The organism is Paenibacillus sp. FSL L8-0435, from assembly GCF_037965655.1.
Lineage (GTDB): Bacteria > Bacillota > Bacilli > Paenibacillales > Paenibacillaceae > Paenibacillus.
On sequence record NZ_CP150185.1, the window covers coordinates 2,652,886 to 2,710,556 of the forward strand.

General features: G+C 45.1%; 47 protein-coding genes and 1 pseudogene (2 of these 48 only partly in view). 40 read left to right on the top strand and 8 right to left on the bottom strand.

All coding sequences use genetic code 11. The features are described 5' to 3' along the window. From NST33_RS12240 to infC, 21 genes and pseudogenes are all read left to right on the top strand, one after another. Window positions 1-169: the 3' portion of a GNAT family N-acetyltransferase gene (locus tag NST33_RS12240; protein ID WP_221824975.1), read on the top strand. The gene continues 422 nt to the left of window position 1, outside the view; the window shows 169 of its 591 coding nt (coding positions 423-591); its start codon lies beyond the left edge, outside the window; it ends in the stop codon at window positions 167-169. 13 nt (window positions 170-182) lie between these two features. After that, window positions 183-995, top strand: coding sequence for an aminoglycoside phosphotransferase family protein (locus NST33_RS12245; protein ID WP_221824972.1), 813 nt, complete (start codon window positions 183-185; stop codon window positions 993-995). Window positions 996-1,275: 280 nt separating this feature from the next. Continuing rightward, the gene (locus NST33_RS12250; RefSeq protein ID WP_221824970.1) at window positions 1,276-3,498 is read left to right on the top strand and encodes a class I SAM-dependent methyltransferase; all 2,223 of its coding nucleotides are present in this window, start codon (window positions 1,276-1,278) and stop codon (window positions 3,496-3,498) included. Next, a complete protein-coding gene (locus tag NST33_RS12255) occupies window positions 3,495-4,073 on the top strand; it encodes a histidine phosphatase family protein (RefSeq protein ID WP_260633022.1) in 579 nt (192 codons plus the stop codon). The genes NST33_RS12250 and NST33_RS12255 overlap by 4 nt, the downstream gene beginning before the upstream one ends. A 61-nt stretch (window positions 4,074-4,134) precedes the next feature. Beyond that, window positions 4,135-4,797: a 3'-5' exonuclease gene (locus NST33_RS12260; RefSeq protein ID WP_221824968.1), complete on the top strand. Its 663-nt coding sequence runs from the start codon at window positions 4,135-4,137 to the stop codon at window positions 4,795-4,797. Between the two features lie 22 nt (window positions 4,798-4,819). Further along, window positions 4,820-5,194, top strand: coding sequence for a hypothetical protein (locus NST33_RS12265; RefSeq protein WP_221824966.1), 375 nt, complete (start codon window positions 4,820-4,822; stop codon window positions 5,192-5,194). A 176-nt stretch (window positions 5,195-5,370) separates the two neighbouring features. Continuing rightward, complete coding sequence (locus NST33_RS12270) at window positions 5,371-6,369, top strand: ABC transporter substrate-binding protein (protein ID WP_221824964.1); 999 nt, start codon at window positions 5,371-5,373, stop codon at window positions 6,367-6,369. 288 nt (window positions 6,370-6,657) lie between these two features. Continuing rightward, complete coding sequence (locus NST33_RS12275; protein WP_221824962.1) at window positions 6,658-8,136, top strand: AraC family transcriptional regulator; 1,479 nt, start codon at window positions 6,658-6,660, stop codon at window positions 8,134-8,136. A 493-nt stretch (window positions 8,137-8,629) separates the two neighbouring features. Further along, window positions 8,630-8,959 (top strand): annotated as a pseudogene (locus NST33_RS12280) (glyoxalase/bleomycin resistance/extradiol dioxygenase family protein); the annotation flags it as partial. 557 nt (window positions 8,960-9,516) lie between these two features. Then, window positions 9,517-10,641, top strand: a complete 1,125-nt coding sequence (locus NST33_RS12285) for an arginine deiminase family protein (protein ID WP_221824958.1) — start codon at window positions 9,517-9,519, stop codon at window positions 10,639-10,641. Between the two features lie 26 nt (window positions 10,642-10,667). Continuing rightward, window positions 10,668-11,363 carry a response regulator transcription factor gene (locus NST33_RS12290; protein WP_221824957.1) on the top strand — a complete coding sequence of 232 codons (696 nt, stop codon included), beginning with the start codon at window positions 10,668-10,670 and terminating at the stop codon, window positions 11,361-11,363. Then, on the top strand, window positions 11,350-12,666 hold the full coding sequence (locus tag NST33_RS12295) for a HAMP domain-containing sensor histidine kinase (RefSeq protein ID WP_221824954.1): 1,317 nt from the start codon (window positions 11,350-11,352) through the stop codon (window positions 12,664-12,666). Before NST33_RS12290 ends, NST33_RS12295 begins: the two co-directional genes overlap by 14 nt. A 10-nt stretch (window positions 12,667-12,676) precedes the next feature. Then, entirely contained in the window at window positions 12,677-12,856 is a 180-nt protein-coding gene (locus NST33_RS12300; protein ID WP_221824952.1) for a YolD-like family protein, read from the top strand. A 375-nt stretch (window positions 12,857-13,231) separates the two neighbouring features. Then, window positions 13,232-13,549: a hypothetical protein gene (locus NST33_RS12305; protein WP_221824950.1), complete on the top strand. Its 318-nt coding sequence runs from the start codon at window positions 13,232-13,234 to the stop codon at window positions 13,547-13,549. A 168-nt stretch (window positions 13,550-13,717) separates the two neighbouring features. After that, window positions 13,718-14,812 (top strand): fibronectin type III domain-containing protein, encoded by a 1,095-nt coding sequence (locus NST33_RS12310; protein WP_221824948.1) that lies wholly within the window; start codon window positions 13,718-13,720, stop codon window positions 14,810-14,812. Window positions 14,813-15,072: 260 nt separating this feature from the next. Next, on the top strand, window positions 15,073-17,433 hold the full coding sequence (locus NST33_RS12315) for a putative PEP-binding protein (protein ID WP_221824946.1): 2,361 nt from the start codon (window positions 15,073-15,075) through the stop codon (window positions 17,431-17,433). Between the two features lie 115 nt (window positions 17,434-17,548). After that, complete coding sequence (locus NST33_RS12320) at window positions 17,549-19,486, top strand: LTA synthase family protein (protein WP_221824945.1); 1,938 nt, start codon at window positions 17,549-17,551, stop codon at window positions 19,484-19,486. Between the two features lie 235 nt (window positions 19,487-19,721). After that, window positions 19,722-20,729: an LLM class flavin-dependent oxidoreductase gene (locus NST33_RS12325; protein ID WP_221824944.1), complete on the top strand. Its 1,008-nt coding sequence runs from the start codon at window positions 19,722-19,724 to the stop codon at window positions 20,727-20,729. A 74-nt stretch (window positions 20,730-20,803) separates the two neighbouring features. After that, on the top strand, window positions 20,804-21,580 hold the full coding sequence (locus NST33_RS12330; protein WP_313771518.1) for a metallophosphoesterase family protein: 777 nt from the start codon (window positions 20,804-20,806) through the stop codon (window positions 21,578-21,580). Between the two features lie 443 nt (window positions 21,581-22,023). Continuing rightward, window positions 22,024-22,956, top strand: coding sequence for a manganese-dependent inorganic pyrophosphatase (locus NST33_RS12335; protein ID WP_076217128.1), 933 nt, complete (start codon window positions 22,024-22,026; stop codon window positions 22,954-22,956). A 121-nt stretch (window positions 22,957-23,077) separates the two neighbouring features. After that, the gene (infC, locus tag NST33_RS12340) at window positions 23,078-23,569 is read left to right on the top strand and encodes a translation initiation factor IF-3 (protein WP_221824943.1); all 492 of its coding nucleotides are present in this window, start codon (window positions 23,078-23,080) and stop codon (window positions 23,567-23,569) included. A gap of 184 nt (window positions 23,570-23,753) precedes the next feature. Here the strand turns inward: infC and NST33_RS12345 are convergent, their stop codons facing one another. After that, a complete protein-coding gene (locus NST33_RS12345; protein ID WP_221824942.1) occupies window positions 23,754-24,578 on the bottom strand; it encodes a protein-glutamine gamma-glutamyltransferase in 825 nt (274 codons plus the stop codon). A 210-nt stretch (window positions 24,579-24,788) separates the two neighbouring features. Here NST33_RS12345 and NST33_RS12350 point away from each other — a divergent pair, with 210 nt between their 5' ends. Continuing rightward, window positions 24,789-27,536, top strand: coding sequence for a PAS domain S-box protein (locus NST33_RS12350; protein WP_221824940.1), 2,748 nt, complete (start codon window positions 24,789-24,791; stop codon window positions 27,534-27,536). Window positions 27,537-27,586: 50 nt separating this feature from the next. Here the strand turns inward: NST33_RS12350 and NST33_RS12355 are convergent, their stop codons facing one another. Both NST33_RS12355 and NST33_RS12360 read right to left on the bottom strand, forming a co-directional pair. Continuing rightward, window positions 27,587-27,799: a hypothetical protein gene (locus NST33_RS12355; protein ID WP_017688899.1), complete on the bottom strand. Its 213-nt coding sequence runs from the start codon at window positions 27,797-27,799 to the stop codon at window positions 27,587-27,589. A gap of 117 nt (window positions 27,800-27,916) precedes the next feature. Then, window positions 27,917-28,618: a hypothetical protein gene (locus tag NST33_RS12360; RefSeq protein ID WP_221824938.1), complete on the bottom strand. Its 702-nt coding sequence runs from the start codon at window positions 28,616-28,618 to the stop codon at window positions 27,917-27,919. A gap of 658 nt (window positions 28,619-29,276) precedes the next feature. On the opposite strand from NST33_RS12360, the gene NST33_RS12365 reads away from it, so the two are divergent. The 15 genes from NST33_RS12365 (at window position 29,277) to NST33_RS12435 (ending at window position 50,140) form a co-directional block, all read left to right on the top strand. Further along, window positions 29,277-30,971 carry a M3 family oligoendopeptidase gene (locus NST33_RS12365; RefSeq protein WP_339184427.1) on the top strand — a complete coding sequence of 565 codons (1,695 nt, stop codon included), beginning with the start codon at window positions 29,277-29,279 and terminating at the stop codon, window positions 30,969-30,971. Window positions 30,972-31,217: 246 nt separating this feature from the next. Then, the gene (locus NST33_RS12370; protein ID WP_221824933.1) at window positions 31,218-32,369 is read left to right on the top strand and encodes an iron-containing alcohol dehydrogenase; all 1,152 of its coding nucleotides are present in this window, start codon (window positions 31,218-31,220) and stop codon (window positions 32,367-32,369) included. A gap of 569 nt (window positions 32,370-32,938) precedes the next feature. Beyond that, the gene (locus tag NST33_RS12375) at window positions 32,939-34,108 is read left to right on the top strand and encodes a glucose-1-phosphate adenylyltransferase (RefSeq protein ID WP_076217121.1); all 1,170 of its coding nucleotides are present in this window, start codon (window positions 32,939-32,941) and stop codon (window positions 34,106-34,108) included. Window positions 34,109-34,134: 26 nt separating this feature from the next. Further along, window positions 34,135-35,238 (top strand): glucose-1-phosphate adenylyltransferase subunit GlgD, encoded by a 1,104-nt coding sequence (gene glgD / locus NST33_RS12380; protein ID WP_221824932.1) that lies wholly within the window; start codon window positions 34,135-34,137, stop codon window positions 35,236-35,238. A gap of 468 nt (window positions 35,239-35,706) precedes the next feature. Next, window positions 35,707-38,139: a glycogen/starch/alpha-glucan phosphorylase gene (locus NST33_RS12385; protein WP_339184434.1), complete on the top strand. Its 2,433-nt coding sequence runs from the start codon at window positions 35,707-35,709 to the stop codon at window positions 38,137-38,139. A gap of 264 nt (window positions 38,140-38,403) precedes the next feature. Then, window positions 38,404-39,273 (top strand): effector binding domain-containing protein, encoded by an 870-nt coding sequence (locus NST33_RS12390; protein ID WP_339308018.1) that lies wholly within the window; start codon window positions 38,404-38,406, stop codon window positions 39,271-39,273. Window positions 39,274-39,314: 41 nt separating this feature from the next. Beyond that, window positions 39,315-39,773 (top strand): VanZ family protein, encoded by a 459-nt coding sequence (locus NST33_RS12395; RefSeq protein WP_339184440.1) that lies wholly within the window; start codon window positions 39,315-39,317, stop codon window positions 39,771-39,773. A gap of 371 nt (window positions 39,774-40,144) precedes the next feature. Further along, window positions 40,145-41,836, top strand: coding sequence for an alpha-glucosidase (locus tag NST33_RS12400; RefSeq protein WP_339308676.1), 1,692 nt, complete (start codon window positions 40,145-40,147; stop codon window positions 41,834-41,836). A gap of 98 nt (window positions 41,837-41,934) precedes the next feature. Further along, complete coding sequence (locus NST33_RS12405) at window positions 41,935-42,627, top strand: metal-dependent hydrolase (RefSeq protein WP_339308020.1); 693 nt, start codon at window positions 41,935-41,937, stop codon at window positions 42,625-42,627. Window positions 42,628-42,865: 238 nt separating this feature from the next. Then, window positions 42,866-44,221 carry a C4-dicarboxylate transporter DctA gene (gene dctA / locus NST33_RS12410; protein WP_339308022.1) on the top strand — a complete coding sequence of 452 codons (1,356 nt, stop codon included), beginning with the start codon at window positions 42,866-42,868 and terminating at the stop codon, window positions 44,219-44,221. Between the two features lie 376 nt (window positions 44,222-44,597). After that, window positions 44,598-46,319: an alpha,alpha-phosphotrehalase gene (treC, locus tag NST33_RS12415; protein ID WP_339308024.1), complete on the top strand. Its 1,722-nt coding sequence runs from the start codon at window positions 44,598-44,600 to the stop codon at window positions 46,317-46,319. A gap of 28 nt (window positions 46,320-46,347) precedes the next feature. After that, a complete protein-coding gene (treP, locus tag NST33_RS12420; protein WP_339308026.1) occupies window positions 46,348-48,366 on the top strand; it encodes a PTS system trehalose-specific EIIBC component in 2,019 nt (672 codons plus the stop codon). 226 nt (window positions 48,367-48,592) lie between these two features. Beyond that, window positions 48,593-49,441 (top strand): chemotaxis protein, encoded by an 849-nt coding sequence (locus tag NST33_RS12425; RefSeq protein ID WP_221824917.1) that lies wholly within the window; start codon window positions 48,593-48,595, stop codon window positions 49,439-49,441. A 154-nt stretch (window positions 49,442-49,595) separates the two neighbouring features. Next, a complete protein-coding gene (locus NST33_RS12430) occupies window positions 49,596-49,859 on the top strand; it encodes a YkgJ family cysteine cluster protein (RefSeq protein WP_339184454.1) in 264 nt (87 codons plus the stop codon). Between the two features lie 77 nt (window positions 49,860-49,936). Further along, window positions 49,937-50,140 carry a hypothetical protein gene (locus NST33_RS12435; protein WP_017688872.1) on the top strand — a complete coding sequence of 68 codons (204 nt, stop codon included), beginning with the start codon at window positions 49,937-49,939 and terminating at the stop codon, window positions 50,138-50,140. 128 nt (window positions 50,141-50,268) lie between these two features. Here the strand turns inward: NST33_RS12435 and NST33_RS12440 are convergent, their stop codons facing one another. The 3 genes from NST33_RS12440 to NST33_RS12450 form a co-directional block, all read right to left on the bottom strand. Continuing rightward, the gene (locus tag NST33_RS12440; protein ID WP_339308029.1) at window positions 50,269-51,384 is read right to left on the bottom strand and encodes an AbrB family transcriptional regulator; all 1,116 of its coding nucleotides are present in this window, start codon (window positions 51,382-51,384) and stop codon (window positions 50,269-50,271) included. A 148-nt stretch (window positions 51,385-51,532) separates the two neighbouring features. Next, a complete protein-coding gene (locus tag NST33_RS12445; protein ID WP_339308031.1) occupies window positions 51,533-52,843 on the bottom strand; it encodes an MFS transporter in 1,311 nt (436 codons plus the stop codon). A gap of 77 nt (window positions 52,844-52,920) precedes the next feature. After that, window positions 52,921-53,625: an O-methyltransferase gene (locus NST33_RS12450; RefSeq protein WP_221824913.1), complete on the bottom strand. Its 705-nt coding sequence runs from the start codon at window positions 53,623-53,625 to the stop codon at window positions 52,921-52,923. Window positions 53,626-53,763: 138 nt separating this feature from the next. Here NST33_RS12450 and NST33_RS12455 point away from each other — a divergent pair, with 138 nt between their 5' ends. Further along, a complete protein-coding gene (locus NST33_RS12455; RefSeq protein WP_237175686.1) occupies window positions 53,764-54,660 on the top strand; it encodes a LysR family transcriptional regulator in 897 nt (298 codons plus the stop codon). 125 nt (window positions 54,661-54,785) lie between these two features. Here NST33_RS12455 and NST33_RS12460 read toward each other — a convergent pair whose 3' ends face one another. Both NST33_RS12460 and NST33_RS12465 read right to left on the bottom strand, forming a co-directional pair. Then, window positions 54,786-55,502: a YoaK family protein gene (locus NST33_RS12460; protein ID WP_221824911.1), complete on the bottom strand. Its 717-nt coding sequence runs from the start codon at window positions 55,500-55,502 to the stop codon at window positions 54,786-54,788. Between the two features lie 86 nt (window positions 55,503-55,588). Beyond that, a complete protein-coding gene (locus tag NST33_RS12465; RefSeq protein WP_339308035.1) occupies window positions 55,589-56,467 on the bottom strand; it encodes a prolyl oligopeptidase family serine peptidase in 879 nt (292 codons plus the stop codon). Between the two features lie 245 nt (window positions 56,468-56,712). Here NST33_RS12465 and NST33_RS12470 point away from each other — a divergent pair, with 245 nt between their 5' ends. Together NST33_RS12470 and NST33_RS12475 are read left to right on the top strand one after the other, a co-directional pair. Next, window positions 56,713-57,456 carry a GTP pyrophosphokinase family protein gene (locus NST33_RS12470; protein WP_036608962.1) on the top strand — a complete coding sequence of 248 codons (744 nt, stop codon included), beginning with the start codon at window positions 56,713-56,715 and terminating at the stop codon, window positions 57,454-57,456. 6 nt (window positions 57,457-57,462) lie between these two features. Beyond that, window positions 57,463-57,671: the 5' end (the start) of a multidrug effflux MFS transporter gene (locus tag NST33_RS12475; RefSeq protein WP_339308037.1), read on the top strand. It continues 1,015 nt past the right edge of the window; only the first 209 of its 1,224 coding nucleotides appear in the window; its start codon is at window positions 57,463-57,465; its stop codon lies off the right edge, out of view.

The following is a 57,671-nucleotide window of genomic DNA, read 5'->3' on the forward strand; positions in this document are numbered from 1 at the left end:
GAACCGGCTGGAGATCCGCTGTGATGCCCGCAATGTGCGAAGTGCCAAAGTAGCCGAACGAGCGGGTTATACGCTGGAAGGTATACTGCGCAAGATGCGGCGTGACAGCACAGGTACGCTGGTTGATTGTATGGTTTTCTCCAAAGTCAGAGGCAGTGAGTTCGAGTAAAGGGAGGGTAGATATGGAGCGAATTGGTCAGGGAAGAACTGCGGAAATCTATGCCTATTCGAACGAGCACATTATGAAGTTATATCGAATGGATTTTCCTCACGAAGCGGTTCAAAATGAATTTAGAATAAGTGAGCTGGCATACAAAAAAGGACTACCCGTCCCGCAGGCAGTATCCTTGATAGAACATACTACGTCGCGTGCTGGCATTGTTTTTGAGCGAATCCAAGGGATTACCCTGTTATCACTTATCATTCAGCAACCGGAGTTCCTAGAGCAGCTGGCGTTTAAAATGGCTGACTGCCATTACAGACTTCATTGTGAGCGAGATGATGAAGGGACACTCCCCTTACAGAAGCAGATTTTATCGGGAGCGATCCGCAATGTTCGATTATTGTCGGAGGACGATCAAGCGCGAGTCCTTTCTTACTTAACAACATTGCCTGATAGACAGCAGATCTGTCATGGCGATTTTCACCCTGATAATGTTATGCTCAGTGAGGCTGGCGATCAATACCGGGTCATTGATTGGATGACTGGAATGTCCGGTGATCCTGCGGGTGATGTGGCTCGAAGCTGGGTAATATTAATGAGTGCCACATTGCCGGAAGATACAGATCCTGCTATACGAATGGGGTTTGAAACGGCTCGTGAATCGCTGGTCAAATATTACATCCATCATTATATGCAACTTTCCGGGATTACACGTGTAGCAATAGAGTCCTGGATGCTGCCAGTTGCCGCCGCGCGTCTTGACGAGGATCTGCCTGCTCAAGAGGTGGAACAGCTGCTCAAGTTTGTTCAGGAACGAATTCGTCTGTTATAAAAGTTGAATTACATATTATTTACACTGACACTACGATGACAGAATAACCTTTCAATCGCTGTTATCCCCAGATTTTTTTGATTCCCTTTTCCGAAGGGGAAAATCCGGGGATAAAGGCGAAGCATATGCTTCCGAAGCAGCTTTCTTGCAGAAAGCTTTTAGCTTCGCTTTTTCAGGTTTTTTCTGTCCTCTCCGTTATCGTGTTAATGATTAGTTCAACATCTATAGACGAATCTAATGATTTTATATATAAGGGTAGAGAAAGAGAGGGGACATATTAATGCTGCATTCATTAAAGGCCATACAATCATACAAGTCAGGAAACACGCCGGAAGCCCAGCCATTATGGCTGCAACTGCTGGCAGCAGCAGAGAAGCCCCATATTAACCTCGAACGCATTCATTCCATTGCCGAACTTGAGGGAACAAATCCGGTGCTGGACTACACAGAGCGTACACTTCACGTGCTGGAGGAGCTTCAGGTTTCTTTTTGGGTGCGAGAAATTATGGAGGACGTATTAATCTGGTCAGAGACGGCGAAGGCCGGATCATTGGAGCAGCGGCGGGTATGGCAAAAGCAGGGCGTTAACTTGTTTGTACATAATGTGGGGTCCGCTCAGTTATATGATCTATACGCAGGGGCAGACCACCTGGATAATGACATCGGTAAGAGCAGGGAGACGAGTTTAAATCAACTTGGATCTCCGGGCGATGCCTTAAGTAAAAATGCGGATATAAACGAGCATGATGCGCTGAATTCACACACACCAAGGCATGAGGTTATTCGTACTCTAATTGCTACGCATGGACTTATTGGTCAATACATACGCGGCGAGATTCCATTTGCCGAGAATGCTTCGCTCCACGCCTTGATCGTCAAAGGATGGCTTACTACAGATGAGTTGCACACCATACTGATGGCACTAAATGAGTGCATTATCGCAGGTGTTGATCGAGCGTTATGGAATCAGGTTCAGGCTGAGGTACAGCGAATTGTAGGCTGGATTATCGCTGGACCGGATCATGAGGACTGGAACGTGAAGGAACGGTTATCCCGCTTAAGAAGTTCATCCATTCGGCAGGGAGAGGCAATGGATACGGCGTACGCCAAACTCCAAACCGAACTGGATGTAGAACAGGCGTTGGCTCCGCTGGCTCATCGTACTCTGTGGTATGTGGAGTCGGCCATGCAGGATTTTTCGTTGCAAGAGATGGTGAAAGTGTTCCTGTTGACGCTTCGCAGCGATAGCATGCATCCCGCATGCATGGAGAGTCGATCTGAAATCGTTCGCCATATCAGCTTCGAACCATTGATGAATACGATGTATTACGATTACAAAGGCGTCAAGAAGCTCAATATTTACAAGAAACGAATGATTGAAAAATATTTGGAACAGTATGCGTGGGAACAGATTACGGCAGGGGAGCAGATCGTCTATCCCCATCTAACACATCGCATTGAGCGTCATGCGGATCTGCCGGATACACTGTTTGTGACCTTTGAATTTTCTCCAGCGGCGGAGAAGCTGATTGCATTCTGTATTGAAGCAGAAAAGTCACCGTTATACGAGAAGGCTGTACTGCTGTTATTTGACCTGTTCGGATTGCGCCGGGATGCCTATGACCGCTTCCACAACGAAGAAACGTATTTGTCCGATATGAACAGCTCCGGTGATTATAAAAAAGTACTGCTCGACTATATCGTTGGTAAACGGGTACTGGATATCGGTCCAGGTGGAGGAATTCTGCTGGATCTGATTGAGCAGGAAAAACCGGAAGTGGAGCCGATTGGTATCGATATCTCAGCCAATGTCATTGAAGCGCTGGAGCGCAAAAAACAGCGTGAGGGACATCGCTGGCAAGTGATGAAAGGCGATGCCCTGCAACTGGAGCAATATGTGCAGCCAGGCACAGTGGATACGGTTATTTTTTCATCCATTCTGCATGAATTATATTCATATATTGAACTGGACGGTCGAAGATTTAATTCCGATACGGTTGTAGCAGCGCTGAGAAGTTCATTCCGTGTGCTGTCACCTGGAGGAAGAATTCTGATTCGGGATGGGATCATGAGTGAACCGGAGGCACAGAAGCGCCGGATTCGTTTCCTGGAAGAGGATGGGATGCGCTGGCTGGAGCGGTATGCAGAGGATTTTCAGGGACGTGCAATTGAATATGAGCGGATCTCAGACGATGAGGTCGTATTGCCGATTAACGATGCGATGGAATTTCTTTACACGTATACGTGGGGTGAAGAGGCATACGTGCATGAAATTCAGGAGCAGTTCGGTATATTCACGCCGACAGCCTATGAGAGCTGTATTCGAGAAGCGCTGGGTGAACAAGCCGAAATTATTACTCTCCGACATTTCCTTCAAGAGGGGTACACGGAAGCACTCGGAGAACGAATGATCTTCATGAAGGAAAATGGTGAACCTGCGCCTTTGCCAGACAGTACCTGCCTGATTGTCATTGAGAAGAAAAAAGGGTTGGCGGATGGATGATGAGTGAGGCCAGTACGTTTTTGTATTTTGTCAGACATGCGGAGTCTCGATATGTTGAAGGAAGAGAACGCGAGCGTGGACTCACAGAGCAAGGTCATCTAGATGCAGGAACGGTTGCCAGTCTGCTCCATGGGGAGCAGATTCAACTGTTCTATTCTAGCCCTTACAGGCGAGCGGTGGATACGATTCAGATTCTGGCAGATCGGTCAGGTGGAATTGTGGTGACAGAGGAAGATCTGCGTGAACGCCAGTTGTCGAGTTCAGATGTGAAGCATGATAATTTTCGTGAAGCCAAGCAGCGGTTGTACCGTAATCCTACGTATGCGTATCCAGGTGGGGAGTCTGGTGAACAGGCTCGCTCAAGGGCAGTAGCGGTGATCGAGAAAATTTTGGATACACATGTGGGTCACAAGGTAGTCATTGGAACCCATGGAGATGTCATGACGCTTATTTTACAACATTATGATTCTTCCTACGGGTATGATTTCTGGGAGAAGACTACGATGCCGGATATCTATAAGTTGCAGTTTGATGGAACGCGCAAGTTGGTCCAGGTCACCCGATTGTGGGAGTGACAGAGTTATATATGAGGAATGCATTAGCCAGAATGATAGTGGGGAGGAGTGACTTGGACGGATGAAAATTACGCTGTTGCCTGATACATACTTTATTGAAAATCTAATCGTATCTTCATTACAGGATAGAATGTACTGCATATTTGATCTCGAAGGGACGGGCATTAATCCCGTGGTGGAGAGTGTGACTCAATTTGGTGGGATGCACTACCAAAGAGGTCAACGGTGTAACACAACATTTTCTTCACTTGCACGTGCAAACAAACCTATACCAGAAGCTGTGGCAAAATTAACAGGCATTTCGAATGAGGATATGATAGAGGCTCCATCGTTCGTAGAAACATTTCAGGAATTTCTGAAATTTATTGGGGATAATGTGCTTGTAACACAAGCAGGATATGAGTATGACCTACCCATCTTGAAGCGGCATTGTGATGAGTATGGGCTTCCGATGTTGACTAACCCGGTACTCGATACAAAAGCGATGTTCACCTACATTCATCCTGAGATTAATGAGGTCGTCTCTACGGATTTTTTGATTCGGTATTACGATCTGAATACGGATGGAATACACAGGCACAATGCTTTGGCAGATTGTGGTGTGATTGCTCGTATCTTTGAAAGTATCCTTAGCGAATACGAGGAACTTCAATTGGATCATTTTACAGCTGATTCTAATCGAATGATGAAGCGGTTTGTTATACCTGAGATGTATCTGACATGATGATGAACTGGAGGGGAGATCAATGAGCAAAGCAGACGTGGAGAAGCTACTGGGGGATCTTAACGAGGGGCGGATTCTGACCCAGCAGACATTCGAAGGATTGGATGTGGAAATTTACCTGGATAAAAGGGATGCCTCTGCATTTGCTGACGAGTGGATGCAAGCTTTTGAACGATGGGCTCAAGATACCGCGGTGGCTGAAGAAGAGGTGCTTCGCGCATGCAGGGAACAGGCGTTCAAACAGACCTTGGCTCTCACCGGCGAACCTGAGTTAGCGGGGTATGTAAGTGATGATATGGGTTTAATTGGTGCTGCATTGTTACAGAGTACGGCGAACGATTCCTTTGTGGAGAAGCTGTTGGAAAGTTATCGTCAAGGCAGGTTGCCCCTGCGATAAGCGGGGGAGGACCACAGGGTTGTTTCGTTTGTATAAAAAAACAGCATCAAATGTACATTGTGGGTCGACTGAGGCATAAGGTACAATTCACCTAAGCAATCGATGAGAATGATAATCATTATATGTGAAATATTCTCACGGTTACATCAACAGATCACATAGGGGTGAAGGGTAACATGGTAGGTTTAGTTAAAGGTTTCAAAGGGTGGATGATTACATTACTGCTCATGGGTCTGGTTATTTCAGGATGTAGTACAAATACCGCTACGGATGCGGAACAGACTCCTGCAACTGAAAGTGCAGCCTCTGGAGAAAATACTACTGAAACCGAAACAGAGCCTACTACACGGGTTGTACAGGATGAATTTGGAGATGTGACAATTCCGGTTCAGCCACAGCGGATTGCTGGAATATATGTGGAAGATTATCTGAAGGCGCTCGATATTAACCCTGTAGTGCAGTGGTATAATCCGATGTGGGGTGTACAGGATTATTTAGGACTGGATGTTCCTCAATTTGATACCACAGGGAGCATTGAAGCTTTGTTGGAATATGATCCGGATCTCATCATTGTAGATGGTGGGGTAGATATGGAGAAATATGAGATGTACTCCAAGGTGGCACCGACGTATCGTCTGCCTGAGAGCGTACTGCAGGATTCGAACCAAATTTTGAAAACCATTGCCGATGTTGTAGGTAAACCGGACAAGGGTGAAGAAGTTGCTGCGGCATTTGAGGCTAAGATTGCAGATGCTAAGGCGAAGCTGCAGGAAGCGGTTGGAGACGAGACGGTCGCAGTTGTCCGGCTGAATGTTAACGATGACACACTGGCTTTGTTCGGTGTGAAGAATCGATTTACCGGATTTATTTATTCCGAGCTTGGTCTAACACCTCATCCTCTGGTTAGCAAGATGGAAGAATACCAGGAAATTCTGTCTGAGGAGGCCGTGCCGCAACTTGATGCAGATCATCTTATTGTTTTCCCTTCCAATGGTGAATGGTCTTCTCCTGAGAACAAGGAAGCCTTGAAGGTACTTGACAGCAAATTGTGGAAATCTCTTCCGGCCGTTAAGAACAATCAGGTATATATAATGGAAAGATCACATTGGCAATCAGGTGCGATTACAGCGAATTCCATGAAAATTGATGATCTCTTGGAAAAAATGACTCCATAAGTATAATCTCATAAAGAAAGTTCTTCAGCCAGGGTTGAAGAGCTTTCTTTTTTCGTATACACTATTTTAAATGATAATAATTCTCAGTTAAGGACGATGAACATGTGCCACACCATAATACAACTTATCCCCAAGCCCTGGCTATGCTCACTTCAGCATATGGAATACGTAGATCACCATAAGTCTCATATTGATAAACGTTTGTTATACAGAATGTCGTCTTCACACGCCATATTTGTTGTAACGTCTGGGAAGGGGTCAATAGTTTGCTCAGATCGGGAATCTCATTTGGAAAAAGGAATGATTATGTTTGTTCCGGCTGGAACATCCGTTAAAATAGAAGGTTCGCCTTGGACAGAAAGTGAATTGCAGTATTATAAGCTTGATCTGATGGTGGGTGAGTTAAGCGAAGAGACTTCGAACGCTTTGTCTAGAAGAAACACGGAGGAGCGGCAGGAACTTTCACAAAGTCCAGTTTCTCCAACATTATTACCTCTTATGCAACTCAGTTACATCCCGTGGAGTACCTGTCTGGAAGCCTTGGAACAAATACTGCGTCAACAGGTCACTGGCGATTGGCTGGATCAATGGGAGGTACAGCTTCGTTTCCAGGAGTGGTTCCGTGCCTTGCTTCGCCAGAGTGCCCCCGAAACAGAAGTACCCGATGACCGTGCCCGTCTTCAAAGTTCAATTCGTTATATTGGCGACCACTATGATCAGACGATAACTGTGGATGAGCTCGCAGCAGATATTGGTCTAACAAGAGCCAGCTACACTCGGCAATTCAAAAAAATTACGGGTAAGCTCCCGCTTGAATATGTAAATGCGGTTCGGCTGGAGCGCTCGAAGCAACTATTGCAGCTCACGGATGATCGCATCCATGAAATTGCACAGAATGTGGGATTTAGCAGCGAGTATTATTTTGGTCGTCGGTTCAAGCAATATGCTGGTATTTCACCTGGGTTATACCGCCGTCATCACCGTCAAGAGGTTCGTGTCTTTGCTCCGTATCTGGAGGACTTTGTGTTGGCTCTTGGCGTAAAACCTGTACTGCAATGCTCCCATCATTCTTGGGGGAGACAGCAATATTTGGGGTTGGATGATGTACCCGAATTTGATGTAAGCCAGCAGGATGCTCAATTTAATGTGGGCAACATACCTGACTTTATCATGCTGGACAAGGGATTTGATCGATGGAATCTGGACCGCTTTGAGCAGGTAGCACCTACATTTTACGTAGAACATCTGGGAGAAGATTGGCGCTCCATTCTGAGATCGACAGCTGATGTGTTGGGGAAGGTGAATCGGGTTCAAGATGTAATTGGTGCGTATGAGGACAAGGCAATGGAAGGTAAGAGTCGGTTATCACGTTATATGCGTGGCCAGACTGTAGCTTTTTTACGCATATCCGCTTCGGATATTACTCTCTATGGGGATCAGCAGGGCTACGTCGGACCTGTAATTTATCAGGATCTTGGACTGACTCCACACTCCCGTGTGCAGCAATGGACAAGACACGAGCGGAGGATTTTCATTGGATTGGATCAGTTAAGTCAGCTTCATGCGGATCACTTGTTGATTACATTTGACACTGGAAACTCGGCCAAACCTGGAGATGAGCGCGAACTGCTCGAAAGGGATGAATGGAAATGTCTGCCTGCGGTGAAGAGTGGCAATGTGTATGAGGTGGATTTTATGAGCTGGATGAACTACGGTGTGATCTCTCATGGGAAGAAAATCGACGATATACTGCGGTATATGGGTTAAATGATGCAATATCTGAGAGATGTGTTAATTTGTAGTAGCGATGGCTGTCATTAGCGTTCCGTCAGTATGTTCACTGAAACCACCAGTTCCTATAAGCATAACTTCCTGTATTTCCTCATTGGAGTTTAATACATCAACCATACTTAAGTCATCATTGAAAGTATATTGGAAAGTTCTTATATCGCTCTCTTGTGACTTAGTTAAATCTAGTCTGGTTATACCTAAACCATTTAACCGCTCTTATCCGTAGGGCTCATAGTTAAATTCTTGATCCAGAAGAGAAGGAAGCAATCGATATTCGGTTTATTAAAGGGTATACCCGAAAGGAAACCATTCTCTTTATGAGAAGGGTGTGGCAGCCAGTACCGTGGAGGCTGCAATAGCGGCATATGACTGGTGTGTTCCTCATCTCGTCTTTTCCAATTCTCAGCAAAAGCAAAACAGCTGATGGGCCAACCGGGAGGCAGTCGAGCAAAGGGGAACTCCTGATAGAGTTTCTGGCTATGCTCCTTATCCTGACTATCCGCTTCCTGAAGAAGCCAAAAATTTAGTTATGCTCTTAAGACTTAATATTGATGGAAGCAATGTAATGTTCTCTGATGTTTATCAAGGTTCGCCATTTATTGCTGGAAATAATATAAGCCTTTCCTTAGTTAATGCTGACATGGATGGAATTAAAGCTGCATTCGATAAACTTAAAGTAGGCTGCACTGTAGTCATGGAGCTTCAAGAAACCTTTTGGTCCAAATTATACGGTGGCTTAACAGATAAATTCGGGATTACTTGGCAGTTTAGTTACGATGATGGTTCCACGAACATGTAATTTTAAATATACACGGAACAAATATTAAAGGATATAGAACTTTTCTTAGTTAAGAAAAGAGTCTATATCCTTTTTGATTGTTGAAACAGACATATATATTTAAGCTTCAACTTAGCTCAATTGAAATTAATTCATACAGAGCGTTCACATTACATCCAATTGTGTCGGCGATAGATATTGCGATTTTAAGAGGCATGATTCGCTTCTTATCTATAAATTATGTAATGCGCTCGGGCTTATAAAATAAGAGCTGTGCAAGTTCATCTATGTTCATGCCACGACTGAAGAAGATTGAAGGAGAGGGATAATTGTGGCACTAAAGATGCACTAAAGATTAGAATCCGAAAGCATCGGTAAAAGAGGACGCTATTGGCATAACACCCACAGTATCTTTTTTGTTTGTTAATATTAGTAAGAAAGTTATAAGTTCCATTAGAAACAATATATCCGAATCTCATCTGCTTAAATTAAAATAGTATGCCTTCATAAACTGTTAAGAATTGCTCTCTATAATTCAAACTGTAAGCATTAAAACAAATTATTAGGAGGGCATTAATATGAAAAAAAAGAGATTGAAGTGGGTTGGATCAACAGCATTATCACTTGTACTGGTAACTAGCATATTACCAGTGGCAGGGGCGACTGGTGTGTCTAAAGTTAATAGAGTTACGGAAGTGAATGGAACTGTGACTACAAAAAGTGAGAAAAACAATGTATATGTAGAGAGTGAATTCGCTACGCTAAAAAGAGTTGTATTGACACAATCTGAAGCTTTTATGCACTTCAATTTTGATGATTTTCCAGAAGGAGACATGCCTATGCCTGAAGGAGGCATGTCTATAATGAATACGGATCCGGCAGAGGCACAGAAAAAGTGGGAGAAAGAGCGTGAAGACCTTAAAAAGGTTCTTGAAAAATACGGTGTTGAGGTTCAACGTCCACGCCTTTTAAATGAAAAAGAAAAACAACTAGGGGCTGTGAAAGATGGCATTACAGGTGGAGAAGGAGTAACTAATTTCTTTGTGAGAGATCCATTCTTCACAATCGGAAATCATCTAATTGAAGGTTCATTTAAATCGGCTTACCGGAGACTTGAGGTTTTACCTGTTAGAAGTATTCTGGATAAGGAAGCAGCCCAAAATAACGTTCCGCATGTAGCTGTCCCACAACCAGACGTTTCTAAAGGAATCAACTCTGCTGCCGGTCCTTACCTTGAAGGTGGAGATATCCTCGTGTATGGAAAGACTGTATTCGTCGGTAATTCTGGTCTAGCTTCAAACAAAGCCGGTATTGATTGGCTCAGAAACTATTTGACACCATCAGGGTATAAGGTGGTTGAGGTGAAGCTAGAGCCTGGCACATTGCACCTGGATTGTGCTATCAGTTTTGTAAGAGATGGATTAATGATTGTTAGCATGGATTCGTTAGCCAATGGGCTCCCAGAAGAACTTAAAAATTGGGACAAAATCGAAGTGAGTTACAAGGATGCTCAAGATTTGGCGGTAAATGGATTGCCAATCAGTAGCAAAGTATATGTTACGGACATTGCATTCAAAAATACAATTGGAAAAGAGCTAGAGAAAAGAGGAATCAAAGTAGAATATGTTGATTACGAAATTTCTCGTTCTTTCGGCGGAGCTTTCCGTTGCAGTACACAGCCATTGCTTCGCACGGATAGTTAAAAGTTAAATCAAGTATGAGGTGAACTATGACAAGCCGGATTTTAGTAGTTGAAGATGATCAGGAGATTCGTGATCTATTACGTATGTCTCTTGTCCGTGAAGGTTATGAAGTAACAACGGCTAAAGATGGAGAACAGGGAATTGAATTAGTAAATGAGTCATTGGATTTGGTGATTCTGGATATTATGATGCCTGGAATAAACGGACTGGAGGCTTGTATACGAATCAGAGAACGATACAATGTTCCTATTCTTTTTCTAACTGCTAAATCCGGAACTTTGGACAAAACGGAAGGTTTGCTTGCTGGTGGAGATGATTACTTAACTAAACCTTTTTCTGAACAGGAGCTTCTGGCAAGAGTTATTGCTTTGTTGCGTAGGTATACGATTTATCAAGATAAAAAGGATTATGGCGAAACATTTCTTATCGGAGGACGTTTAAAAGTAAGTGAACAATTTAACGATGTATGGAAAGGCAGTCAGAAGATTGAGCTTTCCGATCTGGAGTACGGTCTACTAAAACTGTTGATGACCAGAAGAAATAAAATTTTCTCTGCCCAAAATATTTATGAGAGTATTTGGAAGGAACCTTATTTCTACAGTTCAAATAATACGGTAGTAGTACACATCCGAAAATTACGATTGAAAATCGAAGAAGATCCAGCAAAACCAGCGTATATCTTAACAGAATGGGGAAGAGGTTACCGTTTTGGCCACTCATAAACTTACTATATCTAAAAAGTTGACAATTTTAATAATTATTGCTCTCACCATAAGTGTTCTTTGTTTTTTACTTTTGCAGTCCATAAGCAATCGGGTTATGGATCATTATTTTACTTCTGATGAGCGTTTAAAGTCCGAATCTCAAGTTTACGTCCAAAAATTTTCAGAATATGTTTCAGCAAACGATCTGTCAACGACAGATCGTATTGCGTTTTCAGACTGGATTAAAAGTCAGAAGAGTAATTTATTTTTATACGTATTTCAGAACCAGGTGCTTCAATATGATTCCTTGTACCATGCTGATGACGAAGGAGCATATGGAAGTCAGCCTGAAACTGATTATGATCGACGGAACTCTTACACAGTACAATTTAAGGATGGGACAGGTAACGTTTCAATCTATGGATTTTATTTTTCCCACTACTATAATATGGCCTACATGCTTGAAATATTGCTGTCCGCAATGTTATTTATAACCATTGTTTTATTTGGAATACGTAGAGGAATCAAATATTTACGCACAATTAATAATGAAATTCATATCCTTGAAGGCGGCTCATTAGACTATTCTATAACGGTACGAGGGTATGATGAATTGGCGATGATTGCGGAAAGTATAGAGGAACTACGTAAAGCATTTTTAGGCAGGTTAGAAAGGATAGACAATTTGCAAAATGAGAGTAGAAATCTTGCAACCGAAATGTCTCATGATATGCGTACGCCACTGACATCTCTCATCATGTATTTAGAGTTTGCCCGTAATACACCAGAAGATTTATGTGTAGAAACAAGGTATCAAATCGAGAGTGCGTATCAAAAGGCTCTCCAACTTAAGAATCGTACAGACGATTTGTTTTCATATTTTTTATTAGATAAAGAGAGGGAGGCAGATTTAGTAACCCTTTCCGTTCGGGAATCAATTCATGATGTATTGTCAGATATTACAACTGTACTCAGAGCGGAAGGATTTCAGGTGCTTGTAAATGGTTCCCCTACGGATGTCATGATTACTGTAGATATGGAAAATATTGGACGTGTATTTGATAATTTTCTGTCAAACATACTGAAATATGCAGATCGAGAGCAGGATATTAATTTATTTACTTATATAGAAGATAATCATTTTGTGATTTGTGTAGAAAACAAATTAAAAATAAATAATGAATCTGTAGAAAGTTATAAATTGGGTGAAAAAATCATAGAAAAAGTTATGCATCGGATGCTAGGACAATTCTCTTCATCTGAAGATCAAGAGAATTACAAAATTATCTTGAAATTTAAAATAAGTCGAGCTTTTAAATAGCTGACTAAAATTGCATGTAACGTGTTTTCGTAGATCTATCACGTTGACTGTATTCAATTCGTTCGACGATGAAGAGATAAAGGGAGTCATCACATCAATTGACAAACCAAGCAAGAGAGTCAAAATTGAACGCGGCGAAGAAGATTACAGTTGGATTAAATTAGAGGAAATTATTACAGCCGGGAACTAAAAAAGTACTCTAGCCTTTAAGGCTAGAGTAACACAACTACAAAAATTACGAAAAAATAACAATCTCTGCGAATGCTGGTGAATTCATACGACTTTAAAGTATGATGAACCCGCTAAATAACAGTGAAAATCAGCCTAAACGATTCAAGGAAAATGCATGAGAATATAGATAGAACATGTCGTGGATGAACCATGATGTGATTTCTTATGGGAAGAAGATTGAGGATGTACTGAGATTTATGGCGTGTGGGGTGGGAGTTAAAACTACAAACTAGCTGGTTTCAATATTAAATTAAACTCGAAGAAATTAAAAAATATTCTACTAATCTGATTTACTGTATAATATAGGAAAAATGAACTGGAGAATAGACATCCTATGAAGAAAAAAATCTGGGCCTCACTTATAGTAGTAGCTGTTATTGGAATGGCCCCTGTTACAGCAATATCAACGACTGCGGTCGCCGAATCGCATGAAATTTTGGGTGAAGATCTTCCTGAAAGCTTACGATATGATTCTAACCATCCAGATATAATTTATGTGAAGGATTGTGGGGTCTTCGAGAAAGTTGATTCGAGTTTAGTAGATTACGGCGAAGAAGAAGTTGTGTTCGATGATTTACAAAAGGTAACAGATAAAACGAATGTAATTGTTGCTTATGATGCAACTTACGTTAAAAAAGGCGAATGGGAATAGGAAATTCATAAATTTACAATTTAGGAGCGCTAGGAAGATTTATATCCAATAATAAAATAAAATTTCGAGAATTTAGCTGAATTTTATAGATGAGCAAGTTTATGTTTAGACACATGAACCTATGTACACTAAAGTGAGTTTGTACATAAACACTTTAGGAGGATTCATGTGAAAACAACATTGTTTAAGAAAGTCGGATTATTGATTGGAGCATTAATTTTTGCTATCAGTTTCGCACCTAATTCAGGGGTACATGCTGCGGTAGATTATAGCGGAGGGCTCATGGATAAGATGTTAATGACACTCAGCGATACTGAAAGCAAGGGAAGTAAATCTACATATGCATTAACAGATAATAATGAAGCTACAAGCGCGATTATAGAAAAATGGAACACTCCATCTACAGCGGTTGATCATGCAGTTGGAATCTTTAATGGAACAGTTACAGCGAATGCTATCCGTGTAAAAGCAGATTTTGATGTTTCAATTGGATTATTCGATTCCACTGGAAAGGCAATTTTACCGACGTATTGGTACACAGTAAAAGCAAATCAGGCTGATGGAAGATTAATTTATCTTCCTACAACGTACAAAGGAATAGCAAAAGTTAACTTGTTTAATTATTCCAATACACGGACAGTCAGTGTATCCGAGTTTCAGCTGTATAATATGACACCTCCAGCTAATCCATTAGATCTCGCAGCATCTGCAGATGAATCATCCATTGGATTGACCTGGAATGAAGTAACGACAGCAACCAGTTACACGATTAAAAGATCCACTACGGCAAATGGGCCATATACAACATTGGCAACTGGAGTAACTAAGGCCAATTATACAGATTTAGATGTAACTCCAGGTACCACCTATTATTACGTAGTGACGGGTGTTAATCCTGTTGGAGAAAGTATTGACTCAAATGAAGCCTCGGCAATTATTGAGAGCAACGGTCAGGTTGATCCTGAACCAGAGCAACCAACCACACCAGAACCAGAAGAACCTGCAACTCCGGAACAACCAGAGGAACCATCCACTAACCGTGCCATTTTTGTCGTTACCATGACAACGGGCTTGGAGAAGGAATTCGACCTAAGCATGAAAGAAGTAAATGATTTCATCAACTGGTATGAAGCCAAGCAAGCTGGAAGTGGCAAGGCATCGTATGCGATAGATAAACACGACAACAACAAAGGGCCTTTTAAGAGTCGGAAGGATTATATCCTGTTTGATCGGGTGCTCACGTTTGAGGTAAGTGAATACTAAAAATGTGAAGTTCCTCCAGCTTAGCTGAAGGGGCTTCTTTGTTGTTTATTTTGATAAATGAGCCAATACAATTACCAAAAAGGCTAGTTTGATCTTATTTTAGTGTAGCGTTTACAAAAAAACTGGATAACGAGCACAAAATGCAAAAGCGAATGTCCTTGACTGAACGATTGCGACATACCATTAGAATGAAGGCTGATCTGTAACGCAGGGTTTGAAGTCTTCAAGCATAGCCATGAACGGCGGATGGGAGAACTGTAATGACAAAACGGGTAATTCTGTTGGAAGAAGGTACGGCAGAGATGAAAGGGCTAATGGGCAGTAAAGGGGCTGATCTTGCAGAGCTAATCCATGCAGGGTATTCTGTGCCGGCCGGATTTGTAGTCACTACGGAATGCTGTCGCGAGTTCTGTACCCGTCTTGGACATCTTTCCAATGAAGGAGAGAAAGAGATTATTAACGCGATCCGGCATCTGGAACAGCAAACCGGGAAGTTCTTCGGACACTCGGAGAACCCGCTACTACTCGCGGTACGTAAGGACCAGGATCGAGCCTCAGCAACTGCGACACTGCTCAATGTTGGTCTGAATGATGTTACTGTGGAAGGACTCGCACGTCAAACCGGTGATCGGTTGTATGCACTCCAATGTTATCTAGATTACTTAAAGGAATATGGACAGCTGGTATATGCAATTCCGTCTGAATCTTTCACAGAAATATCGAGTCACGTCAAGGGTCGGGATGAAACGGAACTTGAATTAAGCATTACCAAATTTAAATATTTAATTGAAGGGGAGGGGCGTAACCCTTTTCCTCAAGATGTTCAAATTCAATTCAAAGAAGCAGTACGTGCGGTATATCATTCACAGCGTATTATAGCATCCAGATCTCAGGACGAGATCGTGCGTAAACCATATTACATCTCTTCGGAGCAAAGCGCTCCTGTTCTTATACAGACGATGATGCATGGAACATGCGGAGAATCAAGCGGGACCGGAACAATATATACACGTAACCCACTGACAGGAGAGAGGGGAATTACTGGACAATACGTCATAACCGGGACCTACCATCAAACGGATCAAGGTCTAGAGCGGTTAAGAGATGACGAACCTGAGCTGTACACAAGTTTGCTGGAGATTGGAGACCAGTTGGAGACGCGTAATGGAGAAGTGCAGGAAATCACCTTTGTGATTGAATCCGGCGCGTTGTATGTTGTGCAGACCCAGCCCGCACGATTATCCTCCACAGCCACACTAAGGAGTACTGTATATTTTGTGCATGAAGGACTCATCACCAAAGAGGATGCACTGTTACGCATAGAGCCTGGGCATATCACGGAAGTGTTGGAGCAATACTACACAGATTCTAACAGCGAAGCGAGCAATGGACATCTGCCCATACAGATCCAGCCATTAGCTAATGATGAATGTCCAGCTTATAACAACTCAGGTCCACCTTTATCAGCAGATCTGCAACTACTGCTCGATTGGGCTGATGAAGTGAAAGAGCTGAAGGTACTGGCCAATGCTGATCGACCACAGGATGCCCTGAAAGCACGGCTACTGGGGGCAGAGGGGCTAGGTCTGTGCAGGACAGAGAACATGCTGTTATCACCTGCGCGGTTCCCATTTGTACAAAAAATGATCCTGGCAGACAGTGAATCCGAACGCAGGCGTGGTTTGGAGCGTCTGTTGCCGATGCAGCAGTCTGATTTTGAACAGATATTCGAAGCGATGGATGGATGCCCGGTAACGATACGTTTGCTCGATTTGCCGTTACATGAACTACTACCGGATCTGGGAGTGTTGGAGAAACGACGTGAGTGGTTACAAGCAGAGGAGTGGCAGGAGCAAAAAGACCATCAGATTGAACTGGAGGAGCTGGAGCGCGTAATTCGCAGAGTCTGTGAATTGCATGAACATAATCCGACATTGGGGCAACAGGCTTGTCGGCTGAGTACAGTGTTCCCGGAAATCGTTGATATGCAGCTGGAAGCGATATTCCGCGCAGCGGTGAAAGGCATCCGGCAAGGCTGGTGGGTACGTCCCGAGATTATGATCCCGCAGATCGGTCATGTGCATGAACTTCAGGTTATGAGAGATCTGGTGGATCATGTGGCTGACCAAGTACTTGGTGAGGAGAAGCGGCATTGTCTCTATAGAGTGGGAGCGATGATCGAAGCTCCGAGAGCAGCGCTAACGGCGACTCACATTGCTCGCCAGGCAGACTTTTTCACGTTTGGCGCGGATGAGCTGACAGAGATGACATTTGGATATAGTCGCCAAGAAGCCGAGAAGCGATTCCTTCAACGTGATACGGACTCTCGTACGGTAACGAATAATCCATTCCATGTGCTGGACATCGAGGGAGTTGGACAACTGGTGGAGATGGCTGTAGTCCAAGGTCGAATTCGAAAACCTCATCTGAAGACAGGGATCTGTGGAAAAAATATTGTAGATCTGGTGTCGATTACGTTCTGCCACCGCATTGGTCTGGATTACGTAAGCTGTTTGCCTGAACAGATCCCTTATGCACGAATTGCTGCTGCACAAGCAGCCATTAAGGGACAGAGAGAGGGAGCGGACACGCAGAACACGGATATATCTACAATTGCGTAACGCTCACCCTGTCTTACACGGAACTTCCATGGAATAGCAACCAGAAAACTGTTATACTGAAATATGCGTTTTGTAAAATGAACGTAAAATTTCAGGGTAAGGGTTGAAGGCGACCATGTATAATTCCAAAAATGAACGAACTCCATCACGGACCTTATTCGCCGTGTTATTCATTCTTATGCTGTTGAAGCTGTCACTGCTGCGGTATTTCTTTTTCCAGGGTCTGTCCGGCATCGGTCTGTTAACTGACGCATTAGGCGCACTAACTGTGGTATGCCTGCTGGATCTGATCGTGCCCAAAGGCTGGAAGCGAGCAGTATACGGAGGATTCAATGTTCTGTTTTCTCTGGTGCTGTTCGCGGCTACGCTGTATAACGTTCATTTCAGTTCGGTACCCACCTATACTGTGCTTAGTGAACTGGGGCAAGTTGCTCAAGTGCGGGGAAGTATAGGGCCTCTTGTACGACCAACGCACTTTTTGTTTTTCGTAGACATTATCCTGGCGTTGCCAATATGGCTAATTATGCGAAGACGTTCAGCCGGGCGTAACCGCAACAGTTATCACGATAGCGGGTTGACGTTTGGCAGAATCCGGAGACGTTACTGGGGCAAGCTCGGCGTCGCGCTTACCGCCGCATTCTGCATCGTGCTGTCTGGCAGTTTTATTGTCAAAGGTGAAACAATTGATAATGAGCTGGTTCGGGCCGAGAATCTCGGTTTCCTGAACTATCAGGTATCGTCTGCCATTCTAACGAGCAAAGAGAATGAGGCCATTGCGAATGGTAACATTAACGAAACAATTGCCAAGATCAATGAGCTGGTTAGCCAGTATCCGTATCAGAATAAGTCAAGTGATGGTACAGCCGTGAAAGCCAAATATTTTGGTCAGGCCAAAGGTAGTAACCTGATTGTACTGCAACTGGAGTCCTTTCAGAATTTCCCGATTAATGCTTCATTAGACGGTCAGGAGTTAACACCGGTACTGAATGATCTGGCCAAAGAAAGCTATTATTTCTCTCATTTCTTCCAACAGATCGGACAGGGAAACACATCAGACGCGGAGTTCATGTCGAACACGTCTATCTATCCAACTGGCGTTGTTCCCATGTCAGCCGGGTATAGCGATCGTGATCTTCCCAGTCTACCCAAGGTACTGGCGGAAAAGGGATATGAGTCAGAGACGTTCCATGGGAATGACGTTACCTTCTGGAACCGGAACAAAATGTATCCGGCACTCGGATTCACTCGTTACTTCGACAAGCCCAGCTTCGAGAACGACAGATTCAATGACTTTGGACCATCGGATGAAGAGTTATATCGTGTAGGTGTGGAAAAAATGACTGCGCATCAGGCTGCGAATCAGCCGTTCTATGCTCAGTTCATTACGGCTTCAAGTCACTCGCCGTTTACGGTTCCAGCTGATCGTGCACGGATCACGATTCCTGCGACCATCACGAATAAACTGCTTCACGATTATCTGCAAGCGATCAACTATACGGACTACGCGGTCGGTCAGCTCATTGATGAGTTGAAAGCGAACGGATTATGGGATAACACAACGTTAGTGCTCTACGGGGACCACTTTGGTCTGCCTGCTGACGAAGAGATTACACAGCAAATCCAGGCGAATCTTGGCGTCCCTTATGACGGTAAAGTAAGTCGATTCAACATTCCGTTAATGATTCATACGCCGAAACAGACCAAAGGACAAGTGATTGAGCAGCCAGGCGGTCAGTTGGATATGTTGCCAACGATCATGAACCTGATGGGTGTCTCCCTTCAAGATGAGAAGTTTACTGCCTTCGGACATGATCTGCTCAACATGGACCACAATGCCTTCGGTATCCGGTATTACTTGCCGACGGGTTCATTTGTCAACGATGACATTATGTTTATCCCGGGTGCGGGCTTTGACGATGGAACAGCCTATTCGCTGAAGACTTACGAGACGGTAACGGATTTGGAACCGTATCGTTCCGATTATGAACATGTGCTCAGCTTGATGAAACTGTCTGACGAGTATGTGAAGTTGTTACCAAAACGTGCACCATAAATCAAAATTTCTGCAACAGGTCAGATCAAAAACGTCACCAGTTCAAAAGCTGGTGACGTTTTTTTGCATGTTTCTTGCACAAGTGTGGTAATAAAGAGAATAACTAAAGTTTGAAACTGTAATAATTAATGTTACAATGGAATGAGCAAGAATGAAGTGAGCAAAAGCGCGTAATATTCGCAGATCTCATATTCAAAGTACTTATGAACCTAACAGACGAGAGGATTGAATATATATGAAACTGAGTGTACTTGAACATGGACATATCAACGAAGGTCGAAATGTACAGGATACGTTGCAGGAAACGGTCAAACTCGCACAACATGCGGATCAATTGGGGTACTCCCGTTTCTGGATGTCGGAGCATCACGGTAGTGGTGCGCTGTCTTTCTCCAGTCCTGAAGTTATGATTGCACATGTGGCTGCCCATACGGATCGAATTCGCGTAGGTTCCGGTGGCGTTATGCTACCTCATTATAGTGCTTATAAGGTTGCAGAGAATTTCCGTCTGCTGGAAGCTTTGCATCCGGGGCGGATAGACCTTGGGATTGGCAGAGCACCAGGCGGCATGCCGATTGCCAGCAGAGCGCTGAATGAGGGGAAATCTTCGAATGTACACTTTTTCCCCCAACAGATTGCGGATCTCGGCGGATACTTTCATGAAGAATTGCCTGAGGATCATCGGTTCGCATCCCTTGTGGCGGGACCATCAGTTCCCACGGTACCAGAAGTGTGGTTGCTGGGTTCCAGCTCTGAAGGTGCAAGAATTGCTGCAGCGCAAGGGACGTCGTATGCGTTTGCCCAATTCTTCGGAACACCAGGCGGCGAAGAAGCGATGAAACATTACCGCAGACATTTCAAGCCGTCCATCCTGAATGACAAACCACATTCAATGATTGCTGTCTCGGCATTCTGCGCGGAGACAGAGGAGGAAGCCGCTGAAATTGCACGCAGCAATGAACTTTTCTTCTTACGCCTTGGACGAGGTCTTGAACAAAGTTCATTCCCATCTCTGGAGACGGTGAACAACTATCCATTCACAGCGATGGAGATGGAACAGATCCACCAGCGCCGTTCTTTTTCCATCGTGGGTACACCGGATCAGGTGAAAGACAAAATTACCGCAATGGCAGAACGCCATGAAGCAGATGAAGTCATTATTGCATCAGCAGTCCATTCGTTTGAAGCACGTCTGCGCTCATTCGGCTTGATTGCAGAAGCCTTTGGACTCAAGCAGGACTAATGGTGAGCAAGCGGGAATAACTACTCTAAACAGACTGGAATCTTGCTCTTGCAAGGTTCCGGTTATACTCTTGCGTGATCAGGGAGAGGAGAGATTCACATGCCAGATGTGTCATTAGTGATATTCATGGCTGTTACGATGAATTTAATGCACTGCTTAAGCTTGCAGATTATAATCCGCAGCAGGATGAATTAATTTTACTCGGTGATTATGTGGATCGTGGTCCAAGCAGCAAACAGGTCATTGAACAGATTATGCAGCTTCAACAACAGCACCATATTATGGTGATCAAAGGCAATCACGATGCCATGATGGTCAAGGCGCTTACCCAGGATGTTGAGCAATATGATCAACACTGGATTCGTAATGGCGGATTACAAACGATGGCAAGTTATCTGGACCTGGAGCTTACTTTTGATGAGCAACAGATAGATTGGGAAGCTTATGCTGAAGCTAAAAAGTGGATACGTACACACTATGAACACCATCTACGCTTTCTGGAACAGCTTCCGCTGGTGTACGAAATTCCGGGTTATATTTTTGTGCATGCCGGGATCAACCCGGATATCGAGGATTGGAGAAGCCAGTCCGAGCGGGACTTCATCTGGATTCGTGAATCATTCTATTCCAGACCAACGACGATTAGAGAGACGGTCGTATTTGGACACACCCCCGTGAAGCATTTGCATGATGAGACAGGCATTTGGTTTGACCCGAGCGGAGACAAAATTGGCATTGATGGTGGTTGTGCCTACGGAGCACAATTGAACCTGCTGGAGATTAGAGAAGACGGGAGTCTACAGACCCTTTTTGTACGGCAAGGGCAGAGCGCGGAAGAGCCTGAGATCTAATGTTTTCGTTGCTTATCAGAGTTTCATATGCTAATTTTTAAGGTTGTACGATGGAATAAACAGGATACATATCATATCGACTTGAGGGGTATGACCAAGTTTGGCTATTTTCAAAATGACTTGCCTGAGAATGATTTGCAATTAATTCGCTGTAAAGGGATTGGAATTAAGCCTTATTAGCGCTATAATCAGTAAGGGTATGATTAAATATGACATTTATTTTCTATATAAGTTCAACTAAACTTTTTACACGAGAACGGAGAGGACAGAAAAAAGCTGGAGAAGCGGAGCGTTCGCCTTTATCACCGGATTTTCCCTTTAAAAAGGGAATCAAAAAATCTGGGGATAACAGCGATCGGAAGGTTATTCTGTCATCGGAGTGGCAAGTGTAAACATTCTTTGGTTAAACTTATATAAATCAGAATTGACGGAGGGCTATGAATATGGAAAAAGCGTTAATCTTCGGTCACAAAAATCCCGACACGGATACGATCTGTTCGGCAATTGCCTATGCGGATCTCAAAACAAAATTGGGTCAGGACGTTGAAGCTGTTCGTCTCGGCGAAGTCAATGGTGAAACCCAGTTTGCACTGGATCAATTCAAAATTGCAGCACCACGTCTGATTAAAACAGCTGCAAATGAAGTAAACAAGGTTATTCTGGTTGACCACAACGAGCGTCAGCAAAGTGTAAGCGATATTGAGGAAGTGACTGTTGTTGAAGTTATCGACCATCACCGTATCGCTAACTTTGAGACAAGCGGACCTCTGTATTTCCGTGCAGAGCCTGTAGGTTGTACCGCAACCATTTTGAATAAAATGTACAAAGAAAATGGCATCGAAGTGAGTGCACCGATTGCTGGCCTGATGCTGTCTGCAATTATCTCCGACTCCCTATTGTTCAAATCCCCGACTTGCACAGAGCAGGACGTAGCCGCTGCACGTGAACTGGCTGCCATTGCTGGTGTAGATGCAGACACATATGGTCTGGACATGCTGAAAGCCGGCGCGGATCTGAGCCAAAAAACAATTGCTGAACTAATCTCCCTGGATGCCAAAGAATTCGTAATGGGTCAATCCAAAGTGGAAATTGCACAGGTTAATGCCGTTGACGTGAATGATGTTCTCGTGAAGCAACCTGAGCTTGAAGCAGCTATTGAAGCGATCATTTCCAGCAAAGGTCTCGATCTGTTTGTATTTGTCGTAACAGACATTCTGAACAACGATTCCGTAGCTCTGGCATATGGTACATCCACTAAAGCAGTGGAGAAAGCCTACAATGTGACGCTGTCTGATAGCAGAGCTATCTTGAAAGGCGTAGTATCACGCAAATCACAAATTGTACCGGTCCTGACGGAAGCATTCAACACGCTGTAACTCAAACCGATTGGCGTATTTGTACGCTGATATGTATTACAAATACGTAGCAACACCATCCTAGCCTGCTCTGATCCGTAAATGGTCAGGACAGGCTTTTGATGTAGAGGAGGAAGAAATCATGATCAAAAATGAAAAGATCAAAGCAGCCGAAGTGCAGTTGACCGGCCTGAATGGTGAAGATCTGGGTGTGATGTCCACGCAGGAAGCACTTCTACTTGCGAAGCAGCATAAGGTAGATCTGGTGTGCCTGTCCTTGATGACGAGTCCGCCTCCGTGCAAGCTGATTGGAGCTGAAGCGGCCAAAGCGGAAGCGCAGCAGGCGAAGAAAAAAGCGAGTAAATCCCCCGATAAACGTAAAGTAAAGGAAATTCGCTTGAACCTTGCGATGGAAGATCATGACCGGGAGACGAAGCAATCTCAAGCGGAGCGCATTCTGAAGAAGGGTGATTCGGTAAAACTCGTCATCCAGGTGCATGGAGCCAAAGAAGGAGTTGCAGGCAAGGAGTGGGCTGAGCAACTGAGCAAATCGCTGGCTGAATTCGGTAGCAAAACGACAGGTGTTCAGGTAAGTGGTAAACAGGTTGTTGTGCAACTGGACCCGATTGCTTAAACTGCCAGGAGCGATCCTCGATGTAGCACAAAGGTAAGGCGAATATTGATACCGTAATGATCTTTTGAATGTAAAGAAGCCCAATGAGGTGGCAGGTTAACTGCTGCTGTATTGGGCTTGTTTGTCATCACTTGGATTGAAGTATCGTGCAATTTAATGTAAAAGCCGTTTCTGTTCCAGTAGTTCAGCTGCGTAAATAACGGCTGCCACCAAGTCGTACATATAACTGTCCGGGTAACACAGGCGTAGAACCAGCGGCCATATTATTCTGGTTGTTTTTGGCGAATCGGGATAAATAAAAGAAGTCCGGATAGATCACCATATCCATCAAGTAGGCGGAGACCCGACTACCTGGAACGCGGAACTGATTCAGGGTACGTATAATATCTTCGCCGCGTGCAATACCAATGCCGTGTCCGTAATACCAGTTCTCGCGCAGCATGAACGTATTCTCTCCCTGCCACTCGGGAGTTTCCGGAGAAACATCCGGATTCTTGAAATACAGCACATCTCCTGGCAGGGCGGTTTCGCTACCGTTTTTTTCGGTTAATCGCAGGTCACTGTCATAATGCCAGTCAAAGAGTAACAGATTTCGAAACAGGGAATTAAAGGCGTCTTCGCGAATGCTTCCCAGCACGCCACCATACAGCACAATAACGGTAGCTGTTGCACATTCAAAGGCATATAAGTGTCCATTCCTCCAGATATCCCGGATACCGTCGGCGGGGGACACGTTTGATCTTAGTTCGAACCCACCTTCCGCATTACGATTCCAGTAGGCAGGATTACATCTGGATTTTTCAAAGGATGCAAAACTCACACCACTTCGATCCAATCCTTCCGCTGCATCCACGAGAGAGCCCCTCAAGTCCCACTCAAAACGAAGATGATCCATGGATTGGTATACATACCTTGTAGGCCGATTCTGGAGTTGCTGTAACCAATGCCATTCAAAAGCAGACCATTCCGAGCGGTTCAGCTGGGCGGGTTGATTAGCAACAATGATCATGATCCATAACCTCCGTTCCTATTCGAATATTCAACTTTGTATAATCGGGAGAGCACGGGTATTGTGTAGTATATGTCGGTTCATGCAGGAATTTTGTCCGATCTCGTTTATTAATCCTTGCATTTGGGGTAGTACTCTATAGATGAAGTTATGTTCAGGTCGATCTATTCATACGGAATACATTCAGATTCTCATAAAGGAGGACATGTAATGTCGAAATCCATTACAGAGAGCCGATCTCTGTTTGAACAGTTGTATACGCACGCACCAATCGGCATTGCTGTCGCATCGCATGTAAATGGACGGTGGTTGCAGCTTAATCCTGCATTTTGCGAGATGCTTGCATACAGTGAAGATGAACTGATCGATACTTCGGTCATACATATGATCTACGAAGAAGATCTGCATATGGAGGAATTCCGCAGCAAGTTTTGGGAAATGACCCATGAAACAAGTCCGATGTACGAGACGGAGGTGCGTCTGAAACGAAAGGACGGTTCGTTATTATGGGCAACCATTAGAGCTTGTATTGTTAGGGATGAAACGAATGGTGAGCCCTTGTATTTGCTGGTACAAGCTGCTGATATTACGAAACAAAAAGATGCAGAGGAAATCCTCATTGTGCAACGTAAACAATTGGAAGAGAGCAGTCGCATCTCTCGGCTGTTGGCGGAGTCTTCACTAGACCTGATTGCAATACATGATGCCGATTCTAGTCGTACATTTAAATATGTATCAAATGCATGTAAAAGCATGTTGGGCTATGAGTTGGAAGAAGTTATAGGTAAGCCGGGAACATTTGTTATCTATCCGGAGGATGTGCCTTTGGTTGAAGCGTACGTAGAAGAGCAGAGAAAGGGTCTTGCTCCCAAACGGCTCAATTATCGCCTGCTACATAAGGATGGATCTACGGTATGGGCAGATACGATTACGCACTATGTATATGACGATGCAGGTGAATTGATGGAGATGGTCGCCGTAACCCGGGATATCACAGCCAGCCAGCAACAACAGTTAAGCATGCAGGAGTACAGATCGTTATTTGACTGCAATCCCCTAGGTGTGGCTTCTCTTGATCTGGAAGGCAATCTGCTGAAAGCCAATATGGGTCAGGAACAGTTGACAGGACACACCAAAGAGGAGCTGCTGAATCGACCTTTTGATCACCTCATTGATCCTGTAGATCTGGAGAAGACTCGATACCATTTTGAGGAGACGGTGAAGGGCAATGCACAGAGTTACGAGATAGGCCTAATTCACAAAAATGGGCAGCGAATTGAAACAAATGTGATTAATGTTCCTATTATACTTGAGGAGAAAGTTGTCGGGGTCTATGGGATTACCAGTGACATTACTGAGTCCAAACGTTACGTCGAGGAGATCGAGAATCTTAGTTATGAACGGGCATTGATTTTGAATGGCATGTCTGAGGGGGTTATTGGACTGGACCTGGATGGGAATCTGAACTTTGCCAATCCGGCCGCTGCGGAGATCATGAACTTCTGTCCAAGTGAAATGAATGGCAAACCATTAGAACAGATGATGATCCAAATGCAGAGCGATGGCATCCCATACCCATCCAGGGATACACCTATTCTACAGGCTGTTCGTGAGGGACGAGGTCTGCCGCGTACCGAATCCGTATTCTGGAGACAGGATGGGTCCAGTTTTTTGGCGGAGTTCCAATTGAAGCCGATTATGGATCAGGGTAGAACCCGCGGAGCAGTTCTGGTCTTCCGTGATATGACATCTGTTAAGGACATCATACGTGCCAAGGAAGCAGCAGAGCATGCAGACCGAGCCAAGTCCGAGTTTCTCGCCATCATGAGTCATGAGCTTCGTACGCCATTAAACGGCATCATGGGCATGGCCCATCTGTTAATGGAAACCGAGCTGGATGATGAACAGAAAGGTTTTACGGAAATTATGATTGATAGCGGCGAATCCCTTTTGTACATTTTGAACGAAATTTTGGATTTCAGCAAAATCGAAGCCGGCAAAATGGATCTTGAGCGCGCACCTGTAGATATTAAGGCGATGCTGGGCGGGGTGATCGAGCTGTTTGCACTGAAGGCATCAGAGAAAAATATTGAACTCTATTGTGAAGTGTCGGATCACATTCCTGAACGCATTCGAGGGGATGAGACACGAATCCGGCAGATTTTGATTAATCTGGTGGGTAATGCCGTTAAATTCACAGAGCAAGGCCGCATTGAGGTGAGCGTAGGTGCTGATTTCTCAGATGAGCATGGTCAGGATAAACTGATGTTGACCTTTAAGGTGAGAGATACAGGGATCGGAATTCCAATAGAAAAGCAGCATCAATTGTTCCAATCCTTCTCACAGCTTGATCCGGCCATCAATCGTAAGTTTGGCGGGACAGGTCTAGGCCTTGCGATCAGCAAAAAACTGGTTGAGTTAATGGGCGGAGCGATTGGCGTACAGAGTGAGATCGGTGAGGGGGCAGAATTCCAGTTCACCCTCGTAGTGGAGCGGTGGTTAGAGGAAAGTAATGATCCGATTGACATCACCACGAATGATGAACTGCAATTGGATCGAGCTAGTCTTGCCCATGACATCAAAATTTTGATTGCTGAGGATCAAACGGTCAACAGTCATCTGTTGGAGGAGATGCTGCGCAAGTTTGGCGGAGTATGTGATATCGTTGAGAATGGTGCACAGGCCGTCGATTCTTTGAACAAGGTTCAATATGACCTGGTGTTTATGGATATTCAAATGCCAGTTATGGATGGGATTGAAGCGACCTGCCACATCAGAAAGAGCCACCCAGACATACCGGTTATTGCAGCGATTACAGCTTTTGCAGGCGCCGGTGACCGTGAGGAGTGTCTGAAATGCGGGATGCAGGACTTTATCAGCAAACCGTTTCATTCCACGGAGATTAGCCGCGTACTGAATACATGGGTTCCATATATTCGCTCTCAAAGGGTAACGTAACGGAAAAATAACCTGCGCCTTGAAATTCAAGGTACAGGTTATTCTGTCATTTACGACCAGCCTCCGATTAAACCGGAGAGAGTCACACATTCGTCATCTTCCAAATCTGCAATCAGAGTGAGTTCTTCGTTGTCTTGTGGATCAACGGAGAATAATTCACGGCGTCCGTCCTCATGCACAATAATGACTAACTGATGGCCGCCCTTTGTATCAAACTGGTACTTAACTCCGATACCAGGTAGTGGGCATTCGCGGATATTCATGAAACTTGTCACCTCTTTAGCTTTGCTTAATAAAAAATTAACCGTTCACACAGTACGGATGTATTCTACTATCCATAACACCGTTTGGCAAGTCACAAATAAAATTGGTGTGAAGAATTAATTTTTTCCGCGATGTGACCTTGCACTTTGGTGCTGTCTGGCCCGTCTGCGACGAACAAAAAACCAAATGAGCAGAGCAGCGATTAATAGTAGGCCAATGACTGCCATGATAATGATGTTCCGAATATTGGGAACCTGTACAGTCAGATCCAGTTTATTCATCTGGAGGGGTGAAACGTGCCAAATCAGCGTTTTTCCGCCATCCTCTACCTGATCTGCATTGGAATCAGCTGCCTTGATGGGCAAAGACAACTTAAAGTCAAAGTTAACATCCTTTAACAAGAGATTTTTAAGAAAGCTGGGTACCTTGTTAATCTGATTTTTGATCTCACCATCGGGCATGGACTCCATGAGATCGGCTTCTGCTGTAATATGCATTTTGGAAGTGAAGAAGCCAGGTGAAGTTGATTGTTCAACCTTGATCCCTTGTGGTAACTTGGACGTATTAAAGCTGGTTTTATTGCTTTTTTCATAATGGGTGGTCGCTGTGAGTTGCTTCTGATCTCCTTGTTCCGAAACCTCTGCCTGGAAGTTATTTCGATTCAATGCATCTGCAATCAGAGGCATGAGATTGTCTTGTCCAATTTTTCCAAGAGCGGAGTTCTTTACGTTGAGATTGAGATCCAGATCCGTTGATCCATCCATATTTACCGTTAGATGGGCTTCTCCATCAGCACAAGCGGATAAAACAGATAACATAAGGGCTAATAAAACAGTAAGAAATAACTGACGTAAGGGGATGCGAGTTGACATGTCTTTCAACCTTTCTGCTTAAAAATCCAAATTCCATTTCATAGAAGTATAGTATACACCGTAAGCATGGCGGATGAAACTTTGCACCGTGCAGCGAGGTACGTATGATTTAGTGTGATCGGGGAAATAATCCATTTATTAAAATTAAAGATTTCGTATTTTTGTCAATGTTCGGTCAATTCAAATGGCGCTTCACCGTGTACACTAGTAGTAGTGTGATGAATATACGGAAGCAGGGAGGTTACATTCATGACATATATCATTATTATGGCTGTTATTATGGTCGTGGGCATGGTCGGAATGGGCTGGTTCTATCAGATTATGGATAAAGACCAAAGCTAGTATTGTTTAAATGTGAAAAGAAGAGAGACAACCTATAAGCTGGCTTCGCTAACGCGAGGCGGGCTTATTTGTGTGGGGAAAATGTTGAGGCACTGACCTTACATAAGTACGTAATATATGTAACCAGTCGTGTTGCACAATTTGACCGATGGACAAATATTTTTCGTAAAGATGGGATTTTTTAGCTGCTCTTTTGTATAATAGGGGGTAGTTTAACTCGGGATGCTCCCGAAATTCTGCCAAACAGGAAAGGGTGTACATAATGAAATTTAGTGAGTATACGTATACACGTCCGAATCTGGAACACATCAAGACATCTTTCCGTGAGCTGTTGAGCGGTTTTGAAGCTGCGGCAACGGTTGAAGAACAGAGTGGATTCATGGATCAGATTAACGCGCTGCGCAGTGATTTTGAGACACAAGCCCAATTGGTCTACATCCGTCATTCCATTGATACCAATGATGAGTTTTACAAGGCAGAGAACGAATTTCTGGATGAGAATGCACCAATTGTGCAGGAATATATTACGGATTTTTACCGCGCACTGGTTAACTCCAAATTCCGCAATGAGTTGGAACAGAAATGGGGTTCACAGCTGTTCCAGCTGGCAGATCTTTCACTGAAAACATTCAGCCCGGAAATTATTGAAGAACTCCAGAAGGAGAACAAACTTTCCACAGAATACAATCAATTGATCGCATCCGCCAAAATTCCGTTCGAAGGTGAAGAACGCACGTTGCCACAGCTTCATCCATTTGAACTGTCCACGGATCGCTCCATGCGTGAGCGCGCTTCGGAAGCCAGATACACTTTCATGGCTGAACATGAGGCTGAATTCGATCGCATTTACGATGAACTGGTTAAAGTACGTACACAGATCGCGAAGAAACTGGGTTATCCAAGCTATGTAGAACTCGGTTATGATCGTATGAACCGTACAGATTACAACGCCGAGATGGTTGCCAACTTCCGTGCACAAGTTCGCGATTATATCGTGCCTGTAGCGACCAAGCTCAGAGAGCGTCAGCGTAATCGGATCGATGTGGATACACTGTATTATTACGATCAGGGCTTCAGCTTCAAGACGGGTAACCCGACACCTAAGGGTGACGCGGACTGGATTATCGAACATGGTAAAAAAATGTACGCTGAATTATCGCCAGAGACGGATGCTTTTTTCCAGATGATGACCGAAAACGAGCTTATGGATCTGGTAAGCAAAAAAGGTAAACAGGGCGGCGGATATTGTACGTTCCTGAACGATTACAAAGTGCCGTTTATCTTCTCCAACTTCAACGGTACATCCGGTGATATTGATGTATTGACACATGAAGCAGGTCATGCTTTCCAGGTGTATGAGAGCCGTGATTTTGCAGTGCCTGAATACAACTGGCCGACATATGAATCGGCTGAGATTCATTCCATGAGTATGGAGTTCTTCACATGGCCGTGGATGCAGTTGTTCTTCAAGGAAGATACGGACAAGTACAAGTTTGATCACCTGTCTTCCGGTTTGTTGTTTATCCCCTATGGCGTAGCCGTGGATGAATTCCAGCATTTTGTATATGCGAATCCGGATGCAACACCAGCGGAGCGTAAGCAGGCATGGCGCAACATTGAGAAGACCTATCTGCCACACATCAATTACAAAGACAATGCGTATCTGGAGCAGGGTGGTTTCTGGCATAAGCAGGGTCACATTTTCTCATCGCCATTTTATTACATTGACTACACGTTGGCACAAATCTGTGCATTCCAGTTCTGGAAACGCAGCAATGAGGACATGAAGTCCGCATGGGCCGACTATCTGACATTGTGCAAAGCGGGAGGAAGCCTGTCCTTCACCGGATTGGTTGAACTGGCTGGATTGAACTCACCATTCGAGGATGGCTGTGTATCCTCCGTAATTGGCGATATTGAGGCATGGCTTGACGGCGTGAACGATAAGGCGCTGTAAGCCTTCGTCAGGATGCTTTTAGTAATAGTACCTTCAGTAAGGTATAAGTAGTGGATAAAGCTTTAAGATAGATAAGTAAGACGGCTTGGAGACCTTCGGGTGTCTGGGTCGTCTTTTTCATTATAGGTAAAAATCAACCTTCAGTGTAACATTTATCGGACTCATTGTGATTTATTTCACTATATCTGAAAACGGATTCAGTTACAATGGAGATAGTAAATCAGGGGTTACAGGAGGCTGGTTCAAATGGCAACACATGCATATTATGTTCCGCCCGTGAACTTGATGGGTAGAGGCTGTTTACAGGAAGCAGGTCAGATGATTGAACAGATGGGTATCCGCAAGGCGCTGGTTGTAAGTGATCGTCAATTGATTACTTCAGGCGTTGCTGAACAGGTACTGTCTATACTAAGAAAATCAGGGTTAGAATATGTTGTATATGATGAGGTTCAGCCTAATCCAACATGTCAGAATGTACATGATGGACTTCAAGTATTCCAGGATCATGGCTGTGACGCCATTATATCGATAGGCGGAGGTTCACCGCAGGATGCTGCCAAAGGGATTGGTATTGTAGCTACGAACGGTGGGCATATCCGTGAATATGAAGGACTGCATCAATCGAAACATAAGTCCGTACCACTTGTGGCTTTTAACACAACAGCGGGCACATCGAGCGAGGTGACAATTAACTACGTGATTACAGATGAGGAACGTAAAGTGAAGATGGTTATGGTAGACCGCAACAGTCTGGTCTCGCTGTCGGTTAATGATCCGGAGCTGATGCTCAGCAAACCTGCAAGTCTCACAGCGGCTACAGGAATGGATGCCTTGACCCATGCCGTAGAAGCGATGGTTACACCGGGTGGATTTACAGTGACAAGTGCGACAGCTGCAGCAGCTGTTGAATTGATCTTTGAATATTTGCCTAGAGCCGTGAGAGACGGCAGTGATCTGGAAGCGCGGGAACATATGACGTATGCGTGTTTCCTTGGCGGGATTGCTTTTAATAATGCGGGCCTGGGTTATGTCCATGCGATGGCGCATCAACTGGGTGGCGTATATGATCTGCCGCACGGTGTCTGTAACGCAATGTTACTCCCCTATGTGGAAGAGTTAAACGCCAAGCATGTACCCGGCAAATTCCGTCATATCGCTAAGGCAATTGGTATGAATGTGAAGGGTAGAAGTGATGAGGAGTGTTCCAATTACGTCATTGAGGCCATACGTCAGCTATCGAAGGAAGTAGGCATTCCTGAGAAACTGTCTGAATTGGGTGTAAAAGATCCCGATGTGGAACTTCTTGCGGATAACGCGATGAAAGATGCCTGTGCACCAGGCAATCCCTATCAACCGTCCAAGGATGAAGTGATGGAGTTGTTCCGCAAAATTATATAGACTGTTTCAGAAACGGATACATCAAAGTACAATCTTGTTGAAGCTAGAGGATCATGAACCAAGCAGGGTCCAAAAAATAACAGACAAAATGAGCCGGGATGGAAAGTCGGCTTTTTTGTCATGTGAACTCATACTTTTTACTTATTTTCCCATTTAATGATTGTACAAAAACTAAAGGATTTTGTTTCTCTATTATCGAATATAATATGAATAACAGCGGCACGAGAAAGGGTGATCTTACCCGCAACTTGATGTCGATGTTTTCCAGTAAGATTCCCCAGTCCGTTTCGTGTTTAATGTAAATAGGAGTAGTCTATTTCATTGTTCACGAGCTACACCTGAAGTTCTGCATCTAACATTCACCTCTGTAAGACAGTCAAGGCAATTCTACACCAGCATCATCTCTATTTCAGGCTTTACAATCCAAGAAGTTCAACTGCAATAAGATTCATCCAGTTACACATCTGTACAGCATGCTCCTAATCATGACAACAGTGTCCACACAACAGAATATCGATTATGGGCTCTGAAATGAATCAGAACGAATGCACGTGGAGGAGGCTGTAATGATGGCGAAAAAAGAAGTTGTAGCGATGCTACTTGCCGGAGGGCAAGGTAAGAGGTTAAAAGGATTGACCAAATCACTGGCTAAGCCGGCTGTATATTTTGGGGGCACGTACCGAATCATTGATTTTCCGTTGAGTAACTGCTCTAATTCTGGTATTGATACAGTGGGTGTATTAACTCAATATGAACCACTTGTCTTACATTCCTATATTGGCATTGGCAGTGACTGGGATCTGGATCGGAAAAACGGCGGGGTATACGTACTTCCTCCGCATGAACGTGAAGACGGTAGCAACTGGTACCGGGGTACAGCGGATGCGATCTTCCGCAACCTGAACTTTATTGAACAATTCGATCCTGAGCATGTGCTCATTCTGTCAGGGGATCATATCTATAAGATGGACTACGAAAAAATGCTCCAATATCACAAAGAAAAAGATGCGGATTGCACCATATCGGTCATTGATGTCTCCTTGGAAGAAGCCAGCCGGTTCGGTGTGCTGAATACCAACGATGACTATAGCATCTATGAATTCGAAGAAAAACCTCCTGAGCCCAAGAGCACACTTGCTTCCATGGGTATCTATCTCTTCAAGTGGGATGTACTGAAACGTTTCCTGATCCAGGATGAACAACAGGCATCCACCTCCTATGATTTTGGTAAAGATATCATTCCGTTATTGCTTGAAAATGAAAAATCCTTATACGCATATCCGTTCGAAGGGTATTGGAAAGATGTAGGTACCATTCGCAGTCTGTGGGAGTCGAATATGGATTTGTTGGACGAAGATACCCCGTTTAATTTGAATGACCCGGACTGGCGTATTTTCACACGTAATCCGAACCAACCTGCACAATACATCTCGCCTTCGGCCAAAGTGCGGAATTGTATTATTAGTGAAGGCAGTGTGGTGCATGGAGAGGTCAATCATTCCGTTCTGTTCTACGGAATTGAGGTTGGGGAGAACAGCGCCGTTATAGATTCTGTCATCATGCCAAGGGTGAAGATCGGGCAAAATGTGCGTATTCACCGAGCAATCATTGCAGAAGGATTGGTTATTCCGGATGGAACACAGATTTCGCCCGCACCGGGAGATGAGAGTGATATATTACTCGTCGATCAGGAAGAACTGGAGCGTCAGCTTCGCCAAGGAATAACCAGCAAGGCCTAATTGAAGCCAAAAGGACGGTGCATGCGATGAAATCATTGATCGGAGTTATTAACCTTGACCATGAACTTGAGGAATTGAAGGAATTGACGTACTTTCGCTGCGGAGCCGCGGTGCCTTATGCCGGGCGTTACCGTCTGATCGATTTTGTTCTATCTAATATGATGAATGCCGGAATTGAGAGCATAGGGGTATTTGTCCGTCGTAAGTATCGCTCGCTGATGGACCATCTCGGTGACGGCAAGCCTTGGGATTTGGATCGTAAGCATGGGGGCATGTTTATTTTACCGCCGGACTGGAACGACCCAACAGATACATCACAGGGGGACTTGCAGCATTTCCATAACAATCTGGACTTCTTCCGCAGAGGTGCAGGGCAATATGTAGTGCATGCGGGCAGTCGCCATGTGACCAAAGCAGACCTCCAGGATGTCTACAGGTATCACATCAGTAAAGGAGCGGACGTTACACTGGTCTGCAAAAAAGTGGATCAGCTGCTGCCTGAGCATGACGCCTGTGTCAAAGTTGATCATGACGGGGACGGTAACGTGGTGGACATTCACCAAAGCGCTAATCACGCGAATATATATACAGAAATTTTCATTATGGAAAAGGAATTGTTCCTGCGCCAGGTGCAGCGCTGCATTGATCATGGCGAGAGCCATTTCTTTCGGGATGTGATTCAAAAAAATCCGGATGGATTGAATATCGCTGCGTATGCATATGATGGCTATCACGCAGTCATCAATTCCATTGACAGTTATTACCGCAACAGTATGGATCTGCTGAACACAGGGCAATATGAACAGCTGTTCAAGGAAGATCCGATCCAGACCAAAATTAAATACGAAGCACCTGCCAAATATCTGGATACCGCCGATGTTAAACATTCACTTCTCGCGAATGGCTGCATTGTAGCTGGAGAGGTGGAAGACAGCATTTTATTCCGGGGCGTACAGGTGGCTAAAGGTGCCAAAATTAAGGGTTCAATCATCATGCAAAAATGCTACATTGGTGAAGGAACCGTACTTGAGAACGTCATTCTCGATAAAGACGTGAAGCTCACCGGAGGACAGACGCTGATCGGTGACCCGTCGAATCCATACATTTTAGCGAAAAGTACTATTATCTAATGCCCACACGTAACCGATATCTTCTATAAATATATATAAAATAAAAATCCTGTAGGATGGATTTAAGGTTCATACACTTTCGACGAATGAATTGCATCTTCGAAAGTTCTCACCAGCATGCAAACGTAGTGAAGGGAACGAAATCGATTCTGAAGCGTAGCGGTCGCCTAAAAGCTTTCTGCAAGAAAGCTGCTTCGAAAGCATATGCTGGTTTCAAATTTTATCCTGTATTATATAAATTCAACTTGAATAATTACACAAAACGGAGAGGACAGAAATGACCTGAAGAAGCGTAGCGCTCGCCTTTATCCCCGGATTTTCCCATTTCAAAAAGGGAATCAAAAAAATCTGGGGATAACAGCGATCGGAAGGTTATTCTGTCATCGAAGTGGCCAGTGTAAATATAATTTAGTTCGATTTGTATGAATCGCCACCATCCTGCAGGATTTCCCCGGGAGGAACCTACTTTTGTTTGACAACAAGGAAACGTTCAAGAGCATATTTACACGGAATCTGGTCAGCAAATTGGGCAAACCGATTGAAGAAGCAACACAGGAAGACGTGTACCATGTACTGGGAAGCATGATTCGTGAATATGCAGGCCAGGATTGGGCAGCGTCGAATCAGGGGTTCAAGCAGCGCCAGGATAAACAGGTCTATTACTTCTCGCTGGAATTCCTGATTGGACGTCTGCTCGGCAACAATCTGCTGAATGTAAATGAATTGGAATTGGTCCGTGATAGTTTAGCTGATCTGGGTTTCTCCTTGGAAGAGGTGGAAGAGCAGGAGGCGGATGCAGGACTCGGTAACGGAGGTCTGGGACGACTCGCTGCCTGTTTCCTGGATTCACTCGCTTCACTCCGATATGCAGGACATGGTTGCGGGATTCGATATAAATACGGTTTGTTTGAGCAAAAAATCATCAATGGTAATCAGGTCGAGTTACCCGACAATTGGCTGGATAAGGGCAATGAATGGGAAGTCCGCCGTCCAGACAAAAAGGTGGAAGTACAGTTCTGGGGCCGGGTAGAAGCTCATGAGCAGGATGGAGAATATCAGTTTGTTACAAAAGATGCCGAATCGGTTATCGCCATTCCCTATGACGTGCCTGTCATCGGTTATGGTCAGACCCATGTAAATACATTGCGACTCTGGAGTGCCGAGCCAAAGCGCGAGACTTCACTCGACACCCCTTCGAACTATTACGGTTATCTGGATTATAGCCGTTCGGTTGAATCAATCTCGGAGTTTCTATATCCAGATGATTCCCAGTATGAAGGAAAGCTGCTGCGATTGAAGCAGCAATACTTCATGTGCTCGGCAGGTGTACAGAGTGCCTTGCGTACGTTCAACAAGCTGGAGCTACCGTATGATCGGTTGCCTGATAAAGTGGCCTTCCACATTAATGACACGCATCCAACCTTGGTTATTCCAGAACTGATGCGCATCCTGATTGATGTGAAGGGGTATGGCTGGGATGAAGCATGGGATATCACAACCCGTACTGTATCGTATACCAATCATACAACGCTTAGTGAGGCGCTTGAGAAGTGGCCTGTATCCATGATCAGCAGGCTGCTGCCACGAATCTACATGATCATTGAAGAGATCAACAAACGCTTCTGTGGCATGCTGCTGGACCGGTATCCAGGAGATCAGGATCGCATAGGGCATCTGGCGATTGTTGCAAACGATCAGGTACGGATGGCACATCTGGCGATTGTAGGCAGTCATAGCGTGAATGGTGTTGCTGCTTTGCATACCGAGATTTTGAAAGAGCGTGAGATGGCTCCCTTCTATGAACTGTATCCAGAGCGTTTCAATAACAAAACGAATGGTATCACCCATCGCCGCTGGTTGATGCATGCCAATCCGAAACTGTCGGATCTGATTACGGATACAATCGGTAACGATTGGATAACAGAGCCGGGCAAGCTGGAGCAGTTGGCTGGCTTTGCGGATAATACATCATTTCAGGAGCAGTTCCGTTTGATTAAGCGGGATAACAAAGAGCGGCTTGCTGCGTATATTCTGGACCATACCGGGACAGCAGTGAATCCGGATTCCATCTTTGATGTACAGGTGAAGAGGCTGCACGGGTATAAACGTCAGCTGTTGAACATTCTGCATGTCATGCATCTGTATAACCGGCTTAAGAATGATGCTTCGTTTGATATGGTACCACGAACGTTCATCTTTGGTGCCAAGGCAGCGCCGAGTTATTATTTTGCCAAGAAAATTATTAAGCTGATCAACACCGTGGCTGACACAGTGAATCGGGATGCGGCCGTGAATGACCGCTTGAAGGTATTTTTCCTCGAGAATTATTCCGTCTCTCTCGCAGAGAAAATCATTCCCGCTGCGGATGTTAGTGAACAGATCTCAACCGCAGGTAAGGAAGCTTCCGGTACGGGCAACATGAAATTTATGATGAACGGTGCTTTAACGATTGGCACGATGGATGGAGCCAACGTGGAGATGGCGGAGCAGGTCGGGGAAGAAAATATGTTCATCTATGGTCTGCGTGCAGACGAAGTGCTTGAGTACTATCGTTCGGGTAGCTATCGTCCGAATGAGATTGTGCAGCACGATGAACGCATTCGCGAGGTTGTGGAGCAATTAGTACATCCAGGTGCATTCTGTTATCGTGACGGGGAGTTCTGGGATATTTATGACTCCTTACTGGCCCATGGTGATGAATACTTTGTATTGCGTGATTTTGCTGCTTATGCAGACGCGCATGCTGCGATTGACCAGGCGTATCGGGATATTCCGGGCTGGACTCGGAAAGCGATATTAAACACGGCTCATTCCGGCATATTCTCCAGTGATCGTACCATTAGTGAGTATGCGACAGATATCTGGGGTATTCATCCCGTGTCCGGGAACTGGAAAGGTTAAGAATAGATTGTTAGACTAACAAGTCCCCTTGTTCACAAGAGACATCTCTGCTGGTAAATCAACCATCGTAGAGAGCATCTCCTTGTAGAACAAGGGGATTTTGGCATACAGTGTATCATAGTGTCATTCAACTTGAAGATAAGCGAAACTCGCGTATTTTTCATCATACAAGTTCGCACACAAAATCAAAAAAAAGATCTGGATCTCAGTCATACTACATAAGAAATCGTTTGATATTTTGAATTAGATAGGGGAGCCGTCACTATGGATCATTACACACGAATTCAGCTTGCTATTGAGTATTTGGAGCAGCATTTGCAAGATGATTTTAATATCAGAGAGACGTCCGCTGCTGCGAGCTTTTCGGCGTTTCATTTTCAGCGTTTATTCCAGGCAATTACGGGATTCACAGTACTGGAATACGTGCGCAGACGCAGATTAACGGAGGCTGCTGCGATGTTGCGGGGCACATCGGAAGGCATATTGGACATTGCGATGAGCTTTGGCTATCAATCTCAAGAGGCATTTACACGTGCATTTTCAGCTTACTTTGGAATGACACCCGCGAAGCTGCGTAAGTTGGAAGTGGATCAGTTGTCATTTTTGAAGATGCAGCGGAGCATTGATTTTAACGATTATCGAACTCAGCTTGATGGAACTTTCCACATGAACACACCCCGTCTGGTCACATTGGCACCGAACTGGATTGTCGGCTATGAATATAAGACCAACCTGAATGACAATCAGCATTATGCTGAAATCCCCGGATTTTATCACGATTTTGGCATGGAACAGAAATTCATGGCAATCCCGGAGAGGACACGCCCTGATATGGCTTATGGTGTGGCCTGTCATTTTGAAGAGGATGGAGCATTTTCTTTTATTGTGGGTGAAGAAAGCGGTGGAACATCGCAGGTACTTGAACCCGGTTTTACTTCGATTGAAATTCCGGGCGGCTTGTATGCAGAATTCACCGTGGAAGGCTCCGGGCAGGATATTCGTAAAATGATCTATGGCAGCTGGCTGCCGCAGTCGAACTATGAACGGAGGGAAGGGCCGGACTTTGAAGTGACGGATGTCTGGAAATCGACCCCTGAACAACTGGACATGAAGATCTATATCCCGTTAAAATAGACCTTACCGCTTCGCGGAATTCAAGGTCGGAGGACAGATGAATGAGCGAAAAGTCGTGGCTCCACTCCAAGTGGATGCTGACCATTGTTACTTGCATGGCAGTCCTTTACCTACTGATTATGGGCATTTTACTGTTTGTCAGTGGACGAACACCTAGCATGTATTATCAATATAATCTCGTACCCTTCGAGACGATTCGTCCACTTCTTATGGAGAGGGAGAGGTACAATACAGATACCTGGGTCAAAAACCTGTTTGGCAATATCGTATTGTTTATTCCGCTGGGTATCTGGATTCCATGGTTGTTTCGGAGGTGTCGTTCGTTCCTGACATTTACATCTACAGTTGTTTTACTTCTGCTGGGTGTCGAGGTCACACAATTGATTACACGTGTAGGTTCGTTTGATGTGGATGACATTATTCTGAACACGATCGGTGCCTGGATCGGATACGCCGGATTTAAGTTAGTCTTATGTTCACAAAAAAGGACTCGGAATTGAACCGCAGATCGCGGTCCATGACCGGGTCTTTTTGCATAAGATACCTTTCAAATGTTTACAAGGGAATCATTTCGGATAAAACATATTAACGGCTTATTTATATCGTGAGCAGAGATTATATATATAAATTGAACTAAACTTTTACACGAAACGGAGAGGACAGAAATAACCTGAGGAAGCGAAAGAGTTCGCCTAAAAGCTTTCTGAAAGAAAGCTGCATCGGAAGCATACGCTATCCCCGGATTTTCCCCTTATAAGGGGAATTCATAAAATCTGGGGATAACAGCGATCGGAAGGTTGTTCTGTCATCGGAGTGTCCAGTGTAAATATTCTTTAGTTCAATTTATATAGTGGACAAAGATGAGAGCGAGGTGGGCGATATCGTTTGGTGGAAAGAGAGTGTGGTATACCAGATTTACCCGAGCAGCTTTAAAGATTCGGACGGGGATGGATATGGCGACTTGCAGGGAATCTATGAAAAGCTCGATTATTTGGAGAATTTAGGCGTGGATGTGATCTGGCTCTGTCCCATTTACGATTCACCAGGACATGATAACGGATATGATATCCGGGATTACTACGGCATTTTACGCAAGTATGGCACGATGGAGGATTTTGATCGATTATTGGCAGAGGCACACAAGCGTGGTCTCAAGATCATGATGGACCTGGTGCTGAATCATACGTCAGATGAACATGCGTGGTTTGCTGAATCGCGTTCGTCAAAGATGAATCCGAAGCGGGATTATTATATTTGGCGTTCAGGCAAAAATGGGCAGGTGCCGAATAATTGGGAGTCCTATTTTGGGGGTTCGGTGTGGAAGCATGATCCCGAGACAAATGAATATTATCTGCATCTGTATTCCGAACAGCAACCGGATCTCAACTGGAACAATGCACAGATGGCTGAAGAGATGTATGAGATGGTGCATTGGTGGCTGGAAAAAGGGGTCGACGGATTCCGTTTCGATGCAGTGGCGCATATCGCCAAGGCAGAGGGTCTGCCAAGTGCCCACAATCCGGATAATCTGCCGGTGGTTCCAGCGTATCAGCTCTTTTCCAACCTGGAACAGGTACACTCGATCTTGAAGAAGCTGAATAACATGATCCTGAAACCCTACGGACCCATGACAGTTGGCGAGACTTCGGGACTTGGGCCTGAGCAGGCCTTGGCTTATGTCGGGACGGATCGTGATGAGCTTAATATGGTATTCCAGTTTGAGCATATGTTTATCGATGCTAAATCCTCCGGAATTGGTAAATGGAACTATAAGGAATGGAAATTGACAGATCTCAAAGAAATCATGAGCCGGTGGCAAACGGTTTTGCATGGTAGAGGCTGGAACGCCAATTATATGGGCAACCATGATCAGCCACGTCCGGTTTCCCGTTTTGGTGATGATGGTAAATATCAGGTACGTTCTGCTAAGATGCTGGCGACATGGATGCTTACACTCGAAGGGACCCCCTACATCTATCAAGGGGAAGAGATTGGCATGACCAATGTCGCTTTCCCGGATATCGAGCAGTACCGGGACATCGAGACCAAAAATTATTACAATCATTACATTGGTCAAGGTAAGTCGAAGCATGAAGTCATGCAGGCGATCTGGCTGAAGAGTCGCGATAATGCCCGCACGCCGATGCAATGGGATGAGACGGAACATGCAGGGTTTACCCAGGGTCAGCCGTGGATTCAGGTGAATGATAATTATCCTGAGATTAATGTGGCTGATGCCGAAAGTGATCCGCAATCCATTTTGCATTATTACCGTAAGTTAATTGTGCTTCGCAAACAGCATAAAGTGCTTATCTATGGGGCGTATGAACTGTTACTGCCGGATGATCCGGATATCTATGCCTATACACGAACGCTGGATGATGAGCAGATGTTGGTCATTCTGAATTTTCGTGGGCATGAACCGGAGATGCACTGGCCGGAAGGCTGGGATTCCGAGCATGCCAAGCTGATCATCAGCAATGTAAGCAGACGTTATTCTACCGATGAAGGCGCGATTCAGCTTCAGCCGTATGAAGCAAGGGTATATCGTAAGCAGCGGTGAGACGGAGGCTAGCGTAATTTTGCGTTGGTGAAGAGCTATGATTTATAATAAATAGTGGTTTTCAAAATAATCAAAACATATGTCGGGAGGAATCCAAGTTGTTGAATATTACGTTCCACGGTCACTCCAGTGTACAGCTGGGCACAGAAGAAAAGTCTCTGATCATTGATCCCTTCCTGCGTGGCAACGAGCTTGCCGTCACGAAGCCTGAAGATATTAAGACCGATGTTGTGTTGCTGACACATGCACATATGGATCACATCCTCGATGCTGAACCGATTGCCAAAGCAAATAACGCCAAAGTTGTGGCTATTGTGGAATTGGCTACATATATGTCTTGGAAAGGTCTGGATACACTCGGCATGAACATGGGCGGAACGGTAGATCTTGATTTTGCTCAAGCCAAAATGATTCAGGCGTTCCATACTTCGGGGATTGTGCTGGAAGAAGAACAACGGATCATGTATGCAGGTTTGCCTGCTGGATATATCATTAATATTGGTGGTAAAACGATTTTGCATGCCGGAGACACAAGTCTCTTCGGGGATATGAAAATGATCGGTGATCGTCATGATATTGATGTAGCTTTCTTGCCGATTGGTGGACATTTCACCATGGGACCTGAGGATGCGCTGCAAGCGGCCGAATGGTGTAATGCCAAACTGACGATTCCGGTTCATTATGATACGTTCCCGGTAATTCGTCAGGATGCGGAACACTTCGTGCAACAACTGGCTGCAAAAGGGTTGGAAGGCCGTGTGCTCGCCCCCGGAGAATCTATTACCCTGTGATGCACATTTAACCGCTGTTCAATAATAAATAGATTTATGGATAAAGACGAATATCACGTCAAGATAACTGACGTGATATTCGTCTTTTTTCGGTTTCAGGTTCAATTTTCACCGATAGAGTTGGTACAAATGACAAAAACATTGAAATTCCATTGTTGAACTCCCGTTTAGAATGATATAAAAAGTTACACGGGAACCAAACAGAAATCCGAATTGACCGCAAACAGGGGGAGCGTTCATGTCATTTATGAAATCATTATTTTTTCAAATTATTGTAGCGGTAATCATCGGGATTGGCGTAGGCATCCTGTGGCCGGATCTGGGTAGCTTGCTGCAACCGCTCGGAACAGGTTTCATCAAATTGATCAAGATGATCATCGCACCACTGATTTTCATGGTGATTGTGACAGGTATTGCCAAGATCGGTGATCTGAAGTCGGTAGGTCGCATCGGACTGAAAGCCATCGTGTGGTTCGAGATTGCAACTACAGTGGCGCTGGTACTTGGATTGGGAACAGCCAATCTGCTTCGCCCCGGTGCCGGAATGAACGTGGACCCTTCAACCATAGATGCAAGCGGCATTGAAGCAAAAACCAATGGTTCCGAGTTACCGCATACGGTAGACTTTATCATGAATATTATTCCGACAAGTGTTGTGGATGCCTTTGCACAAAATGCACTTCTGCAAGTATTGCTCGTGGCATGCCTGTTCGGGGTTGCCCTGGCAGCAACAGAGAGTAAGGCAAAAGAGAATGTACTGACGCTGATTGAGAACTTGCTCGGCATTGTGTTTCGTATCATCGGTTATATCATGAAACTCGCGCCGATTGGTGCATTTGGAGCCATGGCCTACACGGTAGGTGCTTATGGGGCTTCCACATTGTCGTCCTTTGGTCTGCTGATTCTGGCCTGTTACGGCGCAGCACTGCTGTTTTTGGTCATGTTGGCATTGGTTGCCTGGTGGATTACCGGGCTAAATTTCCTGCAATTTGTGAAATATACCCGTTCTGAAGTGATGCTGGCGATTGGAACCGGATCATCAGAAGTGGTGATGCCACGCATGATGGACAAACTAACCAAGGCGGGTTGTGATCGTGCGGTTGTGGGTCTTGTGGTGCCGACGGGGTACTCGTTTAATCTGGATGGCGCTTCGATCTATTTATCCTTGGCTACAGTTTTTGTTGCTCAGGCTGTAGGGATTGAACTGACATTGATGCAGCAAATTACGATTTTACTGGTGTTGATGTTAAGTTCCAAAGGCATGGCAGGAGTACCTGGCTCCGCATTCTTGGCCCTGTCCGCAACGGCAGTGGCTGTCAATGCTTTTCCGGTAGCAGCGGTTGCTCTGCTGCTTGGTGCAGATCGATTCATGGATACAATGCGTGTCTTCACCAACCTGATGGGCAACTGTGTCGCAGCATTTGTGGTGGCAAAATGGGAAGGTCTGCTGGATCAAAAGCGAATGCGTGCCGTACTCTCTGGTGAGATCAGTCCTGCTGAACTGGAAAGGGAAGAGCAAGCTGCACTATCTTTATTGAAGTTGAATATGCAGGATAAACAAGGGAAAGCCGTAGTTTCACCGGAGATGTCGTAAGAGGCGTGTCTCCGTTGTGGTGATGAAGTCAAGTGACAGCAACTTTATAATAACAATCCATTACAACAGTAAAAAAACAGTAAAATACATTTAAAAAGTTCAACCAAGTTCAACCAAAGAGACCGTCTGTTGCCCGCATCCATCGTGGGAAGAACAGACGGTTTCTTGTTATCCCAATACAGATATCATGGAGTTCACGAACGCAGATTCCAAAATAAATGTTACAGAGGAAAGATTTATGGGGAATGTGTAGAAGAGGAGAATAATATACATATTATAGTTTCAACTTGTATATACATGTTTACTTATGTAATATAGATATGAAGTTAACCGAGAACATCACATAAGAGCATTACAATTTATTGGAGGCGTTAACATGAGTTCTAATAACACAACTCCGTCATCTTGGTGGAAGACATCAACGGTGTATCAGGTATATCCGAAGAGTTTTAATGATACAACCGGATCGGGTACTGGAGATATTCGTGGATTAACCGAGAAGCTTGATTATTTGCAGCATCTGGGTATCGATATTGTGTGGTTGCAGCCGGTATATGTATCCCCGCAGCATGATAATGGATATGACGTAGCGGACTATTACCGGATTAATCCGGATTATGGGACGATGGAGGATTTTGACGAACTGCTGAAAGGTCTGAAGGCTCGTGATATGAAACTGATGATTGATATCGTGGTGAATCACTCCTCGACCGATCATGAGTGGTTCCAGCAATCCCGTTCTTCCAAGGATAATCCGTATCGGGATTATTATATTTGGAAAGATCCTGCCCCAGATGGCGGTGTGCCGAATAACTGGCAATCGAAGTTCGGTGGACCTGCTTGGCAGTTCGATGAACAGACGGGACAATACTTCCTGACTTTATTTGATAAAACGCAGGCAGATCTGAATTGGGAGAATGAAGAAGTACGCAAAGCTGTACGCGATATGATTAAGTTCTGGGCGGAAAAAGGTGTGGATGGTTTCCGTATGGACGTGATTAACCTGATCTCCAAAGACCAGCGTTTCCCTGATGATGATGGCAGCGTGTCACCGGGTGATGGACGCAAATATTACACGGATGGACCGCGTGTGCATGAGTACATCACCGAGATGTACGATGAAGTATTTGGGCCTTACAACATGGTGACTGTAGGGGAGATGTCCTCCACAACACTGGAACATTGTATCCAATATTCGAACCCGACTTCCCGGGAGTTTTCGATGACGTTTAACTTCCATCACCTGAAAGTGGATTATCCGAATGGTCAGAAGTGGGAACTGATGCCGTATGATTTTGAAGCGATGAAACAGCTCTTCAGTGAGTGGCAGACAGGCATGCAGGCCGGTGGAGGTTGGAACGCGCTGTTCCTTAATAACCATGATCAGCCACGGGCGCTATCCCGATTCGCTGATGATGGTGATTATCGTGCCGAGAGTGCCAAGATGCTTGCAACAACGATACACGGAATGCAAGGTACGCCTTACGTCTACCAGGGTGAAGAGATCGGCATGCCGAATCCGGTCTGGAATGACGTTAGTGAGTTCCGCGATATCGAATCAACGAACATGTACCGCTTGCTTCAGGAAGAACGAGGCAAATCTGCTGAAGAAGCATTCCAAATCGTGAAGGAGCGTTCCCGGGACAACTCCCGCACACCGATGCAGTGGAATGGAAGTAAGAATGCAGGCTTCACTACCGGAACACCTTGGCTGAAGGTAGATGAGCGGTATCCTTCCATTCACGTGGAACAGCAGTTGGCTGATCCCGATTCGATCTACTATCACTACCGCAAATTGATTGCCCTGCGTAAACAGGTTAACGTGCTGATTGACGGTCTGTATGAACGATTGGACGATGCACACCCGGATGTATTCGCGTACGCACGGACCAATGGAAGTGAAACCCTGATTGTTGTATCCAACTTCAGTAAACGAGACGTCACGTTTTCGCTTCCAGAAGTGGTCTGGAATGATCATATTGCAGGCAAATCAGCAGAGTTACTCATAGGGAATAAGGAGGCAGCCCCTGCGCTGACGCAGGAAATCTCTCTCAGTCCGTATGCATCCTATATGTGGCTTGTGCCACAACAGGACTAATCACATTTTATAAATAGGAAGTGACACTATGGCAATCGATAAAAAACAGGTTGAGGAGATCGTCCGGGCAGTCGGTGGCAAAGAGAATATTGAAGCTGCTACGCACTGTGTTACACGACTCCGGTTTGCCTTGTACGATGAGAGTAAAGTGGATAATGAAAGTCTGGATCAGAATGATCTGGTTAAAGGTCAGTTCTCTTCCCAAGGACAATTCCAGGTCGTTATTGGGCCTGGCCTGGTGGATAAAGTCTATGATGAGATGATTCAGATTACTGGGGGAGATCGTTCTTCCAAGGATGATGTGAAGGAGGTTGCTGGTAAAAAGCAAAATCCAATCCAGCGAGCGATCAAAACACTCTCGGATATTTTCATTCCGATCTTGCCTGCAATCATTACGGCAGGTCTTTTGCTCGGGATTAACAATATTCTGACAGGTCCAGGCATTTTCTTTGATGGAAAATCACTGGTGGATGTTTATCCAGCCTGGAAGGATCTTGCGTCCATTATTAATACGATCGCAAGTACAGCCTTCACGTTCCTGCCGGCTCTAATTGGTTGGGCAGCTGTAAAAAGGTTTGGCGGCAGTCCGCTGCTCGGCATCGTGCTGGGTCTCATTCTGGTACATCCCGATCTGCTAAGTGCATATGGTTACGCTGATGCTGTGAATAATGGCACGGTGCCAACATGGAATCTGTTCGGTTGGGAGATTGAGAAGATCGGTTATCAAGGGCAGGTTCTGCCGGTACTGGTATCGGCCTATCTGCTTGCAAAGATGGAGATTTTCCTGAACAAAAGGGTGCATGATTCGATCAAACTGCTGGTCGTTGCACCAGTTACGTTGCTGATTACCGGATTCCTGGCATTTACGATTATTGGACCGGTTACATTTGCTATTGCAAATGCAATTACATCCGGCTTGATCTATGTATACGATTCATACGCGGCGCTGGGTGGTCTGATCTACGGTGGTCTGTACGCTTTGCTCGTTATCACCGGTATGCATCACACGTTCCTCGCGGTGGATGTTCAGCTTATTGGTAGTCAGGGCGGTACGTTCCTGTGGCCGATGCTGGCATTGTCCAATATCGCACAGGGTTCGGCGGCACTTGCGATGATGCTTGTCCTGCGTGAGAAGAAAATGAGAGGACTTGCGGCAACGTCCTCGGTGTCGGCCTTCCTCGGGGTAACCGAGCCGGCGATCTTCGGCGTGAATATCCGTTATCGTTATCCGTTTATCTTCGGTATGGTTGGTTCCGCTATTGGTGGTGTGTTGCTGACGATGAACAATGTTCAGGCAACCTCCATTGGTGTAGGTGGCGTACCGGGTTTCCTGTCTATTTTCCCTAACAAGTGGGGCGTCTTCTTCATCGGCATGGCGATTGTTCTGGTTGTACCATTTGTACTGACCGTCCTTTTTGGCAGAGCCAAACTGAGAAAAGAAGATCGTAGTGCAAGCAATGAAACCGTTAATGAGCCTAAAGCGGCTACATCGCAGTCTGCTTCGGGTGTTACCTCTTCAACTGTAAAAACAGATCCAAACCAGCGCACACGTAGTGCAGCTCAAGTAGGGGACGAAGCCGTGAATACACTGGAAATCATGGCGCCATTAACCGGCCAGGCCGTGTCACTGGAGCAAGTACCTGATCCGGCTTTTGCCGAGAAACAGATGGGTGAGGGTGTAGCGATTCAACCTTCCGGCAACCTGGTTGTTGCCCCGTTTGATGCTCAGGTAGCTCATGTGATCAAAAGTAAACATGCAGTGATTCTTGAACATGCGAGTGGATTACAGGTTCTGATCCATGTCGGGATCAATACGGTATCCCTCAAGGGTGAAGGCTTCAACATGCATGTGGAAGCTGGCGAGCATGTAAAGGCTGGACAAAAGCTGTTGGAGTTTGATCGTAAGGTAATTGAAGATGCGGGACACCCGCTGATTACCCCGATTATTATTCCAGATGGTCAGGATATGGTTGAACGGGTGGAAGTCACGACAGGTGATGTTAGATCCAATCAAAATGGTGTGTTGAAGGTTCATCTGAAAGGTTAATTGAATACAACAACAAGAAGGGGCTGCGTGATGTGCAGCTCCTTTTTTGTTGTGAGATCGTTATTTTCATGGCGATCATGGTAAACTGTATATAAAATGGAAGAATCACATTTTTAAAATAATGGTGGTTGGAAAGGTTCTTCTGACAAAGCAAGCTTCAGGCATGTTCGAGTCGTGGCGTTCATATGGTGGAGAAAGAGTTCCTAGATCGATGAGGAGGAGAGCCATGACACGTATTGCGGTGATGGTCATTCATGGGCTGGGTATGCGGAAGGATGGGTACGCGGACAAGCTGATTGCTTGTTTGCATAAGGAATTGGACAAGGTGATGGTCTTGCCTGGAGCCTCCAAACAGATGCTCGATATCGAACCTGTATATTGGGCGGATGTATTTGAGGAGCGGGAAGAGGCGCTCTTTCAACAGCTCGTCAGCTCTCCGGGATTGAACTTTCAGGCGTTGCGCCGATTTGTCATCCACTACCTGGCTGATGCGGTTGCTTATCAACCGGTGGAAAATCAAGGCCATAACTACGATGCCGTACATCGAACGTTGAATCAGGCGATGCATACCCTTGCACAGCGTAATGGACCGGAAGCTCCGCTCTGTGTGGTTGCCCATAGTTTGGGTGCCGTAATCGCCAGTAACTTCTTCTACGATCTGCAATATCCGTCCAGTCGTGTGCCTGAGGTTGTGGATGTGAACTCGGCTCTGGAGCGGGGGGATACCCTGACCCATTTTTACTCGTTTGGTACAACCCTGCCCTTATGGAGTTTGCGTTACCATGACTTTAGTTGCCCAATCCAGGTGCCCTCTTCCCATGTGAATCAGTATTATGCCGGACTGGAAGGGGAATGGGTGAACTTCTACGATCGGGATGATATTCTGGGTTATCCGTTACGCCCCATTGATCCCGCTTATGAGAAAGCGGTCAAAGAAGATATTGAAGTGAACTCTGGCGGCGTGGCGATGAGTTGGAATCCGTTAAGTCATGGTGGGTATTTTTCCAATCGAAGTATGAATCGGAGAATTGCTCAGGGACTGGCTCGAACCTGGACCTGGATAAATCGCTCATAATTAAGAGGTAGTTCAAAAAGTCCGCTTTTGATTACGAAGGATGCCTAATGGCATAATCAGCATCGAATATGGAATTCAGCCCATCTTCTTGGTACTGAAAACCGGTCTTTTTGAACATGTATTGTAAGTGTATTGAAATTAGGAGGGAATATGTATGGAATGCAGGACAGGCTGTGCCGCATGTTGTATCGCGATTTCAATATCATCACCGATACCTGGCATGGCTCATGGCAAGCCGGCAGGTGTACGTTGTGTGCAGCTTACCGATGATAATCGCTGCGGAATTTTTGGCCAAAAAGATCGTCCTGCGGTATGCAGTGGATTGCAAGCTGAGGAAGAGATGTGTGGTAGCACCGATCAGGAAGCATTTGATATTCTAACCTGGTTGGAGCAAGAAACTGCACCGAGGGTAATATGAGTAGGTTGTTTTAATGAATTGGGATAATTATACTTAATAGGGAAGAAGGTCGATCAGAGAGAGGAGACGCGAATACAATGGGGCTTGTTAAACGTTTTGTATTGGTTGTTGTGAATATGATCGGAGAGTTATGGATGGGGTTTTACCGACGTAACTCGGATTATTATGACCATCAGACTTCGGAGTCCAAAAGTAAGATTGGCTATTATGCATTTATTATTGGGGCAACAGTTGTTACGGTAGGCATTGTGGGTTGGATGTACAACCGAATTTATTCATAATTAGTCATTATGCTTAAAATTGAATGAGGCCAAATGCTGAAGTAGAGTGTGTACAAATAAAAGAGAGTATCCGCAGGATGTGACATCAAATGGATACTCTCTTTGGCATGGGATCAGACAAGATATGATCATTGAAGTGAGGGCTTAACTTTCTTTTCTTTCAACATATGTACAAGAATCATCTTCAGTACGGAAGAGACGATGAAAAAGATAAACAGGATGCGGAACAATTGATATCCGGATACAACCGAAAGATCGGCATTCACTTCATGTGCCATGATACTCATCTGATCCATCCCGCCAGGGGCCATACTGAGTAGTGAGGTTGCCGCGGAGAGGGAGAACACATTCATTAATAGATAACTCAATCCAAGCGCACCAACAATGAGCAGTACACTACTCATCACCGCTAGCGTGACTGTCTGTGTCTTGCGTTGCAACTGTTCCGGCTTGAGCATCAGTCCAACGTGACTGCCAATCATCAATTGCGATACGTTTAAGAGAGAGGTTGGCAGACTTGGCGTGTGCATCGTTGTACTTAATTGAACGACACTCATGACAATCATGGGACCCAGCATAAAGGCCGTCGGAAATCGGAGTTTGCGTGCAACCCATGCACCAGCTACACAGAGCGGAGCATAGACAAGAATCTCGGGGAAAAGGGAACCCCACGTCGCAACGTCAATGAACGGATGATCCAAACCGCCACCTGCGATACCTCCAATCCACGGACTGAACAGCAGGAACGGAACACAGAAGACAATCATGATCAGCCGAGTCACCTGCAAAAAGGTAACCAGCGTCAGATTGATGGATTTCATCTCTTCTGCAAGGGACACCATCTGGGACAGTCCTCCTGGAATGCTGCCAACCAGCAGGGAGGGGAAGTCAAAGTCGGTTATCTTTGAAGCGATGTAGGCCGTAATTACACACAATCCGATTAACAGCAAGGTCATCAGAAGCATCATGGGAAGTTGTTGCAAAATGCCATGCAGGGCCTCTTTTGTTAAGGTGAGTCCAATCGAATAACCAACAATCAGAATGCCATAGTCCCGAATGGAGGCAGGCCACATGAGTGGCCATTTGGCGACTTGGGAGCCAAGCAGCATAAATACCATTGGCCCGAGCAACCACGGGATCGGTGTATGAATGATTGTGAACAGCAATCCGCCAAGAACAGAGACACCCAGACTAAGAAAAAACCGAAAGACAACATGGGAACCAAGCTTGCGCATCAGTTCCATCCGTTTAGCCTACCGGTTGAATGAGGTGGTATGGGATTCAGGTATGCATTCAGGTTTAATGAAGGATTCATGTTCATGTGTGATCACTCCTGATGATGAGATACGTTGCGTTATCTGCGGAACAACCAGACTGCTTCTGTTCAACTCATTAAGATCCTGCAAGAGCCGTAGCGGAAGGTTTGGGTTCTCTGAACATTACATAGTACATCAGTGATGAAATAACGTATAGACAGCCTGTGATGCTGAAAGTGATCGCATAACCCCAATACGTTCCGTACGTGGTGACCAGATAGGATTGGACAGGCCCCATGGTCGCCCAACCAATCATGAACGAGGTCTGCATCAGTGAATTGGCAATGCCGCGGCGTTTGTCCGAGATCCGATCCACCAGTATCGCTGAATGAATGGGATTGGCTGCGTTCATTAATGCTTGTCTGAATAAGAAACTGAGCGAAGCGATGAACAACAGATTGGTGAAGCCTGTTAATAGAAGGAAGGGTAGCGACATGACCTGGAAAATGACAACGGCTCTTACGCTTCCGACCTTTGCCGCCAAGGTAGGACCAATCAGCATGGATACAATCGTCATAATCTGACCAAGTGCAATCAGTAAGCTCATGCCGCTCAGAGAAACCGAGAAGCGATTGGTGAAATACAGATTCAGATACGGTACAACCAGTCCGGAACCTAATCCAATTAACAACTGAGTCACTATAAACTGACCAATCAGTCGGGAATCTTTTTTCTTCGTGATCGAATCGTCCGTGCTTGGGGTATTCGTTGAACTTTCTTTTAGATCCGCATTGGGTTGAAGAACGGGTTGCGCCGGGATTGTTGTCTGCGGAGCAGCCTTGCCTTCGGTTACAAATAACAGCGGTATAAATGCAGCTAGTGTTGCTGCACCACCGACAAATAAAACCGTCTGCAATCCGGTCACTTTGGCGAGTCCTGCCGTATGTAACAAATCTGCGAATACACCGCCACCCAGGCTACCAAGCACTTGGGAAGCGAGCACAAGAGATGAATAATAACTGAACATCTTCAGCCGCTGGCTTTTCTTGACGTTTTCCGCCAGATAAGGAATGGCTAGTACTTGGAACACCCCAGCGAAAAGGCCAGAGAATACCGCGAACCAGATCAGTCCTGTAGCCGAATAATCGAAGGAGCGTCCGATCAGAAAGATTCCGCTGAATAACGCCCCGGTAATGAGTAATCGCTTGCGGCTGAACAGATCACCGCATAGACCGATAGGAACAAACATAATGGCTGTTGCGAGTGATTGAATACTTACAATCTGGCCGTTCATTGTATCATTATAGCCCAGACCCTGAATGTACAGATTGTACAAGACAGAGAACATGCCATTTCCGATCTGATACAGAATGCTAGCCAGGAAAAACAGTTGAATATTGCGGGACCAGCCGCGAATTTCATCATTAATATGTTGCAAAACTCTCAAGTGGTTCCCCCCAGTCTGCCTGTGCAGTGATTCCAGTTTAACAGGAAAGGGGAATTTGCGGAAGAATTGACCACTGTTTATTTTGGTTCAGGGGCATCAATCACACGAGCAATGACGAATCCATCGTAACCTTTGCTACCAACCGTTTGCAGTGCTGTAGCTTCAAGCCGAGGGTGATCCGAGATCAACTGCAGGAATGATCGAACGCCTTGAACTCTGGGGTCTGTGCTGTCTGTGCGGATCACTTCACCGTCCCTGACGATATTATCACCAATAATAAGACTCCCCGGCCGAGTCAGTCGCAGGGCCCATCTCAGATAATCGGGATTACTCGGTTTGTCAGCATCGATGAAGATCATATCAAACGGTTCTCTGTATTCTTCCTGAACATCGGGAAGGGTGATTAGGGCAGGACCAACTCTAAGGTCAACCTTGTGCATCAGCCCTGCTCGTGTGAGATTGGCTCGGGCCAAGTCTGCATGGTGCCATTCTGATTCCAGTGAGACGATGCGTCCGTGTTCAGGCAGCGCTCTTGCCATCCAGATGGTACTGTATCCACCCAATGTGCCGATTTCAAGTACACGGGATGCGCCTTGGATTTGAAGCAGGAGTTGAAGTAACTTTCCTTGATTTGGTGTTACGTCATGAGCAGGGAGTCCAGCTTCGGCATTGCTTTGCAGTGTATGTTCCAGCAGGGAATCTGATGGAATCAGCAGATTATTCATGTAGTCGTCGACTTGAGTCCAGGTATTCTGTAGTTCGGTTGTATTAATATTCTTCATCTTCACATGTTCCTTTCCTTGTTCCTTGTATTGGATTTCATATTTCAACTATAAATGGAGTAGATATATAAATAAAATATATATTATGTATGATAATATAACTTTAGATTATGTATTTGACGTGGAAGAGGTGTAAACATGAATCTGCATGGATTACGATTATTTCATGCCATCGTGAGATATGGCGGGGTCACTCGTGCGGCAGAGGAACTAAATATTAGTCAACCTGCGGTATCTTCTCAGGTGAAGAAGTTTGAACGTGAATTGGGAATCCAGCTTTTTGTTTCGGAGGGAAGAAGACTGGTGCTTACGGATGCGGGGATACAGTTAACAGGTTATGCGGAACGTCTGTTCATGCTGGAGCAGGATGTCGAGAATTTTGTGCAGGATTTTCGGGAGGGCAAGAAAGGACTGATCCGTCTTACGGCAACCTACTTGCCTTCGAATTTTCTGCTGCCTGGCTGGATTGCGCGGTTCAAGCAAATGCATGAGGATGTGGAGATTGTTGTGAGCACAACCAACACCCGGATGGCTTTTGACCAATTACTTCGTTATGAGGCAGAGATTGCAGTGTATGGTGGAAGTGGAATTACACATGCAGGTGTCCAATGGGATGAATTGTTTGACGATGAGATGTGGTTTGTTGTGCACCCTGACCATCCGTATGCGGGAAAAGAAATCGAGCTGCATGAGATGATGGCAGAACCGTTCATTATGCGCGAAGAAGGCAGTGCCACGCGTGAGCGACTCGTTTCCCTTTGCACAACAAATAACCTGGCCGCTCCCCGCATTGCGCTTCAGTTCAACGGGCTGAACGAAACGATTAGTGCGGTGAAGGCAGGTTATGGGGCCAACTTTATATCTTCTTTGGTTGTGAACGAGGATGTGCAGCAAGGCAGGCTGGCACGTGTGTACGTTCGAGGTGTACAGCTGAGAAATACGGTTGCCGTATGTACACGAGCCGGGGAGGTACTATCACCTGCTGCACAGCATCTGGTCAAGCTTATCCGCCAAGAAGCTGCTTTGATGAAATAAATAGCGTGATTGTACTTAAAATAACTTAAAGTCCATGTTCCAAAAGACCAGTTTTCAGTATCCTAAAGTGGATTTTTGCACAGCCTCTTGAATGGACAGATTGCTTCTTCTACTATTAACTTTTATTAACTTTCGCTTTGTTGTGAAGTTCCCCATGCATGTAATCGGGCGTATAGGGTTACGCCGCCAATGATCAGGACAGGAATCCAGACTGCAATCATGGGCACACGGTGGAATAACAATGCGGCTGCAATGACGCCGATCAAATAGATGACAACAGCACCTGCACGAAGGTAGGAGTCTGTAAACAAGGCTTTGGTTAACGATCGGATATTGGCATGTCGCAGCTTTTTGAGAATGTTCACGGTATCCTCGACCACAGCGGCCAAATTATTGGTGAGCACGGTTGTTGAGATGCCAGCAATGCCAATGCGGCGTGCCGCAGTTGTTTGCATCCCCATTGCAACGGCTAGGATGACAATTAACAGATAGGACAGTTGTTCTGAAAATGGACTAATCATGGCGATCGCGAACAGTAGGAGCAATATGCTTTCAACAGTAAATACAGCTGTGACCTTAGAAGACCAGCCATTTTTGGTCTGCACAGGTCCAACCATATGTGCTGCAATGGCATTGCCAGTAATAAAACCAATGAGAGCAAGCAGTGACCGCAGCACGACAAATTCCTGAGCACGGGCAATGGCAATACCCAACAAAACAATATTTCCCGTCATATTGGCTGTGAGCACATGCCCCAGTCCCAGATATCCGATCAGGTCCACCATTCCGGCAGACATACAGAGAAGCAACATGGCGTATTTTTGGAGGGTGCTTTGATTCATCCTATCCGTCCTTTCAAAAAAACGTAGCTCCTCCAGTATACAGCCATAACCCATGCATCTTCAAAATGAAATTCATCGCGCAAGATTTAAGGTGCAGCGAGCCAATCAAACATATTGTTAACCGCTGACTGATGTATTTTCTCGTGAAAATGATGATCCTGCCCGCCATAAGCGTGAAATGTGACATCCGCACCTCGGCGTTTAAGCCAGTGATACATTCGGGTGCCATGACTGTAATTCACCTGTGTATCCGATGTGCCATGCATGATTAGCACGGGACAAGATAGTTTGTTCGCTTTTGACAAGGGAGAACGGGCGAGATAAGCTTCCGGAACTGCGCGTGGGGAGCCACCCAGCACCCGTTTCAATGTGCGCCTCAGGTCGGTTCGCTCATGGTAAGTGCGTTCCACATCGGCGACACCGCTCCAAAGAACTAACTTATGTACTCTGTCCAGTCCCTCATTATAGGCAGTTGCGGTATGTACAGCATTAATGGCTCCACGGGAGAACCCCATTAACGATATCCGAGTCGGATCGACAAAAGGTAATCGTTTCATCAACCGGTAAGCGGCATGCACATCTTCGGCATCTTTCCCGCCATACTCGTCACGACCTTCACCTCCTTCGTTGCCACGATAGGATGGAGCGAACACGATATAACCTTTATGTACAAATTGCTCAAGCCAAACGGTATTTACCCCGCCATAGCTGCCAAGTCCGCCGCGACAATAGATCAGCACAGGCCACTGTTCCTGTGTGTGAGCGATATCATGCATTCTGGCAGAAGGGTAGTGGCTGGCGAGCGGTTGCAAATGTAGAGACTTATGTATGGAAGCGAATTCCGGAAAGGCAGAGGAGACAGAGCCGGAATGAGAAGTTTCATATGTCGTGATATCAGGTAATGAACAACCTTGTGGCAGGTATAAATAAGCTTTAACCCGAAGTGTATCGGATGAATACGTCACTTGATAGAGCAGGAAAATCCACCTCTTTTATTAATAATTGCGGGCCAAATGACAGGGATGTTTCTATAGGATGCGCGTAAAATAACTTCCCATACCTTCCAGGCAGAATCGCCAGCCCAAATGTGAGAAATTCGTTTATTGGCTCCATATGATTTATAATGGTTCAGGAGACCTGTGGATTGACCGCTTGTTCTCATATTCATAAAACTAATTTTAGTGTGCAGAAAGAAAGGGAGAAAGCCATGATGAACGCTCCACATCCAATCGATCAATTCAAGAAATTCAAATATGAAATTACCAGATTTATGATGATCTATAAATTTGCTCTGGATCAAATGGAGACCAAGATTGAAGTCCTGAAGGAAGAATTCCAGTCTTTGCATGATTACAGTCCAATTGAGCATACAAAGTCCAGACTGAAATCTCCTGAGAGCATTATGAATAAGATGTTCCGCAAAAATCATGAGTTAACGTTTGAGAGCATCAAGCAAAATATCAAGGATATCGCCGGGGTACGGATTACATGTTCTTTTATCTCGGATATCTATCGCATTAAGGATATGCTGTGCAACCAGAGTGATCTGCGTGTACTGGAGGTCAAAGACTACATCGAGAATCCAAAGCCAAACGGCTACCAAAGCCTTCACCTTCTGGTGGAAGTGCCTGTGTACATGTCCAATGGTGAGGAACGAGCATGTGTGGAGATTCAGATCCGTACAATCGCGATGGATTTCTGGGCGAGTCTGGAGCATAAGATTTTTTATAAATACAATAAGGATGTTCCCGAGCATTTGACGAGAGAGTTAAAGAGTGCGGCAGATTCGGCAAATGCGCTGGATCAACAGATGGAGCGACTTCACCGGGAAATTCAGGAGATCAAGGACGCGGATAACGAGCGGGATGAAGAAGAATTACGCCGTATTATTATTAACAATCAACAGTTCACACTGCCGTCCAACCTGCTCAAGCTGCTGGGTAGCGGGGAGTAGTATTTGATGAAAAGTACAACAGCTTCATTGAACACGAACTCTACATCTCGTGTACGGATGGCTTTAATTCTGGGGACACTGTCGGCCTTTGGGCCGTTGTCCCTGGATATGTATTTACCCGCGTTGCCCACGCTGGCTGATGAGTTTGGTTCTTCTACTTCGTATGCTCAACTCAGTCTGACGGCTTGTATGATTGGACTTGCGGTTGGACAGTT

Bases quoted from the DNA above. Each gene is read 5' to 3' on its own strand.
- NST33_RS12245 (WP_221824972.1), top strand. From the start codon at position 183: ATGGAGCGAATTGGTCAGGGAAGAACTGCGGAAATCTATGCCTATTCG.
- NST33_RS12250 (WP_221824970.1), top strand. From the start codon at position 1,276: ATGCTGCATTCATTAAAGGCCATACAATCATACAAGTCAGGAAACACG.
- NST33_RS12255 (WP_260633022.1), top strand. From the start codon at position 3,495: ATGATGAGTGAGGCCAGTACGTTTTTGTATTTTGTCAGACATGCGGAG.
- NST33_RS12260 (WP_221824968.1), top strand. From the start codon at position 4,135: ATGAAAATTACGCTGTTGCCTGATACATACTTTATTGAAAATCTAATC.
- NST33_RS12265 (WP_221824966.1), top strand. From the start codon at position 4,820: ATGAGCAAAGCAGACGTGGAGAAGCTACTGGGGGATCTTAACGAGGGG.
- NST33_RS12270 (WP_221824964.1), top strand. From the start codon at position 5,371: ATGGTAGGTTTAGTTAAAGGTTTCAAAGGGTGGATGATTACATTACTG.
- NST33_RS12285 (WP_221824958.1), top strand. From the start codon at position 9,517: ATGAAAAAAAAGAGATTGAAGTGGGTTGGATCAACAGCATTATCACTT.
- NST33_RS12290 (WP_221824957.1), top strand. From the start codon at position 10,668: ATGACAAGCCGGATTTTAGTAGTTGAAGATGATCAGGAGATTCGTGAT.
- NST33_RS12305 (WP_221824950.1), top strand. From the start codon at position 13,232: ATGAAGAAAAAAATCTGGGCCTCACTTATAGTAGTAGCTGTTATTGGA.
- NST33_RS12315 (WP_221824946.1), top strand. From the start codon at position 15,073: ATGACAAAACGGGTAATTCTGTTGGAAGAAGGTACGGCAGAGATGAAA.
- NST33_RS12320 (WP_221824945.1), top strand. From the start codon at position 17,549: ATGTATAATTCCAAAAATGAACGAACTCCATCACGGACCTTATTCGCC.
- NST33_RS12325 (WP_221824944.1), top strand. From the start codon at position 19,722: ATGAAACTGAGTGTACTTGAACATGGACATATCAACGAAGGTCGAAAT.
- NST33_RS12335 (WP_076217128.1), top strand. From the start codon at position 22,024: ATGGAAAAAGCGTTAATCTTCGGTCACAAAAATCCCGACACGGATACG.
- infC (WP_221824943.1), top strand. From the start codon at position 23,078: ATGATCAAAAATGAAAAGATCAAAGCAGCCGAAGTGCAGTTGACCGGC.
- NST33_RS12345 (WP_221824942.1), bottom strand. From the start codon at position 24,578: ATGATCATTGTTGCTAATCAACCCGCCCAGCTGAACCGCTCGGAATGG.
- NST33_RS12350 (WP_221824940.1), top strand. From the start codon at position 24,789: ATGTCGAAATCCATTACAGAGAGCCGATCTCTGTTTGAACAGTTGTAT.
- NST33_RS12355 (WP_017688899.1), bottom strand. From the start codon at position 27,799: ATGAATATCCGCGAATGCCCACTACCTGGTATCGGAGTTAAGTACCAG.
- NST33_RS12360 (WP_221824938.1), bottom strand. From the start codon at position 28,618: ATGTTATCTGTTTTATCCGCTTGTGCTGATGGAGAAGCCCATCTAACG.
- NST33_RS12365 (WP_339184427.1), top strand. From the start codon at position 29,277: ATGAAATTTAGTGAGTATACGTATACACGTCCGAATCTGGAACACATC.
- NST33_RS12370 (WP_221824933.1), top strand. From the start codon at position 31,218: ATGGCAACACATGCATATTATGTTCCGCCCGTGAACTTGATGGGTAGA.
- NST33_RS12375 (WP_076217121.1), top strand. From the start codon at position 32,939: ATGGCGAAAAAAGAAGTTGTAGCGATGCTACTTGCCGGAGGGCAAGGT.
- glgD (WP_221824932.1), top strand. From the start codon at position 34,135: ATGAAATCATTGATCGGAGTTATTAACCTTGACCATGAACTTGAGGAA.
- NST33_RS12390 (WP_339308018.1), top strand. From the start codon at position 38,404: ATGGATCATTACACACGAATTCAGCTTGCTATTGAGTATTTGGAGCAG.
- NST33_RS12395 (WP_339184440.1), top strand. From the start codon at position 39,315: ATGAGCGAAAAGTCGTGGCTCCACTCCAAGTGGATGCTGACCATTGTT.
- dctA (WP_339308022.1), top strand. From the start codon at position 42,866: ATGTCATTTATGAAATCATTATTTTTTCAAATTATTGTAGCGGTAATC.
- treC (WP_339308024.1), top strand. From the start codon at position 44,598: ATGAGTTCTAATAACACAACTCCGTCATCTTGGTGGAAGACATCAACG.
- treP (WP_339308026.1), top strand. From the start codon at position 46,348: ATGGCAATCGATAAAAAACAGGTTGAGGAGATCGTCCGGGCAGTCGGT.
- NST33_RS12425 (WP_221824917.1), top strand. From the start codon at position 48,593: ATGACACGTATTGCGGTGATGGTCATTCATGGGCTGGGTATGCGGAAG.
- NST33_RS12430 (WP_339184454.1), top strand. From the start codon at position 49,596: ATGGAATGCAGGACAGGCTGTGCCGCATGTTGTATCGCGATTTCAATA.
- NST33_RS12435 (WP_017688872.1), top strand. From the start codon at position 49,937: ATGGGGCTTGTTAAACGTTTTGTATTGGTTGTTGTGAATATGATCGGA.
- NST33_RS12440 (WP_339308029.1), bottom strand. From the start codon at position 51,384: ATGGAACTGATGCGCAAGCTTGGTTCCCATGTTGTCTTTCGGTTTTTT.
- NST33_RS12450 (WP_221824913.1), bottom strand. From the start codon at position 53,625: ATGAAGAATATTAATACAACCGAACTACAGAATACCTGGACTCAAGTC.
- NST33_RS12455 (WP_237175686.1), top strand. From the start codon at position 53,764: ATGAATCTGCATGGATTACGATTATTTCATGCCATCGTGAGATATGGC.
- NST33_RS12460 (WP_221824911.1), bottom strand. From the start codon at position 55,502: ATGAATCAAAGCACCCTCCAAAAATACGCCATGTTGCTTCTCTGTATG.
- NST33_RS12470 (WP_036608962.1), top strand. From the start codon at position 56,713: ATGAACGCTCCACATCCAATCGATCAATTCAAGAAATTCAAATATGAA.